The organism is Chryseobacterium sp. HNCC26DJ240, assembly GCF_057180485.1.
This window is the reverse complement of sequence record NZ_JBXUGK010000011.1, coordinates 57,672-103,641: the sequence shown is the minus strand read 5'-3', so window position 1 is coordinate 103,641 and position 45,970 is coordinate 57,672. Positions and strand designations below refer to the sequence as shown.

The following is a 45,970-nucleotide window of genomic DNA, read 5'->3' as shown; positions in this document are numbered from 1 at the left end:
ATGACTGATATAGACAATATGGCATTGGATAATGCAATAAAAAACAGCCGCAGTACGCTACAGCCTGGCGATCAGTTAATTGTAAATATTTCTGCTCGCGACATGGATGCGGTAAGACCATTCAATCAGAATTATTCATCATCTGCTACAGTTACTCAGTATTCAATACCGAGCTCCAATAATCTTCCCCAGCAGTTACCGGTTTCAGGCCCTACTTATTTTGTGGATACCGACTACAACATTGTTTTCCCTCAGTTGGGTAAAATCAATACTCAGGGAGAAAATATTGAGACATTCAGAAACAAACTTTCCGGTTTATTGGAGAAATACATAAAAGATCCGATTGTGGATGTGAAACTGGTCAATTTCAAAGTTTCGATTTCCGGAGAAGTGGCAAAACCGGGAACTTATGTTTTTCCTGAAGGCAACGCTACGGTATGGAGTGCTTTGGCACTGGCAGGTGATCTTACGCCTTACGGAATCAGACAGAATGTTTTGCTGATCAGAAATGTAGATGGGCAGATTACAAAACAGAGATTAGATCTTACGAGTGCAGGTTTTATGAATTCGCCGTATTATTATCTTAAACAAAACGACATTATCTACGTACAGCCGAACTCCAACAGAGAAAAAGCGGCAAGAGTAGACCCGAATTTAGGTCTTTACATCTCGGTGTCATCAGTTGTAGCATCGCTGGTAATTGGAATTATCTCTTTGACGAGAAGATAAGCAAATCTAAAGTTTGTGCAAAAAAACTAACCAACTAAACAAATCAATGCTTAACCAATTAGCCAATCTGCAGTTAAGCAAAAACAAACATCATAAGCTAAATATAAAGAGTGGATAACAATTATATCGAAGAGCAGTCGCAGGAAGAAGTTTTAGATCTTAGAGAGCAGTTCAGGCCTTACCTGTTAAAATGGTATTGGTTTGTATTGGGAGCTATTGTAGCTGTTACAGCAGCATGGTTCTTTTTAAGGTATTCTATTCCGGTATATAATACAGAATCAACGCTTCTGATTAAAGAGGTTAAAAAATCAGGTTCGGGGCAACCTGAAATGTCAGTTATATCCGAAATCAGCGGTATCGGAAGCATGGGTGCCAATTCTGTTTTAAATGAAAAACAGATTTTAAAGTCAACCAAATTAATGCTTTCTGTAGTGAGAGAATTGGGGCTGGAAACCAATATTTATTCTCAGGGCAATATCAAGGAAATTGAATTGTATAAAGATTCTGCTCCTTTCACCGTAAGAGTAATTAGCGAAAATAGAAAAGGGCAGTATCCTTCAAAACCCGTTTTCGCTACAATAGAAAAGAACGAAATTGTTTTAGAATCTGAAAGCTTCAAAAAAACAATCAGAACACCGTTCAACAAAGCACTTTCGATGCCGTTTGGGGTGATAATGTTCCAGACGAATGCAAATGCTAAAGAGACGGTATCAAACCCTGACCATAAATACAGGTTAGATTTTATGTCAGGTACCAACAGGGCTAGAAGCTACGCTCAGATGCTGAATATTGAGATTGTAGAAAAAGAAACAACAGTTCTTAAAATGTCTATGAACTATTCTGTTTCAGAAAAAGCAGAAGATATTCTCAACAGACTGGCGGTAAATTATAATCGTGAGGCTGTATTAGACAAAAACTCGGAAGCACAGAAAACAGCCGAATTCATTGACGACAGAGTTCGTCTGATTGGTGAAGAGCTTGGAGCAGTGGAAGGCCAGAAAGAAGATTTTAAAGTTAAAAACAATATTGCGGATATTGGTGCGGAAGCGGAAATATCTTTACAGACTTCGTCAAAAACCAGACAGGCTCAGATTGAGAATGAGGCACAACTCGAAACAGTGAACAGTTTATTAGGATATCTTAATACACAGAACTCAAATCAGATACTCCCTTTAAATATCGGACTGAACGATTCTGAAGCGTCCATGAATATGGGAATGTACAATCAATTGATTACTGAGAGAGCAAGGTTGTTGGAAAACTCTACGCAGTTGAATCCGGTAGTTCAGGATGTTACAAAGCAGATTACGGCACTAAGAACTTCTATCATAGGAAGTTTAAACAGAACCCGCTCTGCATTACAAATAAGCAGAAATATAATTCAGGGGGAGCAGAACAGACTGTCTGGAAGAATCTCAAAGGTGCCGTTTCAGGAAAAAATGTTCAGAAGCATAGAGAGACAGCAGACCATTAAGGAAGAATTGTATCTTCTATTATTGCAGAAAAGAGAAGAAGCTGCTATTTCATTAGCAATTGCAGCACCAAAGGCAAGAATTGTAGATTATGCATTTACTTCTCCTGCACCGGTCTCCCCTAAAAAACAGATGGTGTTTTTAGGAGCTTTGATTATTGGGCTGTTGATTCCTTTTGTGATTATTTATCTTATTGGTTTGTTAAATAATAAAATACGTTCTACACAGGACTTAGATAAACTTTCAGGTGGAAAGCCGGTAATTGGCGAAATTCCTTCTCTGGTTAAAGGAGATGAAGAATTGGTTAAAGTCAATGACCTCTCACCAATGGCAGAAGCATTCAGAATCTTAATTACCAACATAGGTTTTATGTTACCTAAAAAAGAGGAAGGCAAAGTGATTTTGGTAACCTCTACCGTGAAAGGTGAAGGAAAAACATTTATATCTGTAAACTTGGCATTAACATTGGCAACGCCGAGAACTAAAGTAATCATCATCGGTTCAGATATTAGAAATCCTCAGTTGCAGCGATACAACGAATCCCGAAAAGGGCTTACGGGATTGGCTGAATTTATGTATGACAGTAAAATTACAAGAAAAGAGATTACGCATCAGACCACATTCAATCCTCATTGTGATGTAATTTATTCAGGAGCGATTACTCCTAATCCTACAGAGCTTTTATCAAACGGAAGATACCAGGAATTGGTGCAGAGTTTAAAAGCTGACTATGACTATATCGTTTTAGATACAGCTCCGTTAATGTTGGTAACCGATTCTTTCCTGATTGCAGACGCAGCAGATATGACTTTGTACGTAACGAGATCACGATATACAGAGAAAAAACTCATCAGCTTTGCCAACACGCAGGTGGAGCAGAACAAAATTAAAAATACAGCATTCCTGCTGAATGATGTAGATACTACGAACAGCAGCTATGGCTATGGATACAAATATGGCTACGGCTACGGTGCTACTCAGAAAAAATCATGGCGCAACTGGTTTGGAAAATAAGGTAAGTCTTTAATCGTTTATTCGTTTAACTGTCTATTTGCTTATCAAATAACCAATTAAACGAATAACCAATTAACCCAATAAAAAAAATGAACAGAGATCATAAAATAGCGGTCATAGGTCTTGGCTACGTAGGTTTACCTTTAGCAAGACTGTTGGCAACAAAGTATCCTGTTGTCGGTTTTGATATCAACGAAGAACGGATTAAAGCGCTGAACAGAGGAACAGACAGCACGCTTGAAGTAGAGGAAGATTTGCTGGAGTCGGTTTTATCAGATACAAATCCTTTTGGAGCTCAGAGAACAGGATTGTTCTGTAGCGTTGATATGGCTGATATTGCTGAGGCTGATATATACATCATCACGGTTCCCACACCCATAGATAAACACAACAGACCCGATCTCACACCATTGTACAGATCTTCTGAGACAGTAGGGAAAGTGTTGAAGAAAAATGATATTGTTATCTACGAATCTACAGTGTATCCTGGGGTAACCGAAGAAGAGTGTGTTCCGGTTCTGGAAAAAATGTCAGGTTTAAAATTTAATCAGGATTTTTTTGCAGGGTATTCTCCGGAAAGAATTAATCCCGGGGATAAACAGCACACGGTAGAAAACATTCTCAAGGTAACGTCGGGTTCTACTCCTGAAATAGGAAGAATAGTAGATGATTTATATAAATCTGTTATTAGTGCAGGAACTCATCTTGCACCGAGTATAAAGGTTGCAGAGGCGTCTAAAGTAATTGAAAACTCACAGCGTGATGTAAATATTGCTTTTATGAATGAGCTGGCTAAAATATTCTCACTGATGGATATAGATACCCATGATGTTCTGGAAGCAGCAGGAACTAAATGGAATTTTCTGAAATTTAAGCCTGGTCTTGTAGGAGGTCACTGTATTGGGGTAGATCCTTTTTACCTTGCTCAGAAAGCACAGGAGATAGGATATTATTCTGAGTTGATTCTCAGTGCCCGCAGATTAAATGATTCAATGGGAGCATTTGTGGCTTCACAAGTCATTAAACTGATGATTCAGAAAGATATTACAATCAAAGGGGCCAATGTTTTAAATTTAGGAATCACATTTAAAGAAGATTGTCCGGATATTAGAAATTCTAAAGTGATTGACGTTATTTCGAATCTTGAAGAATATGGGGTAAATGTTCATACGTATGATCCATGGGCTGATAAAATGGAAGTGGCAGCAGAATATAATATTAATCTGATGAATGAGATTTCAGGCTCAGAAAAATATGATGCCATAATATTAACCGTTTCACATAAGGAATTTCTTGGTGTGGATTTGAAGAGTCTTCTCGCTGATAACGGAATCATCTATGATGTAAAAGGAAGTCTGAGCAAAGATATGGCAGACAGAAGATTATAAATTTAGGCAGCTTAATGACCTAAGCGTTTAGAGGTTTAGTTGTTCAGATTTTAATTTTTAAAAGATTAAACAAAGAATCAATTAACCAGTTAACCAATTAAACTAATACTTTTCACATAAAGAAGTAATTTTGCAAATAAGCAAATAAGCAAATAAGCAAATAAGCAAATAAGCAAATAAGCAAATAAGCAAATAAGCAAATAAGCAAATAAGCAAATAAGCAAATAAGCAAATAAGCAAATAAGCAAATAAGCAAATAATAAAATAAAGTTTAATCGTTTAACCGTTTAGTTTTTAAACAGTTAAACGAATAACCGAATAAGCAAATAAGCAGTTTTTCTGCTGCCATAATAAAATCAACATGTTAGAACATGACGTAAGACCCTGGGGCGAATACTGGGTTTTAGAAGATGCGGAGACGCACAAAGTAAAAAGAATTTTGGTCTATCCTGGAGGGAGATTATCGCTGCAGTACCACCACCACCGTGCTGAAGTATGGACAATAGTTTCCGGTACGGGAACAATTACCATCAATGATGAAATCAGAGACTACGGCACTGGAGAGGTAGCACAGATTCCTTTGGGAGCACACCACAGAATGGAAAATAAAACCGCCGAACCTGTTGTTTTTATTGAAGTGCAGTACGGAACCTACTTCGGTGAAGACGATATTGTGAGAGTGGAAGACGATTACAACAGAGCATGAAAATATTTAATGTAATATTGTCAGGAGGTGTTGGGAGCAGGCTTTGGCCGCTGTCAAGAAGAAACCATCCCAAGCAGTTCCTCAAAGTTTTTGAAGGAAAATCTCTGTTTGAATTAACAGCTGAAAGAAATAAAAAGGTTGTTGATGAATTGATGGTGGTCGGAAATTCAGATCATATCGAATGGAGTAAAGATTTATTGAAAGATATCGAACTTCCCAAAACATTTGTAACGGAGACTATCGCAAGGAATACAGCTGCAGCTATAGGATTTGCCGCTTTGGCGGTCGATGCGGATGATGTATTGATCATTACACCTTCGGATCATCTGATTCAGAATCAGGAAGCTTACGAAAAATCATTACTGGAGGCTGTAGAGCTTGCCAAAAAAGACTATGTTGTTACCTTTGGTGTAGTTCCTACAAAACCGGAAACAGGATATGGTTATATTGAATATGAAGGCAGAGATGTACTTTCTTTCAGAGAGAAACCCAATACAGAAACGGCTCAGGAATTTTTAGACAGAGGAACTTTTCTATGGAATTCAGGAATGTTTTGCTTTAAAGCAGGTGTTCTCTTAGATGAATTGAAGAAATATCAGCCCGAAGTTTTCGAAAAATCTCTGGAAGCCTGGCAAAAATCTGAAAACAATTTGCTTGATGAAGAATCTTGCAGACAGATACCTTCTATCAGCATAGATTATGCGGTGATGGAACGCTCAAAGCAAATCAAAGTAGTTCCTGCGAATTTCAGATGGAACGACTTGGGTTCGTTTGAGTCTTTATACGATTATCTTCGCACCAACGGTCATGCTGTAGACGAAAACGGCAATATGGTAATCGGTACTGAAATTTTCACAGCATTTGTAGGTATGAAAGACTGTATTTTAGTACATACACCAGATGCCATCTTAGTTCTGCAGAAAGAAAAATCTCAGGATGTAAAGAAAATCTACAGCCAGCTGGAGAAATATCAGTCTACTTTAAGATAAAAAAACGAATCAATTGAAACAGGCTCATAAAAGAGTAATTTTGCAAATAAGCAAATCATAAAATAAAGTTTAATCGTTTAACCGCTTGGTCGTTTAGTTTTTAAACAGTTAACCAAATAACCGAATAAGCAAATAAGCAGTTAAACCTCTCCACAATAATGATAACAAAACAGTCAAAAATATACATCGCTGGACACCGTGGAATGGTAGGATCAGCAATCTGGAGACAGCTCTCAGATCAGGGCTATACCAATTTAATAGGTTTAACGAGCACTGAGTTGGATCTTAAAGATCAGCAGGCGGTAAAGGCGTTCTTTGAAGAAAAGAAACCGGATGTAGTCATTGATGCAGCAGCCAGAGTGGGCGGAATTTTGGCAAACAACAACTATCCGTACCAGTTTTTAATGGAGAACATGCAGATTCAGAACAACCTTATTGATGCTGCATTGCAGAATGAGGTGGAAAAATTTATTTTCCTCGGCTCTTCATGCATCTATCCTAAACTGGCGCCGCAGCCTTTAAAAGAAGAATATTTATTAACAGATACTTTGGAGCCTACCAATGAATGGTACGCCGTGGCAAAAATTACAGGAATCAAAACCTGTGAGGCCATCAGAAAACAGTTCGGTAAAGATTACGTTTCTCTGATGCCGACCAACCTGTATGGAACGCACGACAATTTCGACCTGAAAACGTCTCATGTTTTACCTGCAATGATCAGAAAGTTTCATGAAGCAAAAGAAAACAACAATGCTGCAGTCACTTTATGGGGATCAGGTACACCAATGAGAGAATTCCTTTTCGTAGACGATATGGCAGCATCTGTAATCTTTGCTTTAGAAAATGTACTTCCGGAACACCTGTACAATGTAGGAACAGGGGTAGATATGACCATCAGAGAATTGGCAGAATTGATTCAGAAAGTGGTTGGCCATACAGGAGAAATCCTTTGGGATGCAGAAAAACCGGACGGTACCCCAAGAAAACTCATGGACGTCTCAAAAATGCACGATTTGGGATGGAAACACAAAGTAGAGCTGGAGCAGGGCATCACCAAAACATACAACTGGTTTTTGGAAAACATTAACAACTTTAAGGAAGTAAAAATGAGCTGATGTGAAAATGTCATTGCGAGGAGCGAGGCACGAACGACAGCTTGTCCCGATGATTCGGGAAAGCAATCCGTTGAGCACAGCTTAGCATTGAAGACATTGCACACCATCAATCATCAATCATCAATAATCAACCATCATTTATAAAAATACATCATAACGATGAAAACAGCATTAATCACCGGAGTTACAGGCCAGGACGGCTCATATTTAGCAGAATTACTTTTAGAAAAAGGATATAAAGTACACGGCATCAAAAGAAGAGCTTCTTCATTCAATACACAGAGAATCGACCATTTGTACCAGGATCAGCATGAGCAGAATGTAAACTTTACACTTCATTATGGTGATTTGACTGATTCTATGAACGTCATCAGAATCATTCAGGAAGTACAGCCGGATGAGATTTACAATTTGGGGGCAATGTCTCATGTGAAAGTATCGTTTGATTCTCCTGAATATGTGGCGAATGTAGACGGTATCGGAACTTTGAGAATTCTGGAAGCAGTACGTATTTTAGGTCTCGAAAAGAAAACAAGAATCTATCAGGCTTCTACTTCAGAATTGTACGGTGGTCTTCCTGAAAATAAAAATGCAGCTGGATTCTATGACGAAAACTCACCGTTTTATCCTCGTTCTCCTTACGGAGCAGCAAAGATTTACGGTTTCTGGATTACAAAAAACTACCGTGAAGCCTATGGAATGTTTGCCTGCAACGGTATTCTGTTCAACCACGAATCTCCGAGAAGAGGGGAAACTTTCGTAACCCGTAAAATCACCATGGCTACAGCTGCAATTGCCAAAGGAAAGCAGGAATGTCTGTATTTAGGAAATTTAAATGCTTTACGTGATTGGGGGCATGCCAAAGACTACGTAGAAGCCATGTGGAGAATCCTTCAGCAGGATAAACCTGAGGATTTCGTAATTGCTATGGGAGAAACCACTTCTGTACGTGATTTTGTAAGAATGGCTTTCCTTGAAATTGGGGTTGAATTATCTTTTGAAGGCGAGAATGAATCTGAAATTGCTAAAGTAGTATCATGCAGCAATCCTTTATACCAGTTGGAAATTGGAAAAACTGTAGTTTCCGTAGACCCTGATTATTACAGACCTACAGAAGTTGATCTTTTGATTGGTGATCCTACAAAGTCTAAAACACAGTTGGGTTGGGTGCCTCAATATGACTTGGCTGGATTGGTGAGAGAGATGGTGGAGAGTGATTTGAAGATTTTATAATATATTAAATTTACAGTATTAGCTATAAGTATGTCTTCAAATAAAGTAATTGCCAAAAACACTCTGTTTTTATATTTCAGAATGTTTTTTAATATGGCTGTGAGTTTATATACATCACGGATTATACTAAAAATATTAGGAGTTGAGGATTTTGGAATTTACAATTTAGTTGGAGGTATTGTAGTATTATTTACTTTTCTAAACGGGGCATTGTCTGGTGCAACACATAGGTTTATAAATTTTGAAAAAGCTAGTAATATAAAGGAAAATATTAATAGAGTTTTTAACATCAGTATTACTACACATATTATAATTTCAATTATAATATTACTTCTTGCCGAAACCATCGGAATTTGGATTTTGAATTATAAATTAAAAATACCGAATGATAGACTATTTGTATCAAATATTGTATTTCAGTTATCAGTACTTACAACAATAATTGATGTACTTAGAGTACCATACAATTCTATGATTGTAGCATACGAAAAAATGTCTTATTATGCATTTGTGGGTATTTTGGAAACCGTTTGTAAACTTTTAGTTGTTTTTTCTCTCAGTCTATTTACAGACGTAGATCATTTATTACTATACGGAATTCTACTCGTTGCAGTAAACTTGGTAATAAACATTTTTTATTATGTGTATTGTAAAAAGCATTTTAGAGAGGAAACAAAGCTAAAATACTATTCAGACAGAAATAAATTAAAAGAATTATTTACATTTTCAGGATGGCTTTTAATCGAGCAGGTAGCTTACGTGGCAAATACGCAGGGTATTAGTATAGTTGTTAATCTTTTTCATGGAGTCGTTGGAAATGCATCTGTAGGAATAGCAAATCAAGCTAATGGTGCTGTTTATAATTTTATTAGAAATTTTCAGACGGCATTTCAGCCTCAAATTATACAGACATATGCTGGAGATTCTTTAGAAAATCATCGTAATTTAGTTCTAAAAACATCAAAATATTCTTTTTTTTTGGTAGCTATATTGGGTGTCCCTTTTTTACTGTTTCCCAACACAATTTTAAATTTTTGGTTGGGGAGTGAAACTCCAAAAAATAGTGCAGAAATCTTATCAGTGATTATCATTATTTCTTTCATTGAAGCTATTGCAGGTCCGTTTTGGATGTCAGCGACGGCTATTGGAAAAATAAAAAAATATACACTTACTTTAACAGCTATAGATTTACTTACAGTACCTTTAGCCTATATATTTATGCTGCAGAGCTTTCCAATTACATACGTTTTTATAGCAAAACTTATTACACAAATATTATTACAGATTTTTAGATACTTTTATTTAAATGAAATTCTGCATTTTGAAAAAAATAAATTGTTTAATCATTTGAAATCCATTGGCGCGATACTTCTATTTTTATTTTGTATATATTGGGTAGGTCATACTTATAAATCTATTTCTTTGTTAGAATTTTCTTTGAAAATATTATCTTATGAAACCATTTTGATACTTGTTATCTATTTATTGGGTATTGATAATGATGAGAAAAGCTTTATTATGCAGATGATTAAATCAAAATTTGCGAAAAAATGAAAAAAATAAAATCTTTTGTAAGAAAAAAGCTTCAGCAAAATGTAATTTTAAATAAGTATCGATTACATGAAATAATTCAAGGTCAGAATGAAATGGCTTCTCATTGGAAATCAATGATTGAAAAGTATGAGAAGAATGAAATCTATAATTTTGAATTTAAAAAGAAAGTTACATTTGATTCAAAGAAGATAATCTGGCAATTTTGGGCTCAGGCTAATAACTATAATGATTTACCTGATATTGTACAACTATGCTATAAATCTGTAGATCAATACTGTGATGATTATACCGTTATTCGTCTTAGTATGGATAATATTTCAGATTATATAGATTTACCCGAATTTGTTTTGCGGAAATTGAATACATCAAACTTTACGTACACTTTCTTTTCTGATTTATTGCGTGTGATACTTTTAAATGTTTACGGAGGAGTTTGGCTAGATGCAACCATTTTACTAACCGATCATTTAAGTAAATTTAAATATGTTCAGAGTGACTTTTTTTCATTTGAAAGATCATCTTCAAAACCAAAGAATTATAAATTTTTTGAAAGAACACTTATGCAATATTGGAGTTGGGATAAAAATTTCAAAGTAAGATTTTTAAGTAGTTTTATAATATGTAATTCTGATTCTAAAATTTTAAAGTACTGTCAGGACTTACTGCTTAATTATTGGAAGATCCAAAAAGAAAATCAACATTATTTTTCTTTTCAAATACTATATAATGAAATCTTAATAAATTTATCAGGTCTAGATGATAGAAATACAGAGGCAGATCATTTTGTTCATTTTTTACACAACAAGATAGTGAATAGCAACTTTGATATGTCTTTTGATGAGATTTTACAGAAATCATCTATACATAAGCTAACCTACATTGATGATGAAAAAATGAAAATTCTTAAAACTGTCTTAGCGAAATGATAGTAACGTTTTTAATTATTAATGTATAGAATTATAATGATACAATTTTTAAAGCAATTTTTCTCAAAAAGTAAAGAAAAAAAAGTAACTGAACCGTTTGCAATTATTAGTAATAATTGTTGGGGAGGAGAAATATACAGAGAATACTCAGTTTCATACAACACACCATTTATTGGTCTTTTTGTCTATGCACAAGATTATATTAAACTCTTAGAAAACTTTAGTGAATATATTTCAACGCCTTTAGGTTTTACTGAAAAATCTAAATGGATAGATAATTTTAATTACCCAGTTGGACTGTTAGGAGATGTGGAAATTCATTTTTTACATTATAAAAGTAAAGAGGAAGCAGCTGCAAAATGGTCGAGAAGATTGAATAGATTGTTGGAAGTTCCTCAAGAGAATTGGTTCTATAAAATTTGTGACAGAGATGGGGGCAAAGAAGATATTATAAAAAGATTTCATTCTCTTAATTTTAATCATAAGTTGTCATTTGCAATCTATGATTTTGATAATGCAAATCATGTTAAAGTTCGTGAAAATGAGAATTTTAAAACTGTTGAAGATGGAGTCCTTTTATATAAAGTTACACACAAGTACATCGATATTTTATATTGGATAAATAACAAAAGTATTAAAAGAGTGTTATGAATCATTTAATTTCAGTAATTGTTCCAATATATAATGTTGAAAAGTATTTGGCAAAATGTATTGAATCTATTTTGGTACAAAGCTATAAAAACTTAGAGATAATCTTGGTAAATGACGGCTCTCCAGATTCAAGCGGTGAGATTTGTAATAGTTACTCAGCTCAGGATGACCGAATTATTGTTATTGAAAAAGAAAATGGTGGACTTTCAGACGCCAGAAATGCCGGAATAAAAATAGCAAAAGGTGAGTATATATCATTTGTAGACAGTGATGATTTAGTACATCCCGATTTTATAAAATTGCTCTATGAAAATATTGGAGGTTCTAAAATGATTTTTTGTGATTTACAAAGATTTGAAAATGAGAATGAACTTATCAATAGCTCTATAAATTCATTCAAAGTTCAAACACTTAGTCAGGAATTTCTGTTCAATCATATGACAGACTTCCGCAACCCTTTAGTCATTGTAGCTTGGAATAAATTGTATCACAAATCAATTTGGGAAAATATCTCTTATCCAAAAGGTAAAGTTCATGAAGATGAATATGTAATACACAAGATTTTAAATGAAAATAAAGAGGTGATTTTTATTGATACTCCATTGTATTATTATAGAATGCGGAATGACAGTATAATGAGTGACAACAGTAAAATGTTAGCGAAAATTCAGTATTTGATAGAATCAAAAAATGAAAGATTAAACTTTTTTAATGAAAAAGGACTTCAAGATGCTGTTGAAAAAGAAAAAAAATATATTAACAATTGCTATCTAAGTGCGCTGAGATTTTATTCTTTCAAAAATTTACCATCCACTTATCAGAATCATATTAAAAGAAATCTGCTTAAGTTTAGCTTTAGACAGAAATTACAGTTCGTTTATTATAGTTTAAAGAAAAAATAGAATAGTTTACATGAAACATTTTATCTCAATAGTTGTTCCTTGCTATAATGCTTCGGCTTTCTTTGAACCGTTATTTGTTTGTTTGAAAAATCAGTCTTGTAATGATTTTGAGCTTGTAATGGTAAACGACGGAAGTACTGATCATTCTGAATCAGAGTTTGAAAGATGGTCAAAAGATTTAAATTTTAAGACTCAATGGATAAATCAGAAGAATGGAGGTCCTGGCAAAGCAAGAAAAACTGGAATTGAAAATGTTTCCGGTGATTATATATTTTTTTTGGATGCAGATGATTTTTTAGTTCCAGACTGTGTTCAATTTTGGTATGATGAAATCTCAAAAGATAATTTTGATATCCTTATTGCTAACTCTAAGACAATTTCTGAAAATGGCGAAATCTTAGGTATTTCTTCTTTTAAGAGAGAATTTAAAATACCATATTTAGATTTCTTGTATCAGAATTTCCCGTTTACTCTATGGCCAAGCCTATACAGAAAATCATTATTTGAAAACATTGATTTTTATGAAGACTTTAGAACAGGAGAAGATTTCTTGATAATGTGTCAATTATTTTCAATTGAAAACCTTAAAATTAAACTGGCTGAAAAAATAATCCATGAATATATTAGAAATAAGGGAAGTATCACATCTTCAATGAGTGACGAAAAATACCTACAAAATTATTTGGCATACAAGAATGGCATAGCATACTTTGATAGACTTGTTTGTCCTGATAATACTGAACTACAAAATGCCATTATTTTTAATAGAGTGATATTTATTTATGGGTCAGTTTCTAACAATTCACCGTATTGTAAAAACTTAATGGGAGAACTTGAAAATAGATATGATAAAGGTAAAGTTAGAAATATATTAAAAGGTTTACCTCTAAAGAATAAAATTGTTCTAAAGCTCTCATTAAATGGAGATTGGGGGCTTAGTTTAAGTAAAATGATTGTAAAATTGTCTAAAAAAATCAATTATGAATCCTAAGATTTTATTTGTATATAATATATTAAGGTTATTTTTACCGGAAACAAGTTTATTTTCTTTTAAAAATTATATATTGAGGCTATCTGGTGTAAAAATTTGTAAAAATGTTAAAATTTGTTCTAGTGTTAAAATTTCAGGAGACGGAAAATTAGTAGTAGGTAATAATAGCTGGATAGGTTTAGACACGACGATTTTATCTTCTGGTAAAGCAACTGTAATAATTGGAAGCAATGTTGATATAGCGCCTCAAGTGTTTATTGGCACTGGAACCCATGAGTTTAATACAGATGAAACACGCGTAGCAGGATTTGGTATCAATCAAGATATTTCTATCGGTGACGGAACTTGGGTGGGGGCAAGATCTACAATTCTTCCTGGAGTCAATGTAGGTAGTATGTGTATGATTGCCGCAGGATCTGTTGTGATACGTGATGTTCCAGATTATTCTTTGGTTGGAGGTGTTCCTGCTAAATTCATAAAAAATATAAATAAATGAGTAGAAATCTCAAGTTGTATTATTTTTTAGCAAATGTTTTAACTTTGATTGTGGTGCTGGCGAATAATGCTTTAGTAGGCGATTTCACGTCAATTTACTATGCTACATGTATAATTTCTTTCGTTCCAATTTTGTTTTTGGCGGGGAATGAAAAGAAAAAGCATAATATATTTGCCTTATTTTTATATTTAGTTTCGATTGTAAGCTTTACTTTTAATGATGTTGATCCTGTATTTCAATCTTTTTTCAGATTTACTATTTTTTCAGTAATATCAATACTTGTTGGACCACTCATTAGTTCTAAAAGTCTGTCATTATACAGGTATAAATTACTTATAAATCTTCTGGTAATTTTGGTAATAATTGTATTGGGATCATTTATTCTTACATTTGCAGGCTTGTATAAAGGTTTTGCTCTATCACAAGATGGTTCTGTTCAGATGTATCAAGGGCTCTTTAGCCATACTATGGTAATGTCTCCCATGGCAGGAATTAGTTTTCTTGTCATATTATCATATTATCTTAAACCAATTGGATTCTTACAAAGATTTAAAGCAAAAAGATTATTTCTTTTTCATGTTGTAATGATTTTAGGATTAATAATTTCCTTTTTTTCGGCAATTATGGCTGGTTCAAGATCAGCTGTAGGAGCACTTATTATTGCATGTATTTTGTTTTTTATTGTCTACAGTAAATTTAAGATATTTAAATTTTCAAAAATAATTTTACCAATTATTATCTTATTGGTTTTTAGTTTTCCATTATGGAAGAATAAAACAACTTTTTTAGTTGGAAAAATAGAAAATAATCAAGCTGCTGGTAGTTCAACAGCTTCTAGAGATAGTAAATGGAATCAACGTATTGACGAGTTCTTATCATCTCCAATTTATGGAATTGGCTTTGCGTCCGTTGACCCAAACGGAGAGGATGAATATAATAAAGAAAATGGTCAAATTGAACCTGGAACATCTTGGTTAGCAATTCTCTCAATGACGGGAATCATCGGATTCAGTTCAGTGTTATGTATGTTTTATTATACTATTATTATATTATGTAAAAACTATTTAACTTCAATGAATATGATGTGCTTATTACTAATAAGTATTTTAACTTTTTTCTCAATTCACATGATTGCGGAAGGATATTTTCTTTCCTCGGGCTCTTTATCATTTTTTATGGTTTGGCTATGTTTAGGGGTTTCTCAAAGTTATATACATAAAAATCAATTCTCATGAAGTTTATTTTTTGGCAAAATATCCTCAGCCTCCATCAGTCTGCTTTTATTAGAAATCTTGCAGAAAAAAATAATGTGATTCTACTCTCTGAAAAGGGCTTAGATGAAGAAAGAACTAAAGATGGTTGGAATATACCCGATTTTGGTAATGCAACTGTTGTAGTTTCGCCAACTGATGATGAAATAAATTTCTATTTAAATTATAAAGATTCAGTTCACATTTTCACAGGAATAAAAGCTTTTCCAATGGTCGATAAAGCTTTTAGAATTGCCGTAAAACTAAATCTCAGAATTGGGGTGCAATTAGAACCCTACAAATCTGTGGGCTTTAGGGGATACCTACGTAAACTAAAATATTATATTTTACAGAAAAGATTCGGAAAAAATATAGACTTTTTATTAATTATGAGCACATCAGGTTGCATTTCTTATCAGAAAGTCGGGTTTAAAAGAAATAAAATATTTAACTGGGCATACTTTACAGAAGAGCAGAACACTAAAATCGCAACAAAGAATACAGAAAATTTACCAAAATTATTGTTTGTAGGAAGACTTGATCTAAATAAAAATCTATTAGGAATTCTTCCTATTATAAAAAATCATCTTGATAAGATAGAATCTTTTACAATAATTGGAGATGGTATCTTACAGAATGAAATAGTGAAGTGGACAAATGACAAGATTAAGTATAAAGGAATAATTCCTAACAGAGATATCTTTGATGAAATTGCAAAAGCTGACATTTTGGTTTTACCAAGCTTATATGATGGCTGGGGTGCCGTAGTAAATGAAGCACTTACTATGGGAACAAAAGTCTTATGCTCAAAAAACTGTGGTTCAAGTGACTTGGTTAGTGGTAAAAGAGGAAAAGTGTTTTCATATGAGAGTAAAAATTTTGAACTTCAACTTCTAAATATAATAGAAGAAGGTTGTATCTCTGATAATTTAAGAAAGGAAATTGCAGATTGGTCAAGAAATCACATTTCGGGAAAATCAGCTGCAGAGTATTTTGTTAGCATAATAAAACATATTTATAACAATGAAAAGATACCGTCTGCCCCATGGATATAAATAATAATTTAAAAATTGCGCACTGCATTGCCTCAATGGACAGAAAGTCGGGAGGTACGACAACTGCAGTTTTGGATATTTTGATGGAACAGTCAAAATTTGCTAATGTGGAATTATACACTTTAAACTCTTCTGATCAGGTTTTAATACCCACAGATAGACTTCGTCTATATTCTGAAAATCCTTCTTTTTTAGATTATTCAATTGGTTTAAAACGTAGATTGAAAGAGTCTAATGCGGATATTTTTCATGTCCATGCTTTATGGAATCTGCCGATGCATCAAACGTCTGCATACGCGCGAAAAATAAATAAAAAGTATGTTATTTCGGTTCACGGCATGCTGCATCCTTGGGCTATAGAAAACAAGGGTTTAAAAAAGAAAATTGCGTTAAAATTATATCAGCATTTAGATTTATTAAAAGCAAACTGTCTTCACGCAACATCATTTTTTGAAGCCCAGTACATAAAGAATCAGGGATATAAGAATCCAATTGCTGTAATACCCAATGGTATAAATCTTTCAGATTATCCTTTGAAAAATAATATGGTAAAAAACAGTACAAGGAAAGTTCTTTTTTTGTCTAGGATTCATTTTCAAAAAGGTATTGAAGAGTTAATTTCGGCGTGGTCAAACATTCCAGCTAATCTTCGTTTAAATTGGGAACTTGAGATAATTGGTAGTGGTGATTCTGAATATATAAATGGTTTAAAAAACAGGATTGAAAAATTAAATTTACAAGAGCAAATTAAGATAGGAGAAGCTCAATATGGAGAAGCTAAAATTCAGGCTTATCATTCAGCAGACCTTTTTGTACTACCTACTTATAGTGAAAATTTTGGAATGGTAGTCGCAGAAGCACTGTCCTGCGGTGTTCCCGTAATTACAACAAAAGGAACACCTTGGAAAGATTTGAATGATTATTACTCTGGTGCTTGGATTGATCTTGGAGTTGATGCATTAAAAAACACATTGGAAGAGTACTTGCAAAAAAGTCAGATAGAATTAATGGAAATGGGTAAAAATGGTAGAAAACTCGTAGAAGAAAAATATTCAATAGAGTTAGTTGGAAAGCAATTCAGGGAGTTGTACGAATGGATTTTAGATAAAAGTGAAAAACCTGATTTCGTATTATGAGTAGTGAAAACAAAATAAATTTAGCAAACTATCAAAATAAGTTAAGTCTTAAGAATAAGATAGGAAGGCTTATATGGCAAATAATTTATATCTTATTTTTTAGATACTTTAGTTTCAAAATTTTTAATAGCTGGAGAATTTTCTTATTAAGAATTTTTGGAGCAAAAATTGGTAACGGATGTGTTATTTATTCAAGTGTTAAAATATGGGCACCTTGGAATTTAGAGATTGGTAATTTTGTAGCATTAGGATCTCATGTTGATTATTATAATGTTGATAAAATAATCATTGGTTCAAACACAACAATTTCGCAATACGCATTTTTATGTTCAGCTTCTCACGATGTAGCATCTATAGAAAATCCGCTCATTACTGCTCCCATTATCATTGAAGATCAGTCATGGGTAGCCGCAGGATCATTTATAACCATGGGAGTGACCATTGGGCAAGGATCTGTAGTCGGAGCTAGAGCTTGTGTATTCAAGAACGTTGAGCCTTGGACAATTGTAGGTGGGAATCCGGCAAAATTTTTAAAAAATAGAGTATTAAAATGAAGTTAAATGATTATAATCCGATACAAACTACTTCTTTTACAACACTTGAGAAAATAAAATCAAGAATTTGGAAGGTTATTAACATAAGTGTTTTTCGATTATCACCCTATAATTTTAGAGGATACAGAAGATTTTTACTTACTATTTTCGGTGCGAAAGTGTCAAAAACGGCATCTATTGACAGAAAAGCTAAAATTGATTTTCCATGGAACTTTACTATCGGGGATTACAGTAGTGTTGGAGAAAATACGTGGATTTATTGTCTAGACAAAATTGTAATAGGACAAAAAACGTGTATTGGTGAAGATGTTTATCTTATAACCGGATCTCATGACTTAGAGAGCAAAAGTTTTTCATTAATCACTAAACCAATAATTATTGGAGATGGTGTTTGGTTGTCAACAGGTGTAAAAGTTTTTCCAGGAGTTCATGTTGGTGAATTTGCTGTTGCTGGAGCATTTTCATCTGTTTTAAAAGATATTTCAGAAAATGAAGTTTGGGCTGGTGTACCGGCTAAGTTTATAAAGAAGAGATTTTTATGAAAATTGAAACTTCACTCACAGCCATAGTTCTTACCCACAACGAAGAAATTCATTTAGAAAGATGTATTGATTCATTGAAAGGCTTGTGCAGGAAAATAATTATTGTAGATTCTTTTTCAAATGATAAAACAAAGCAGATTGCGCTCGAAAGTGGATGTGAATTTTATGAAAATAAATGGATCAACTATGCCGAACAGTTCAATTGGGCTTTAGATAACTGCAAAATTACAACAGATTGGGTTCTTCGAATTGATGCGGATGAGTATCTGTACGAAGAAGATATTTCAGAAGTAGTAAAAGCTTTAAATGCAGCAGATAACGAAATCTCCGGATTCACACTGAAATTAGTTCGTTTCTTCATGCAGAGAGAGATGAAAAAAATGCCACAAATCAAAATGCTGAGACTCTTCCGTTTTGGAAAAGGAAGGTCAGAACTGCGTTGGATGGATGAGCATATTCAGATTGAATCAGGAAGCATAAAAGATTTAAATGTCCGTTTTGCAGATAATAATCTCAATAATATTGGGTGGTGGACAACAAAGCACAATGGATATTCTATCCGCGAAGCTATTGACTTGCTGGATGTAGAATACAATATATTGGGTAATATCCATCAGACCAATCTGGATGAGCAGGCAATTAAAAAAAGAAATTTAAAACTAAAATATGCACAAAGTCCTCTTTTCTTACGAGCATTCATCTACTTTTCGTACCGATATTTTTTTAAACTTGGTTTTTTAGATGGTAAAGAAGGATTTTTGTGGAACTTTCTGCAAGGTTGGTGGTACAGAACATTGGTGGATGCAAAAGTATATGAGATTAAGAAGAATTGTGGAACTGATATTCCAAAAATAAAAGAGTATATTTTAAAAAATTATAATATAAAGCTGTAATGAAAATCTCAATAATAACCGTTTGTTACAATTCAGAGAAAACGCTGGAAGATACAATCAGATCGGTAGCAGCACAGACTTATCAGGATATTGAATACATTATTGTAGACGGCAACTCGAAAGATGAAACGCTAAACATCATTAAAAAATACCCGGATACCGTTACAAAATGGGTGTCTGAACAGGACAGAGGACTGTATGATGCCATGAATAAAGGCATTGCCATGGCAACAGGTGATTACATTGGAATATTAAATTCTGATGATACTTTTTTTGAGCCCGAAACCGTAGGTAAAATAGTTGATTTTCTGCTTCATAATCCTGTAGATGCGTGTACAGGGGATATTGTACAGCACAGAAACGGCAAAATCATCAGAAGATACTCATCCAAAAGATGGAACCCAGCTAAATTAAAAATTGGTTTCATGCCTCCGCATCCTTCCATTTTCTTTAAAAAAGAGCTTTTTTCTTCATTGGGAAATTACGTTCTGGGGTACAGGATAGCTTCGGATTACGAGTTGATCATCAGATACTTCCTGAATCATCAGATCAGCTGGAAATATTCCGGAATTATCACCACCTCCATGGCTGTAGGTGGCGCGAGCAGCTCAGGAATGGGCAGTTACCACACCATCACAGAAGAAGTAGGCAAGGCCTTTAAAGACAATCAAATTGACTACTCACCACTGAAAGTAAAATACAGAATGGTCTGGAAACTCTTCAGTTTTATAAAAAAGTAAAATTAATAACGTTGAGAGTCTATATTGACATAGAATTTTTCCTCCCTTTAGGGTCGGGGTAAAGAAAAATTCTTTAGATAATCTGGAAACTCTTCAGTTTTATAAAAAAGTAAATCAAAAACAACCATTTTGTCATCCTGAGCTTGACTAGGGATTTTTTGAAGAAATAAACTTTGTCAAAAAAAGCGGTTCTTAAAGTGAGGAAAATTACTCCCTTTAGGGTTGGGGTAAATAATTTTACTCAATTGTTTTCACGGTCATCCTGAGCTTGTCGAAGGAAGGGGCGGGGTAAATAATTTTACTCAATTCTTATCACTCTCACCCTGAGCCTGTCGAAAGGCACTTCAACTAAATATTAAAAAAAACACAAAAAAATAAGTATTTAATGAAACATAAAATAATAGCCTTGGCCATCATTTTACAGGCAGGCTTTCTAAAAGCACAGACAGAAATAAAAGCCAATACCGTATTTCTTCCTTTTGGAATTGTAAATGTAGCATCAGAACAATCTCTTACTAAAAATATCACTATACAGGAAGAACTCTTCATCTCACCATGGAAATCTTTTTCAGGAAAACACCTTCAGATTTACATGGCAACACTGGAAGGAAGGTACTATTTCAAAGAGTCTATGAAAAAATGGTACGTCGGTGCTTATCTTTCATTGGCAAACTTCAACCTTCAGAAATGGAACTATTGGAACGCAATGGTTGCTTTGGATGAAAACAATCAGCCTATAATTCTTGCAGACGGCTCTGTAAGAATCACAGAAGGATACCAAAAGGGTTATTCTTTCATTTTCGGAATCAGTGGTGGCTATCACTTTACCATCAATCAAAAGTTAGGATTGGATATCTTTGCGGGCATCGGATCATCACAAGGCTTATACAAAGGCTACTATAAAGATAATAACGAAAGATCAGACAGAGCCCACGGCTGGAATAAAAGCGGTGAAATCATCCCAACAAGAGGAGGCCTGATGCTGACCTACAAACTGTAACACCAGTAGGATAGCACAATCACATTCCCCTCCCATGGAGGGGTGGCTCAGCCCAACGGGCAGAGACGGGGTGGTTATAATAGATCTTTGCTTCAATCAGCATCACATTCAACCCTTCTTTAGTTCGCACTCTGAAAAGAAATTTGGCGGATTTATTTTATTAAAATAATCTAAGTTAATTTTTGTTGACATTAGACTTGTGCCTTACTTCACGTATTTTAATGCTAAAAAAATGTAATTTTGCACCAGCTGAAAATAAGCTCCCTTCTGTGTAGATTGAATGTCTGCGCAAACAATAAAAATTAAAACCAATTATTTTAAAACCTTAACAAATATATGATACGCCTGTTTGATTTTCTTTTCTCCTTCTTTGGATTGCTGTTTCTTTGGCCGGTTGGTGTAATTCTTTACATCATTGGATTATTTGATACGGGTTCACCCATTTTTGTACAGGAAAGGGTGGGGCGTGATAAAAAGCCGTTTAAGCTTTTCAAATTCCGTACAATGCCCGTGAATACAAAATCGGTGGCAACACACTTGTCAAAAGACATCACCATTACAAAATTCGGGAGTTTCCTGCGCAAATCAAAACTGGATGAGCTGCCACAACTCGTCAACGTTTTAATCGGAGATATGAGTTTGGTAGGTCCAAGACCGAACCTGTATAACCAGACAGAATTGATTGAAGAAAGAGATAAAAGGGGCGTTTATAAAGCAGTTCCGGGAATTACGGGTTTGGCACAAATCAACGAAATTGATATGTCAACACCTGTTAAACTTGCAGAAAAAGATGCCGAAATGCTTTCAAATTTAACCACTTCAGATTATTTCAGATATATCTTTGCTACAGTTGGCGGTAAAGGACAGGGCGACAGAATTCAAAGCTGATTTTATTCTGAAGATCCTAAACATCAACAATCATAATAAAGAACTTAATGGTCTTATTTAAATGTTAACGGCTCTGTGAGCCTTAGAAACACATAAACCATAAAAAATCTCTGCGTACTTTGTGTTCAAAGTATCCAATATCGTTAAAAAAGGACATTCATAAATTTTTATGTTTGCTTTAGATAATCTAAATTTACTTTCTTAGAAAAACACTTGAATGAAAGATAAAATATGGCTTTCACCACCCCATCTTACAGGTAAAGAAATAGAATTTATTGAAGACGCATTTCAGAAGAATTGGGTAACCACCATGGGTGAAAATGTCAATGAATTTGAATTTGCACTTGAATCTTTTCTTAAGAATAATGTGAAAGTCACTGCTTTAAATTCTGCTACATCAGCAATACATCTGGCATTGGTTATGCTGGGCGTTTCAGCTGCTGACGAAGTAATTACTCCTGCATTGTCATTCGTTGCCTCAGCAAATCCCATTACCTATTGCGGTGCAACCCCCATATTCATAGATTCAGAAAGCGACACCTGGAATATGTGCCCAATCGCTCTCGAAGAAGCCATCACAGATAGGATCTCAAAAGGTAAGAAGCCAAAAGCAATCATTGTAGTCCATCTGTACGGCATGCCGGCAAAAATGGATCAGATCACTGCAATTGCAAGTAAATATGAAATTCCTGTTATTGAAGATGCTGCCGAAGCACTGGGTTCTCTATACAGAGGAAAGCCATGCGGAACTTTCGGAACTTTCGGAATTTTGTCTTTCAACGGAAATAAAATCATTACCACTTCAGGAGGTGGAGCCTTGGTGTGCCACTCTCAGGAAGATAAAAATAAAGCAGTTTTCCTCTCCACGCAGGCAAGGGATAACGCACCACATTATCAGCATTCGCAGATTGGTTTCAATTATCGAATGAGCAATATCATCGCAGGAATAGGCCGCGGACAAATGGAAGTTTTAAATGACAGAGTAGTTGCACGCAGAAAAATGCATGAGTTCTACGTGGAAATTTTCAGGGATATTGCTGGTGTTGAGGTGTTCTCTGAACCTACAGATGATTATTTTTCAAATCATTGGTTATCTGTAATTGAAATTGATGAAAGTATTGCCGGCAAAAACAGGGAAGGTCTACGTCTGGCATTTCTTGAGGACCACATCGAATCCCGCCCACTCTGGAAACCAATGCATTTACAACCGGTTTTTAAATATTCTCCATACTACGGTAAAAAAGTATCAGAAACATTATTCGAAAACGGACTTTGCCTTCCATCGGGCTCTAACCTGACGGATGAAGACAGAGACAGAATTGCAAAAGTAATCAGGAATTTTTTCGGAATTTAAATTTACATTAAACGAATAGATGTACTGATTTTGTGTCCAGTTAAAGTTAAGCATAAAACCTTAATTTTAACCTCTGAAACGGGTGCAAAAAATTTATGATCCTGCTTTTAAAACCAAACCCTGTCAGCTTGGCAAAGAGCGAAATGATATAAATGAATTTGAAATTGTGACACGAGAATCGCTCCGCAAACTTCAAAATACGATTACTTTGACAACAAAAAAAATACGAAAAGAGGGTAGCTATTTTGCTACCCTCATCTTTATATACAGTATTCAATTTTTTTTATGGTTTCCAAAAAGACCAAACTGTTCCGTTATAGACCGCTAATTGTTTCTTCACCGTATCATAAGCAATCATTCCAGGTGCAGGATTTTGAATGGTGAGATGTGGGCTTGCAACCTTGGGTAAAACCATTGCTTTGTTTGTATCTGTAAGTACCAAAATACCTGTAGTAGTATCCGTTTCAGCGTTGCTGCCGATTGCTACTTTGGCGCCTTCCTGTTCTTGATTGCTGTCCTGCAATGAAGAATCGACATTAGTAAATGCATTAACTGTAACTGTATTATTCGATGCATCTTTCATTATTAATGGAAATGCAGGAGCTCCTGTTAAATCTATCCATTGTGATGGGTTCTTATATTTTATTTTTTTGTCAGATAAATCAAAAATAATTGTTCCGTTGTCGACATTATTTTGCATCCCGCTGTAGCCTTCACCCGTAGCTGGATTGTATGGTATAGGATTGTTCGGTACTGTAGAAACCCAAGGCAAAACCATTCCTTTATCGTTATCAGGAGCGTCGTAAAATTCCAGTGAAATATTAGGGTTTGGAGTGATACCATCCGCTAATTTGCTTAAATTTTCTTTGCCAATTGCTACTTGTCCATTTAAGTTTGATAGTATTATGACTGCTATTAATAAATGTATTTTTGTGATCATTTTTATCATTTTTATCAAGATTTAAGTTAATCAGGGCAGGTTTGAGTGGTTATCGTATGCCATTGTAATATAGTTTCACCATCTTTCAGCGTATAAATCTTCAACGAAGCTGCTTCCTCATCATAAACCAGCATACCTTCTATTGGATGAGTAATATTGGCGAGGGCTGCGGTTGTAGGTATTCTGTTAACAATAAAACCTTTGGATTTAGATTCTAAGGCCGTCCAGGCTCCTTTTCTAACCATAGGCCAATTTCCGTTTTCTGATCCGGCTCTCGATAATGAGGTGATACCGTGACTTACTGATGAGCCCACTCCCGTATTGTTGGCTGGTTTATAACATGCTCCACTTACAACGATGTTTACTGTAGCCGAATTACATGTTGTTAAGTTGTTACTGTCACATATACTGTAAACAAAAGTATACGTTCCTGATGCTACGCCTGACGACACATTAATGATTCCTGTAGATGTGTCAATGGTAATTCCAGGATCTGTACTTGTAACAGGGGAAATCGTAACATTTGATGGGCTTGCAGCTGCTCCGTTAACAACGTCATTGGAAAGGACTGAGGTCGCACTGCTGCTTCCCGCTAAGATTTGAAAATTATCATCTGTTGCTGTGATACAGTTGAAACCAGTCCCGATAGCTGTAGATGTATCAATAAATACTTTGTGTACATTCACTAAGTTAATCACACTAACGACAGGAATTAGTGTTAGTTGTATTTCATCAAAATCTTTTGTAGTATAAAAACCAATGTTTTTTTGTCCTGCTGATATAGGATAGAGTAGCGATAAATCTAATAGACTGGAACCGGTGCTGGTTTCTTGTAAAACACCGTCAAGGTAGGTGGTTACCTGAATAAAGTTTAATAAATTTAGATTTAAAAGAACAACGTCCTGCGAAATGGTAAATCCAGCGAATGAGCCTTTTGGAAAAGTACTGATTGGATCGAGGACACTGATATCAACAGCTCCTAATGCGCCTACGGTTGTATACAGCTTGGCTTTATTTGTATCGTTAGCGTCAATTAAATTCTGTGCATCTTCCACTTTGCATTGTATGCAGGCAACGCCTTGCACACCGGTTTTATTATAATTGATAATTACCGGCAGCTCAGGGTTTTTAAGTACATAAATGTTGTTGCAGTTGATAACCGGAGCACATCCTTTAAAAACAATAAACTTATATACTTTTGTTGTTCCAAGATTTACTGCAACTAAACTGTTTATTGTCAATCTCACTTCGTTAAAAACTTTCGTAGAAAGCAGTCCTATTGTATTTTTCCCCTGAGATCCTAATAAATCAGTATTAAGACCAACGAGTAATCCACTGCCAGAGATACTTTCCTGAAAAACCCCGTCATTGTATGTAGAAATACTCACATTATCTAAAAGACTAAGATTTAACAGTTGAGTGTTTTCGATTTCAAATCCTGCAAAAGTTCCAATTTCAAATTTTGATAAGGCTTTTTTTACAGCTATGGTGCCCGAACTACCTACACCAGCTGTAACGGTAATAGTTGCAAAACTGTTTGGGTCATTGTCTATGATCAATCCCGGAGAACTAACGGTTCCTACTGCGACTGTACCGGAAATCCCTGATGCTGCTGAATTAATCGCTACAGGATAGTTTTGTTCTGAATAATCTACGTACACATTACATGGCAGAGGAGCCCCTTCACAAAATCTCTTTACAACAAACCTTAAAACATTTGTCGTCCCAAGATTTACCGCAACTAAACTATTAATGGTTAGACGCACTTCATCAAATTCCTGAGTAGAAATCAATCCTACAATTTGTTTTCCTGAAGTACTCAAAAGATCTGTTTTAAGTCCAACCAATAATCCACCTCCTGAAATACTTTCCTGAAATACTCCATCTTTATAAGTAGAGACCACAATGTTATCTAAAAGGCCGAGGTTTAACAGTTGAGTGTTTTCTATTTCAAATCCTGCAAAAGTTCCGGCGTTAAAATTTGAAAGCGCTTTCTTTACGGCTATTGTTCCAGAAGTTCCTACACCTGCTACTACAGTGATTGTTGCAAAATTTGTAGAATTATTGTCAATGATAGCTTCCGGAGTGGTAACGGAAGATCCAACAGCGAGGACGCCTGAAATCTTGGTTTCTGCAGAATTGATTGTTATTGGATAATCCGGCTCTGTATAATCAATATATACATTGCAGGGTAGTGAAGGTCCTTCACAAAACCTCTTCATGATTACATTATATACTCTCGTACTTCCTAAATTTACTGTTGAAGATTGATGTATTTGAACTTCATCAAAAGGCAAGGATGTTATAAACCCTATGTTAGTGGGAGCGTTAAAATTCAATAATCCGACATTTAACAATAAAGCATTTCCAGATATAGATTGTTGCTGTACACCGCCCAGATAGGTCACTATCGAAGTGTCATTCAACAAATCTAAACTTAATAAGGTTTGATTTTGAATCCTAAAACCTACAAATGTTTCTGCAGGATAAACGGTCATTTCGTTTTTTACAGAAAGATAGGCTGCTGATAGAGCAACCGGAGCGAGGGTGGCATAGTTAGTTAGATCAGCATCGATAACATTTTGGGCAGCTGATACAGATCCAATTCCCGTGGCGCCTGTGGCATTTTCGTTGATTATTACTGGATACGACGGTCTGGTAATATTGGTTAATGTACTGCATGTCAGCACTGGGCCTGCACATTTTTTTGATAAAAAAGCGTGGTAAACATTAATACTGCTCGCAACTCCAACACCTTCAGTATATTCTAATTTTACTTCGTCAAAACTTTCGCTTGTAGTGAATCCAATATTAAAGATACCTGTACCTAAAAGTGAACTGCTATTGACTGTATGCTCCTCTTTCATAGTTCCGCCTTGGTAGGTGATAATTTTTAAGGTTACTCCACTAATACCGGATAATGAAATTCTGTATCCAGCATAAGTTCCCGCAGTATAGGAACTTACGATGTCTTTAACTGAAATGAATTTAGTTGATCCTACTGAAATTAATGATGATGTTGATGCGGAATTTGTAACGTTCGAATCTAAAACAGATCCCAAATTGTTCCAATTAGTATTGTTGTGAGTGCTGACGGTTAGATTATTGCCAAAAGTTGAATTGATCCATGGTGTATCAGTATTACAAATGACATCATCCATACCAAAAGCTGACACTGCATTTACGCTATTGCTTTTAGAAGAATATGCCGGCTCGTTACCAATAATTGATTTCGGATCAGTATAATCTTTTTTAGATAAATTAGCAGATTCACTGCTGTTTTTTTCTGAATTGATTTTATCAGCAGTTGAGTGATGTACTGATACCAACGGACTTCTTTTAGATAAAGTAAGAGCTTTTGTTTCGCTTGATGAGGTGTATCTCATTGGTTCTCTTGAATAAAAGAAAACACAATACACCAGTGTTACCAAAATGATCAGTTTGTTTTTCATGTTTAGTTTAAATAATAGTTTTCCTTCCTCTGATCTTGTGAACAGGGCTTAATAAATTGTAAAATTTGCTTGTTTAAAAGAGTTGATTAGATGTTGAAGCTTTCAGTCTTAAAAGGTTTTTAGTATTAATATTATGTGATGTTGGGTAATTTGTATTTATTACGAGAATTTATTTTATTATAGAATTTTATTTTTTCTTAAAAAAAATTTCTTTAAAGCAAAAAGAACTAAATCCAAACAGGATTTATTAGGTTTAGTGTACGTTTTTTCTCTGGAAACAAAGTGTAATTTTCTTATTTTACTACTGTCCCATAAGAAAATAATGAAAAGCGCTGGATAATATTTATTTCCTTAAGTAAGGAATAAATAATATAATGATTTTAACGAATATGTTTATATAAATGCATTTTTTTATAAAAAATACAGATTTCCATCATAGATATGTGATATTTATGTTGTTTTTATAATTATTTATTAGTTTTTATGAAATCCAAAATTATAAAAATTATACTTTATATCACTGAACTTGGGTTAATTTCTCTATTCCCACTTGTGCATTATATTGGAAAAGTAATATCTTGTGGTACTATTCAATTAAAACTATACATGAAAAACTTAAAATTATTATTAGACCAAAGCGGTTTGGATATTGAAAAAGACTGGAACTACTTTAAAAATTATATCAAGGAAAGAAACTTTACTAAAAATACAATAATAACAAAACAAAATGAAGTGGAGAATTATATCAATTTTATTTCTGAAGGTATCGGCAGGATCTACTACGATAGTGGTACTAAACAAACGACATTAAGTTTTGGTTTTGCAGGAGAATTTTTCAACTCTTATGAATCATTTCTCACTAGAACGCCTTCAAATTACGAAATTGATGCGGTGACCGACATGAAAGTATGGTCCATTAGTTTTGAGGATTTGGAGAAGGTTTATGAAAATACCGAAACAGCAGATATTATATCAAGAAGGATGGTCGCAGAAAAATACCTCCTTAAAGAAAGAAGAGAGTTTAATCTGTTGACCATGAGCCCGGAAGAACATTATAAGCATTTGATTGAAAAACATCCAATCTACATCCAAGAAATTCCACTTCATTACATTGCTTCTTTTATAGGGGTTACTCCACAGGCTTTAAGCAGAATAAGAAAAAGAGTAAAGTTTTGATTATTGAAGATTGTTACGTATGCAAACTTTTGAGACCACACCTTATGGCAACCATAAAATCGATATGATGGTAAAAGATTCTGATAATTACATATTTTATGAAATCAAAACCTATACTTGATACAGAACATCTATTAGAGAAGTATGATGACAGTTAGAGTATTCTTGCTGGATAGAAAGTTCAATTGTATACATGTGGGTAATAGTAAGTCAGAAGCTTGCAGATTTTGAGGATGCTAAAAATATGTTGCTTTCTTGAGTCAGCAATATAACAAAGACCTCAATAAAAACAATTTCTTTCTCATCGCTGATGAACCGAAACAAAATACTGCCGAACACAGGTTTTGGGAAGAAATGAAGGAGGTGCCATCCTTTGAAATGATTTCTTCTGACGAAGCAGAAAAGGTAGCTGAGGTAGTTGAAGAAACAAAAGCTTCTAAATTTCTGGAATAATTACTACTTATTTCGGCGCAAAAAAAAATCCCCTTCTTCGGAGGGGCGTCTTATTTCGCAGAAATAAGACGGGTGGTTTTTAAGCTATGCAATCTCTCAGGACTTTGATTAAGATATTTATAAACAATTTAATTACAAAGATAGGACACTTCGGAACGAAGAAATTTAATTTGAGACGTTATGATTGGTTCTTAATTTTTTGCACCTAAAATAATCTCCAAAGTCGGGAGACTTTGGAGAGCGGGAGAATGAATTGCGTAGAACTATTGCATGGACTGAGTTTTTATCTTCTTAAAATTCATAGCATTGAATATCTTCTGTGCGCGATAAAGGTCATCAGTTTCCTGAAGAATTTTTCTTTTTAAATTAGAATCGTAATCTCTATGATGATGGAAAAATAGATTTACTGTCTCTAAAGCGGTCTCGCTCTGATAGGTGCTGAAAGATGCATTAAGCCATTCTGTGGGAAAAAACACCCCTCCTTTTGCTCTTGTTTCTTCCAGCATTTCCAGGGTCTTCAGTAAATATTTTTCCGATTGATGAGATCTTAGAGGATGATGTAAATACCTCAATGCTTCAGGTATCCAATCTTTGTTTTTTTCGATGTTTTCAGTTAATGCTTTAAAGAAAGAATCACGAATTTCTGCATCTTCCGATAGAGTCGGAATCAAATATTTAAAACGCTCTTTACTATCTGAATCCTTAATATTGGCCAGTTGAGTTTTCAAAATGTATTCTGAGTTTGCGTGAGACCGGATAGCTAATTCTACAGCTAAAGCAGTTTGATCATCCTCAGATATTTTTCCATATGCTGCCTGTCCCGATTCCCATGCCGAAAATACTTGATTTATAGCTAGCTGACTTAGCGCAATTGATGAATAGAGTTGAAACAGTAATTTTTTTTTTGAATTTGAACCTGTTTTAGCAATAGCATTTTGAATATCGGTTTCCAATTCAGGTGATAAACTTTTACGTTTGTCAGGTAAAATAAACTGCCAGTAAATATTGACGAACTGTCGCTTTATTCTACTGAGAATTAATTCATCATCTTCTTCAGAAATGTTTTTGGAATGAAATTTAAGAAATTCTTCAGGTGATAAGAGATTTCCATCAAGTACATTTTCGTAAAGATTTATATATACTGATGCTCTCATTATGGGGTCTTTAATCATTCTGAAATTAGATAACACGTTTTTATCTACTGAAAACAGACCATAGCCATCACCAGCGGCGTTAAGAAGTATACATAATGGGGTCTTTAAACCTTCTGCATCGTGGAGAACCACTTTTCCTGCATGCATATCTACGGGCAATAATTTAATGTTATCCTTGTATACGAATGCTATCGAAAAAAACTGTTTCCAGATGCCGTGATTTTTAAATTCACTATTTTGATTAAGGATGAATTTTTTAACAGAATCATTTTCAGTATCAATGCTGTAATTGATGAATGGTCTACCTTCTTTATTAATCCAGTTATCATTCCAGTCTTCGATATTTGTAACGTTTTGATCTTGCAGTATTTTAATAAAGTCAGGCCAATCTGCATTACCATTTTGATAATTTGTAAGATATATTCGTACTGCTTTTTTAAAAAGATCCGCTCCAATTTTGCTTTCCAATTGTTTCATTGCAATCGGAGCTTTGTCATATATTATTTCTCCGTATAAAGATCCTGCCTGATTAAGATTGTTGAGCTCCTGACGTATAGGATGTGATCCTTTTGTTCTGTCAACATAGTAGGCAAGTGGATAGTGAGCAAGAAGAAATTTAAAATTATTGTTATTTTCGGGCATCTTATTCTCAATAAATTTATCTGCCATAAAATTGGCAAAAACCTCCTTCATCCATACATCATTAAACCATTTCATGGTAACTAGATTTCCAAACCACATATGGGATGTCTCATGCGCAATCACAGATGCACGATCTATTTTTTGTTGTAACGACGCATTTTTTTCAAGAAAGAGAATTGAAGACCTGTAATTAATAGCTCCCACATGCTCCATTCCTCCTGATTGAAAATCAGGGATTGCTATAAAATCAAATTTCCTGTATGGGTAGGGGATATCTGTGTATTCCTCAAGGAATTTCAGAGATTTATAATGCAAATCAAATATCTCATCAATATTGTTTTTTATTTTTTCACTATCGGATTCTCTGTAGTAAAAGTTAAGTTCTCTCTGGCCTTTTTTCATTGTTTTTTTTTCAAACTTACCGGCTACAATTGAGAAAAGATAGGTGCTGATTTTATCTGAGGTATCAAAATCAATCATCTTTTTTTTGTCTGATATTTCAGATTTTTTGACAGACCCATTGGATATGGCCTCCCAGTCAGTTGGTATCAATAAAGTCAGATCAAAATGTGCTTTAAGATCTGGTTGATCAAAACACGGGAAAAAAGTTCTTGCCTTATCAGGAACCAGAAAAGTATACATAAATTCAGACTTTCGGGTCAACGCTGTATTACCGGCAATCAGATTAATTTTTATAACATTAGTACCCTCTGCCAGTAAATCATTCGCAATGATGATATGCTCGTTTTCATAGATGATTTTTACAGATTTTCCATTTACTTCAATATTTTTTAAGTTACCGTAATTTTCCTGGAAATCAATACTCAAAGGATGTTTTGTGCTGTTCAGATCAAAATTTATTTCCTCAGCCACAGTGATATCGCTTGATGGATTTGAAGAAATATCCATAAGCAGCTTGTAACGCACATTGCTGACTGTCAGTTTTCTGGATTTAGCAAGTTCCAGGGATACGCCATTTTCATTTATCGTTACACCGTGACTGCTGTTGCAACACATCAGACTAAAGGCTAATAGCAGGTTTAGTAAATTTTTGATTCTCATAGTAATTAGTTGAATGTTTTTCTTTAACGGTTATCAGGATAAAGTTATGGATTTTACTTTATAGAAAGAGTGATCCAATCACAGCTACTGAAAATTTAGATAGTTTTCAGGTGTTGGTGTTTTCAGTTATGATCTAAAATAGCAAAGTGTCTGAATAAAATGTAGTAAATAAACTGACTGAAAGTGGTCGTCTTTTATGCTCGTTTTTTTACCTTTTACAGTGCAAATTTCTCCTTACTGCTGCCCCAAGTGTGATTCTAAAGGCAATCCTTGCGTGTGGCTTTTTCTTTAAAACACAAATCTGAAAAATGATTACAGATTCCCCTCCCTCGGAGGGGTGGATTATTTCGCAGAAATAAGACGGGGTGGTTTTCAAGCTGTGCAATCTCTCAGGACTTTGAGTAAGATAGTTATAAACGATTTAATTAAAAAGGTAGGAGAGTTCCGAACGCAGAGATGTAAGGTGAGAGATTATATGTTTATGAATAGTTTCTTATTTTATTGCACCTAAGATAAATTGCTGATAAAACAAAACTTCAAAGTTCGGAGATTTAAGAGAACGGGCACATTATAATAGTGTAAATTGTAGACGAAACAAAAAAAGGTTCGTCTTTTTCTTTAACCCTTTCAAGTTTCTTAGCACCAAACATTTTCTATTCATCACAAAGATCATATATCTTACTCACAAATTCAATGTTTTTTTCACGTTGGGAAGCCCATTTTTTTCGGTAATCCTTTTCGAAATTTTTGTATTCAGCACTTTGTCCTAGCTTGATCATTGGTTCATATATTGAATCTCTGAACTCTTCTTGGATATCACTTGAGTAATAATGCTTTAACAGTGAAGCATATGAATATTCTTTAATGTTCCATTCCTCTTTAGACAAACGGTAATCTTTTAGATATCCGCTATGCAATGAATCTTTATTATAAGCTGCTCTGTAAAGTTGGTATGTTAGATGTAATCTTCTTCCCAGATCTTTCGATATCTGATCATTAAGTTCAAGTTTTTTTTGGATGTTGTTTCTTTTTGCTTGGCGTTCTTCATTTATATACGAAGTCACCAACGCTGTTGTTGTAGATATTACAGCTCCAAGTACCACCATCATAATATCCTTCTTTATACTGCTTTCTTTCATTGGTTAGTAGTTTAAGTAAATTGATAAGCAAAGGAATTTAGATCTCAAGCACATAAAAAATGTTCTTTAGGAAAAACAAATTTAGACGAATCTGTCAATATCTAAAATCACCCTTTTGTGGTATTTTGAACATATGAATCTCTCCTTAAGTCATCACGTACTTGTGAAACTTCTTTTTATTATATATTTGAAAACTGATGTTAATCGGTTAATTGCGCATCAGATAAACTTAGTAAAGAGTTAGTAAACACACAAAAGCATTAATCATGAATGAACATTTTGATCATGTAGAACAACTAATTATCAAGGAATTTGAAGAGTTTCTGTCTGATGTAGAAACGCATGGTTTCTCAGGAGATTCTACATGGACTTTCCAGCTAAAAAAACGTATTGCACAATTAGGTGGCAGACTGGGGTATAAAGTTTCTGTAGGCGGATTGGGAGAAGATTTTGGTAGAGAATGGATGTACGACGTTGTTTGGTTCATTGAGGATAAAAATGAGGAAAGATGTCTGATTAAAGTCCCTTTGATTGTGGAAAGTGAATGGGATAAAAGGTACAGTGAAATAAAATATGATTTCGAAAAACTGTTGATGGGAAATGCAGAACGAAGATTATTAATTTGTCAGGCAAAAGGCAGCGAGATAGAAAACTTGTTTAGAAGGCTGGAGAATGCAATAGTCAAATTTCAGGAAAACAAAAACGACAGATTTTTGATTGCTATACTGAATTGTAACACTGATGATGAATTTCATTACAGGACATTTACTAAGCAGTAAAATACTAATTAGAAAAATTAAGATTTAAGTATCATTATAAACACAGATTTCTCAAACGATTACGATATGGCTTGCGTAAGAAAAAAAGTATTCCTAGGGCTTCAGCTATTTGTTATAATAATGAATGCTATTTTTTGCAATCTCAGTCTACAGCTTAGATTTTAAAATCTAAATTTTGTTTTTTACTATAAATATAAATAGTATTTACAATTTTTTTTTTATAAGTGACATTACACTTTGTAAACAACAAAATTGTAAGATTCCATTTCAGCAGTTCAGTTTTTACCATCTATTTAGATAACCTGAGATTTTAAATTTGAAATTGTGTTTTTTCGCATTTGTTTTTAGTTAAAAAAAATAGTGAAATGTCGATAAAGAACAACTCCAAAGTCGGCAGACTTCATGTAGCGACTAATAACATTGGTATAAAATAGGAATTATATTTTATACAAATGGTTGCAAAACTTTTAAAATATTATCTGAATTGTTCGATTTTAGTGCACACTCCCAAATAGTAACGACTTTCCAGCCAAGCTCTTCTAATTCCTTTATCTTTCTTTTATCTCTTTCCACATTCTTCAAAAATTTATTTTCCCAGAAATCTGAGTTGGCTTTAGGTATCGAATAGTTGCATGTGGGACATCTATGCCAATAACAACCATTGACGAAGATTGCTATCTTTTTTCCAATAAATGCTATATCAGGCTTACCAGGCACGTTCTTCGGATGTAATCTGTACCCTTTAAATCCATTCTCCCATAGAGCTTTTCTTACTATCAACTCTGGTTTTGTATTCTTAGCTTTATTATGGCTCATTATTTTAGACACATTCTCATTTGATGGTAATGGTGATCGTTTATCTCGGATAAATTGTTTTTTTTGCATGACCTCTTAATTATAGCAAGCTATCTTCAATTATTGTACCTTGATAAAAATGTGCATTAGAATGACCTGAACGTTATTTACTTGCGTTTATTTATGATACTTAATGAAATATTGTATTTTTTATTTGCTCGCATTTTCCTTAATTTGCACTCTGTAAAAAAGTATTGTCTTTAATAGCTAAAATGAAGAAAATCAAGGTTGTAGAATTATTTGCTGGCGTGGGAGGTTTTCGATTAGGGCTTGAGGGATGGCATGGCCTTTCATCAACGTCTCAATATAAGAAACCAATGGATAGCTCATACGAGGTTGTTTGGAGCAATCAATGGGAGCCCTCTACAAAAGCACAACACGCATCTGTTGTCTATGAGAATAGATGGGGAAAAGATGCCCATAGTAATAGAGATATAGAAGTGGTTGTGAAGGACTGTGATCAGATTCCTGATATGGATATGTTAGTAGGTGGATTTCCGTGTCAGGATTATTCAGTTGCCACAACTTTAAAGAATTCAAAAGGACTGATTGGTAAGAAAGGTGTGCTTTGGTGGTCTATCCATAAGATATTATCAGACAAAAAGGCTAAGCCTAAATATCTTTTCTTAGAAAATGTTGATCGCCTACTGAATTCACCATCAAAGCAAAGAGGTAGAGATTTTGCAATTATTCTGCAAAGTTTAAATGAATTAGGTTACGCCGTGGAATGGCGTGTGATTAATGCTGCTGATTATGGTTTTCCTCAGAGAAGAAAGCGAACATTCATCCTTGCTTATCATAGTTCGACCGCATTATATAGGGAGATGGTTAGAGAGATTCCTTCAAATTGGATATTAGAATTTGGTATTATAGCAGAAGCTTTTCCCGTAAGTACTTTAGACAACAAGACTCAACCATCTGAGTTTACTATGTTGGGAGATATTGTGGAGCTTTCTGATAATTTTAATTCAAAAGGGGGAAAAACACCCTTTGAGAATACAGGTGTAATGGTAGATGGTAAGGTCACTACGATTAAAACTGTAGCAAACTTCGAGGGAGAAAGTGCTACACTTAAGGATGTTCTAATAGAATTAGATAAAGTTCCTCAAGAGTTCTTTGTATCTGCTGCTGACAGAGAAAAATGGGAATATTTAAAAGGTGCCAAGAAAGAAATAAGAAAAAATGCCAGTGGTTTTGAATATAATTATAGTGAAGGCGGAATGATCTTTCCAGAGCCTATTGATAAACCTTCAAGAACAATAATTACGGGTGAAGGAGGGAAGTCTCCTTCAAGATTTAAGCATGTCATTCAAACAGAAAAAGGTCTACGTAGATTGACACCAATTGAATTAGAGAGATTGAACATGTTCCCAGATAAACACACTGAAATGAATGGTGTTTCCGATACTAAACGAGCATTCTTTATGGGAAATGCTTTGGTGGTTGGAGTTATTGAAAAAATAGGTACTACGCTTGCGAAAAGGGTCTCATAAAGATCCTTTTTTTGTATCTTCATTTTAAAATTATTCTTTGCTTATGGAATTACAATTACCTTACGATAAATCAGACAAAAGTTCAATTCTTGAATATGCACTGAGATTGAAGAACCAATCATTGAGAATGGCAATTGGGATTACAGACGAGCAAGCTACGAATTACCATTCAGGGAAAGGTAGTTTTGGAAATCAAGTTGAGGAATTCTATTTTATGTATAGACCTAACTCAGTTTCTCAACCAGATTTTCCTGAAGCGGGTATCGAATTAAAAACTACACCTTTGAAGAACTCTGCAAAAGGTATGGTATCCAAAGAAAGACTTGTATTCAATATTATAAATTATATGGAGGAATACAAGAATAGATTTGCTACTAGTTCCTTTTGGTCCAAGAACAAAGAATTACTTCTTATGTTCTATCTTCATGAGTCAGAAAAATTACCAATTGATTATCTCTTTAAGATTATCCGACTATGGCGTTTTCCTGAGGAAGATTTGAAGATAATTATGGATGATTGGAACAAGATTGTCGCAAAGATTAAGGATGGAAAGGCACATGAACTTTCAGAAGGTGACACTATGTATCTTGGAGCATGCACAAAAGGTGCTACTAATACTAGTGTGCGACAACAACCGTTTTCTGAACTACCTGCGATGCAAAGAGCATTTTCCCTCAAGTCAAAATATCTTAACTTTATCATTGCTCAGTCGAACGCAGGTCTTGAGAATGTTATCAACGAAGATGAATATGATTACCTTTTAAGTGAGTCAACCCTAACACGTGAAGAATTTCAGCAAAGAATATCTGCTTCCGCAGACATTGAGCCTGTTGTAAGATCTATCCATGATTATAGGGAAGGGCAGACCTTCGAAGAACTTGTAATAGAAAAGTTCGAAGCATACAAAGGGTACTCTGAAAAACAACTAATCGAACATTTTCAGTTGAATATCGATCCAAAAGCAAAGAATAGATTTCAAGTGATCAGTAATCGCATCATGGGTGTAGAGGGTAAATATGTGGAAGAATTCGTGAAAGGCGATGTTGAAATGAAGACCATAGTTCTTGATGCAAAAGGAAATTTGAAGGAAAGCATGTCCTTCCAGCAAATAAAGTATAAAGAGATCATCAATGAGACTTGGCTAGAGTCCTATTGGTATGAAACTCTTACAAAACGATTCTTCTTCATTGTTTTTAAAAAAGATGCGAATAATGAACCTAGTCTACAAAAAGTTATGTTTTGGACCATGCCACCACATGATCTTGAAATTGCAGAAAGATTTTGGCTTGATACTAAAAACAAAATATTAGCAGACGATTATTTAAATTTTATTAAATCATCTGCTAAAATGATTTGTCATGTTCGACCAAAAGCTAGAAATGCACTTGATCTTGTAGAAACTGCATCTGGCCGCATGGAAAAAAGAAAGGCATATTGGTTAAATGGCCAATACATTAAGAAAATAGTAAGTAATGGCTAAATTTTTTTTAAAAATACATATTTTCATGTTGGATTAAGATTATCAGTTGTATATTTCGTCATCCTCATCGTCCAAATTAATGTCGAAAGAATCATTAAAGATTTCCTCAGAATGCTCTTCATCCAACAATTCATTTTTTGGAATGAAATTTCGATCATTAAATTTTTTTAAAGAATCAATTAGCAAATCAATTGGAGCGAAATTTTCATCATTTTCTTTAGGTGATATTATATTTGTATGACTTAGACTATCAAACATATATATCATATCATTCTGTTTTAGTCCCATATCATCATACTTAGTTGAAATAATATCGCCTGCACTAATATAACTTACCCATAAATCCTTTTTAGCACATACCTTTATGTACTCAATATTATTAAAAATATTGTATGTAGAACAATACGAATTTATATCTCTTATGAACTCACTTTGTTTATATAAATCTCCAATTTGTGGAAGTATTCTATATTTAATAAGTCTTTCTGTGCTCCAACTAATCCATTTAACAGAATATATGAAATAATAAGTATAGGAAAATTTATGACCATTGTGAGGTGTTGCGTAGGTTGCTAAACCTTTTATATTAGAAAAATCAATATTTTTCTGATGAAGAAGTGTTAGAAATTTTTTTGCAATTAAACCACCCATGCTATGCCCAACAATAAATACATTGTAGTCCTGCATGGAAAGATTTTGGTAAAATTTCAATAATTCTTCGGTGTTAGATGTATTTCTCCTTCCAAAAAGTTTTTTAAAAAAACCAGCATTTTCTGTATAGTAACTATATGAATGTAGCTGATAACCCAACGGTTCTTGATATTTTCTTTTTAGATACTTTTTAAATTTATCCCAACTTTTTGCACTTCCTAAAAATCCGTGAATAAAGATGATACAATTTTTGTCTGTCTCATTAACTAAAAAATTAATCATGTAGAACTTCTTTTAGTTTATTATATACATTCTGTAGAGAATTCTTAAAATTAATATCGGTGATTTCGTCAGTAGATAATGTCTTTAAAAAATTTTCAAATTGATGAATATTATTGAGCCTTTTATTAACTTGATTAATTTGCTTTAACTGAATTAAATTAGAATCAAGTAATGTTTCTAATTTTTCTTTAACAGAGTCTATATAAAATTTGTCAATATCCATTAAAACTTCCTCATAAGATTTCGATGAGTTTGTTAATAGATATCCTGTATTTAAATCTTTATAATTATTTATAATTTCTGTAAAATCTGTTTGAAAATTTTCATACAATGACGTATTTGTTGCAAACGAATTTCTCGGATTTGCAATTATTCTTAATTTTAAAACTGGAAAACCAGCACGTATATAATGAAAATATATCAATTTTAGTTCATCAGCATTTAGGAGATTCTGTTTCTTGTGAACTGATAAATAATTTTTTAAATCAACAAAAGAACCTTCTGTCTTATCTAATCTCGTATAGATTTCGGGACTATTAAAATAGTTCAGATAGTCTTTCATTAGATTTAGAATGTCTAACCAATGTTCAATCTGACCATTTGATTCAGACATTAATTTTGCAATTTCAGTTATTGAATATTTATATCTTTCTTTAAGTTCATAACATCTCAAGTATTTTTCAATAGGATTATAATCAACCTTACTATCTACTCCTATTTGATATTTTGTTTCAAGTTCAATTATTTTTTTATCATTGGAAACTAAGTCATCTGGTAATTGAACTGCTTTAAAACATTGTGTGATGCCTTCATTTCTCTCTATCTTTTTTAGAATTGATGCACGCCTGTTTCCATCTATTATTATTAGGTCTTTTGTAACAATTCCTATCTCTTGCTGTCCATAATCTTTTAAGCTTTCATATGTCTTTTTATTTTTGTGTATTGCAGAATTCCAAAGAAAATCTTCGATTACTCTAGAATCTTCTTCCATTTTTGCGTCTAAATCTCTATTTATTCTTTTCTCATGTGAAAGAACAATACTTTTAATTCTACCATTGTATTTATTAAACTGAAGTTTTTTCAAATCATATTTAATGACAGGTAGAATATATTTTTTCCCGTCATAAAAAATTTCTTTAGCTTCAACTATCTCGTTGTTTTCCATTGTTATTAATTGTAATTTTTTTTATTTTAACATCGATGTCAAATTAATTTCAAAAACATATGAAGTTTTTTGTCTGGTTAAAAATTAGTATGTTCATACGTTAAAAATTAATTTTTACTAAATTCCTTAATTAGTGCGTAAAATTAAATTTATACACCTCATATTATTTCTAGATACGCTAATAAAATGAAGTCCTACGAACATCATTCAGTTGTAAAAGGGGAGGTACGCCTCCTGCATGATTATTTGTTCTTATATGTAGATTTTCTGTAGTAATTAAATTCAAGCACAATAATGTTGCTTCAAAAAATCTTTGAAACGGTAGGCGTTTACCACGAAATTTGGGTTGTGGATAATTTATTTCCTCCTGCAATGTTATCCAAAATATTTTGGTCTTCAGAATATAATCTATTACAACAGTATTTGCTTTTAGGCCGTGTAAGTAAATTTGCTCCAAATCAGACGCTATTTGTTCTCTATTTTCTATTGTACATATTGCAGCTATGATGTCAACAACATCTGTATGAAGAGGTGCTTTCCCCTCATTAGTATAAGTTAGTTTATAATCTCCCAATTTTTTTTTTCCAGGATATGTAATGGTAAAATTGCCGTACTGAAAATTATGTTTTATTCCATCTTCAATAGGTAGTGATTTCATAAATTCTACACCCTCTTCATAGGTCATGATTCTGTCTGAATAATCTGGCATTAGTATATGTTTTTTGGTTAGTTAGTTTCTTTATAAGATTGGTTCAATTTTTATGATTTCAATGTTTATAACCTTTGTGTTATTTTCGTTGAATGTTTGTTTGACGGTGACATTAATTTTATCGTATTGCGGAGTGGGGAATTTCATTAGTTGAGAGATGTTTCTAAATCCGAAAGATTTAGCTAAAAGAGCTATGTGACGTGTAGAATATTTTTGTTTTTGGGTATATGATTCCACATTACCCACAAATGTTTTTGAAACCCCCATTCGTGAACTAAGTTCTTCTTGTGACCACTTTTTTTGCTGTCGTAAATTCTTAATGTGATTAATCAAATCAAAATCAAATTGTGTGGTTTCAAAAACAATTATTTTGGTCATATTTATATTTTTTTTACTCCACTATGTTGGAGTATGAATTAATTTTGTATATTTGCTAAAGCGAATTGATAATATGCCTTATAGAAGGATTATCTGAAACGATGTATCTCGAACCTAAACGACCAATTTATTCACCGAGATTATCGTGAAATCGCTCCATGTCGAAAAGTTCCTTACTTTTGCATACGGCATGTGGGCGGTTCTCACGTATCTTTAGGTGAAAGCATTAGTAATAATGTTATAGGGCTTGGTCGTCCTTGGTTCTAAAGTGTGAGACTGCCCCATGCTATTTTTGCATGTATAATCCTCATACTTAAAAAGCATCGTTCCATATATAAAAATACATTTATGAGAATGACATTTTCAACCATCCTGCTTATTTGCCCACCCGAATAGCGGAGGAAAAATTTACAGCTCTACACCATTCTGCCTCACGCAGGAGTACAGGTGTAGGGTAAAAAATACCACTACACTCCGAAATTCCTTTACATTTGGTTAAGGAAAGACAAAGTACCTTTTAAACTCGCACCTTAAAAGTACTGGCTTTCTTTTAATTTTCCAAATTATTTTCAGCACGAAAGGAATTTAATTCAAAAAACTTAATAAAGTAACGGTCTGCATCAGTCAGATGGTTAGAGCTGTTTTACTTTTTGCAGATGTTTTCTCATAAGAAATGCATGATACAGTAGGGTGTACAACCTATTGCGGCCTTTAAAGCTTTCACGGGACAAATTTTCATTCATTTTAATTGATAATTACTGCTTTTGTATGCTCTGAAGTGAAGGGTTTAATTACTGTTTCTTTTCAGCGTATCACGAAAGCCCTGTTTTCTGAACAGTTGGTGATTGCAACCACAGATTCCTCTGTTCAGACTAAAAAAAGGAAACAAATCACAGCGAATTAATATGCCTTAACCAAACCAATGAAATAAGAAACAGGCCAAATCAGCCTGACAAAAAGATCAATAAAAAAGCCCCTTCCCATAAGTTTGGACACTCAGGAAGGAGCAATGGATTGAATCGTTTAATTAAAAACATGACAAAACTATGAAAAAATCCTATAATCCTATAGGAACTTTGGCCTGTGCTTTCATGCTGACAGTCTTATGCAGCAGTTTCAAAGCTCAGACCAGAACCGTTACGGGGATCGTAACCGCAAACAACAAGCCGCTTTCGGACGTAAGTGTCTCTCAGGAAAACAGCAGTGAAACAGCCGTTACCAATAGCAAGGGAAACTACATTCTCCAGGTCACCGGAGAAAACCCCGCCCTTATCTTCCGCCACCCCGATTACGCAGAACAGCGGAAAACCTTAGGCGCAGCCTCCATCCTAAACCTCAACCTCAACCTCAGCCTCAACCTCAAAACAATCGACGAAGTCGTCATCAATGCCGGCTACTACAAAGTAAAAGACAGAGAAAGAACGGGAAGCATTGCCAAAATCTCTGCAAAGGAAATAGAAAACCAACCCGTCACCAATGTTTTGGCAGCAGCGCAGGGGAGAATGGCAGGAGTCAATATTACCCAGACCGGCGGTACAGCCGGTGGCGGTTTTAAGGTGGAGATCAGGGGGCAGAACTCGCTCCGCACCATATCCAACAGCGGAACAGACGGAAATATCCCGCTCTATATTATAGATGGTGTGCCCCTCGGTGGCGACCTGAGTTCAAGATTCGGGGGAACCGCAATTTCTTCAGGAAACATCAATCCGCTGAACTCCATTGCTCCTCAGGATATAGAAAGCGTTGAGGTTTTGAAAGATGCTGACGCCACAGCCATCTATGGCTCTCGCGGAGCCAATGGGGTAGTGCTCATCACTACCAAAAAAGGAAAATCAGGAAAACTGAGTGTTCACTTCAATACCATGTATTCCCTAAGCCGGACACAGTCAAATCTCGAAATGATGAATACGGAAGAATACCTCTCGATGAGGCGTCAGGCTTTTGCCAACAACAACATCACAACCTATCCTGCAACAGCCTATGATCTGAACGGAGCATGGGATCAGAACCGCTATACCGACTGGCGCACGGAACTCATCGGAAATCTGGCAGAAGGAAGCAACGCACAGATCTCCCTGAACGGCGGCAGCGAAACAACATCTTTTTTGCTGAGTTATGGCCGTACAGAACAGTCTACGGTCTATGATAAGGATTTCCGCTACAGAACCCATAACATTTCATCCAATATATCACACCGGTCAAAAGACAGACGTTTTATGCTCAGCGTATCCAATATGTTCTCGGGGCAGAAAAACAACGTGCTGAATGAAGACCTGACGAGGCTGGCACACAGCCTGAGCCCCAATGCTCCTGCTCTGTACAACGGTGACGGAAGTATCAATTGGCAAAACAATACGTTCACCAATCCTGTAGCATCATTCAATGCGAAATACCTCAACAGCCAGATTCAGTTCATCAACAATTTTACTACGGAGTATGAACTGCTGAAGGATGTGAAAATTAAACTCAACGGTGGAATCACTTACCAGACCTTTGAGGAAAAATCGCTTCGCCCCAATACCATTTTCAATCCTGCTTTTATCACAGGGCAGTCAAGTGCCTATTCCCAGTCATCCCGTTACGAACAGAAAAGATTTTCATGGATTCTGGAGCCGCAGGTCAGCTGGAGCAGAACATTCGGAAAAAGCAGTTTCGATGTGCTGATCGGAGCAACATACCAGGAAGATTCAGTCTCACAGTTTTCCATGACGGGAACAGGTTTTGAGAGCAATGCATTCATTGAAAATATCGCCGCAGCCCAAACCAGGGTAATCAATGACTTGTACACAACGGAGTATAAATATGCAGCGGTTTTCGGGAGGATCAATTATAATCTGAATAAAAAGTATATGCTCAACATCACCGGAAGAAGGGATGGCAGCAGCAGATTCGGTCCCGGCAACAGGTTTGCAGATTTCGGTGCTGTAGGCGCAGCATGGCTTGTCTCTGAAGAAAAACTGCTCAAAGGGCTTCCGTGGCTGAGTTTCGGGAAACTGAGAGGAAGCTTCGGAACAGCAGGAAGTGATAACATCGGTGACTATCAGTATCTGAATGCCTACACATTATCATCCGCAACGGTCTACAATGGGGTAACAGGGCTTGTTCCCGCACGACTGTACAACCCTGATTTCAGCTGGGAAAAAACCACGAAACTTGAGCTGGCACTGGAAGCAGGTTTTCTTAAAAACAGACTCAACATTACCGCTGCATGGTACCGAAACAGATCCTCCAATCAGCTGGTAGGATACCAGCTTCCTGCCGTCACAGGTTTTACTTCTGTCAATGCCAATCTCGATGCAACCGTTCAGAACACAGGCTTTGAATTCACACTGAATGCAGGAATACTCAAAAATACCGAACTGAAATGGGACACCTCATTCAACATCAGCCTTCCGGAAAACAGGCTGCTAAGATTTCCGGGTCTTGAAGGTTCCACCTATTCCAATTCCTATGTCATCGGTCAGCCGGTAAACATCATCAGGCTGTACAGTCTGGAAGGCATCAATCCTCAGACAGGCCAGTACGTATTCACCGATTACAATGCTGACGGGAAGATTTCTTCACCCGAAGACAGACAGGTGATAGAGAATCTTTCTGTAAAATATTTCGGTGGACTGAGCAATCAGCTCAGCTACAGAAGCTGGAATCTCTCCTTTCTTTTTCAGTTTGTAAACCAGCGTTCCAGAAACTACAACGCGTCGATGACCTCTCCGGGTCTGATGAACAATCTTCCTGCAGAAGTACTGAATGTGTGGTCTGCACAAAATCCGGGAGGAACATACATGCCGTACCGTTCCAACGTCAATACATTGCATTCCCTGTTCCAGACCAGTACTGCATCAGTATCCGACGCTTCATTTATAAGGCTGAAAAATATCCAGTTGGCCTATAAAATCCCGTTGCCTCACAACTCGGCATTTAAAGAACTGAGGATTTACTTTCAGGGACAGAACCTATGGACTTGGACAAAATACTTCGGCATAGACCCCGAATTAGGTTCAAGCAGCTTTCTTCCGCCGCTTAAAACATATTCATTCGGCGCAACGCTGACGCTGTAAGATTAGGTAATGAGTTATAAATGATAAATACACTTATGTCCAGTCAATTACAGTTTTAAACTTCAGCTGAAAGAACAATTTAATAATAAAAAAATAAGACAATGAAAAATCTATTTCATATCGCAAAATATACAGCATTGCTGGGGATAATTGCAGCTGGCCTCTCATGTGAAAAAATCCTTGAAACGGAAACACCGGCAAACCTGCTCACATCAGATCAGGTTTTCGAAAATGTGCAGACCGCCAATGCAGCCCTGTCAGGATTGTATTCGGGACTGTGGGACAATTCGCCACTCGCAGGTGATCAGACGGGACGGATCATGGGGCTCTATACAGATGACCTGAATTTTTATGCAGCTTCATCCAATACAGGTTTGATGGAATATTATCAGAACACAGTGATCGACTCAAATCCTGTGGTATTGTCCTACTGGACGAACGCCTATCAGAAAGTTTACATGGCAAACGCCATCATCGAAGGCGTGGAAAATTCCTCAGCCATTACAGGGGAAGACCGCAGCAGA

At 34.8% G+C, this 45,970-nt stretch carries 39 protein-coding genes (1 of these 39 running past the window's edge); 30 read left to right on the top strand and 9 right to left on the bottom strand.

Annotation, left to right across the window (positions count from 1 at the left end; translation table 11 throughout):
• The 23 genes from AC2A1G_RS19900 to AC2A1G_RS19790 form a co-directional block, all read left to right on the top strand.
• Positions 1 to 729, top strand: a 729-nt coding sequence (locus tag AC2A1G_RS19900) for a polysaccharide biosynthesis/export family protein (RefSeq protein WP_484048627.1), incomplete at its 5' end; no start/stop codon positions are given.
• Between the two features lie 110 nt (positions 730 to 839).
• Entirely contained in the window at positions 840 to 3,215 is a 2,376-nt protein-coding gene (locus AC2A1G_RS19895) for a GumC family protein (protein WP_484048626.1), read from the top strand.
• An 89-nt stretch (positions 3,216 to 3,304) separates the two neighbouring features.
• Entirely contained in the window at positions 3,305 to 4,603 is a 1,299-nt protein-coding gene (locus AC2A1G_RS19890; RefSeq protein WP_484048625.1) for a nucleotide sugar dehydrogenase, read from the top strand.
• Positions 4,604 to 4,964: 361 nt separating this feature from the next.
• Positions 4,965 to 5,309, top strand: a complete 345-nt coding sequence (locus AC2A1G_RS19885; RefSeq protein ID WP_484048624.1) for a phosphomannose isomerase type II C-terminal cupin domain — start codon at positions 4,965 to 4,967, stop codon at positions 5,307 to 5,309.
• Entirely contained in the window at positions 5,306 to 6,298 is a 993-nt protein-coding gene (locus AC2A1G_RS19880) for a mannose-1-phosphate guanylyltransferase (RefSeq protein ID WP_484048623.1), read from the top strand. The genes AC2A1G_RS19885 and AC2A1G_RS19880 overlap by 4 nt, the downstream gene beginning before the upstream one ends.
• Positions 6,299 to 6,459: 161 nt before the next feature.
• Positions 6,460 to 7,413, top strand: coding sequence for a GDP-L-fucose synthase family protein (locus AC2A1G_RS19875; RefSeq protein WP_484048628.1), 954 nt, complete (start codon positions 6,460 to 6,462; stop codon positions 7,411 to 7,413).
• Positions 7,414 to 7,572: 159 nt separating this feature from the next.
• A complete protein-coding gene (gene gmd / locus AC2A1G_RS19870; protein ID WP_484048622.1) occupies positions 7,573 to 8,646 on the top strand; it encodes a GDP-mannose 4,6-dehydratase in 1,074 nt (357 codons plus the stop codon).
• 30 nt (positions 8,647 to 8,676) lie between these two features.
• The gene (locus tag AC2A1G_RS19865; protein ID WP_484048621.1) at positions 8,677 to 10,200 is read left to right on the top strand and encodes an MATE family efflux transporter; all 1,524 of its coding nucleotides are present in this window, start codon (positions 8,677 to 8,679) and stop codon (positions 10,198 to 10,200) included.
• Complete coding sequence (locus AC2A1G_RS19860; RefSeq protein ID WP_484048620.1) at positions 10,197 to 11,126, top strand: capsular polysaccharide synthesis protein; 930 nt, start codon at positions 10,197 to 10,199, stop codon at positions 11,124 to 11,126. The genes AC2A1G_RS19865 and AC2A1G_RS19860 overlap by 4 nt, the downstream gene beginning before the upstream one ends.
• A 36-nt stretch (positions 11,127 to 11,162) precedes the next feature.
• Positions 11,163 to 11,777 carry a DUF1919 domain-containing protein gene (locus AC2A1G_RS19855; protein WP_484048619.1) on the top strand — a complete coding sequence of 205 codons (615 nt, stop codon included), beginning with the start codon at positions 11,163 to 11,165 and terminating at the stop codon, positions 11,775 to 11,777.
• The gene (locus AC2A1G_RS19850) at positions 11,774 to 12,679 is read left to right on the top strand and encodes a glycosyltransferase family 2 protein (RefSeq protein ID WP_484048618.1); all 906 of its coding nucleotides are present in this window, start codon (positions 11,774 to 11,776) and stop codon (positions 12,677 to 12,679) included. The genes AC2A1G_RS19855 and AC2A1G_RS19850 overlap by 4 nt, the downstream gene beginning before the upstream one ends.
• Positions 12,680 to 12,689: 10 nt before the next feature.
• The gene (locus tag AC2A1G_RS19845; RefSeq protein WP_484048617.1) at positions 12,690 to 13,670 is read left to right on the top strand and encodes a glycosyltransferase family 2 protein; all 981 of its coding nucleotides are present in this window, start codon (positions 12,690 to 12,692) and stop codon (positions 13,668 to 13,670) included.
• Positions 13,660 to 14,166, top strand: a complete 507-nt coding sequence (locus AC2A1G_RS19840) for an acyltransferase (protein ID WP_484048616.1) — start codon at positions 13,660 to 13,662, stop codon at positions 14,164 to 14,166. The genes AC2A1G_RS19845 and AC2A1G_RS19840 overlap by 11 nt, the downstream gene beginning before the upstream one ends.
• On the top strand, positions 14,163 to 15,401 hold the full coding sequence (locus AC2A1G_RS19835; protein ID WP_484048615.1) for an O-antigen ligase family protein: 1,239 nt from the start codon (positions 14,163 to 14,165) through the stop codon (positions 15,399 to 15,401). The genes AC2A1G_RS19840 and AC2A1G_RS19835 overlap by 4 nt, the downstream gene beginning before the upstream one ends.
• Positions 15,398 to 16,471, top strand: coding sequence for a glycosyltransferase (locus AC2A1G_RS19830; RefSeq protein ID WP_484048614.1), 1,074 nt, complete (start codon positions 15,398 to 15,400; stop codon positions 16,469 to 16,471). The genes AC2A1G_RS19835 and AC2A1G_RS19830 overlap by 4 nt, the downstream gene beginning before the upstream one ends.
• Complete coding sequence (locus AC2A1G_RS19825; protein WP_484048613.1) at positions 16,462 to 17,607, top strand: glycosyltransferase; 1,146 nt, start codon at positions 16,462 to 16,464, stop codon at positions 17,605 to 17,607. The genes AC2A1G_RS19830 and AC2A1G_RS19825 overlap by 10 nt, the downstream gene beginning before the upstream one ends.
• Positions 17,604 to 18,161, top strand: a complete 558-nt coding sequence (locus tag AC2A1G_RS19820; protein ID WP_484048612.1) for an LbetaH domain-containing protein — start codon at positions 17,604 to 17,606, stop codon at positions 18,159 to 18,161. Before AC2A1G_RS19825 ends, AC2A1G_RS19820 begins: the two co-directional genes overlap by 4 nt.
• Positions 18,158 to 18,703 (top strand): LbetaH domain-containing protein, encoded by a 546-nt coding sequence (locus tag AC2A1G_RS19815; RefSeq protein WP_484048611.1) that lies wholly within the window; start codon positions 18,158 to 18,160, stop codon positions 18,701 to 18,703. Before AC2A1G_RS19820 ends, AC2A1G_RS19815 begins: the two co-directional genes overlap by 4 nt.
• Positions 18,700 to 19,596 (top strand): glycosyltransferase family 2 protein, encoded by an 897-nt coding sequence (locus AC2A1G_RS19810; protein ID WP_484048610.1) that lies wholly within the window; start codon positions 18,700 to 18,702, stop codon positions 19,594 to 19,596. Before AC2A1G_RS19815 ends, AC2A1G_RS19810 begins: the two co-directional genes overlap by 4 nt.
• Entirely contained in the window at positions 19,596 to 20,336 is a 741-nt protein-coding gene (locus AC2A1G_RS19805; RefSeq protein ID WP_484048609.1) for a glycosyltransferase family 2 protein, read from the top strand. The genes AC2A1G_RS19810 and AC2A1G_RS19805 overlap by 1 nt, the downstream gene beginning before the upstream one ends.
• A gap of 385 nt (positions 20,337 to 20,721) precedes the next feature.
• Entirely contained in the window at positions 20,722 to 21,336 is a 615-nt protein-coding gene (locus AC2A1G_RS19800) for a DUF3575 domain-containing protein (RefSeq protein ID WP_484048608.1), read from the top strand.
• Positions 21,337 to 21,672: 336 nt separating this feature from the next.
• The gene (locus AC2A1G_RS19795; RefSeq protein ID WP_484048607.1) at positions 21,673 to 22,224 is read left to right on the top strand and encodes a sugar transferase; all 552 of its coding nucleotides are present in this window, start codon (positions 21,673 to 21,675) and stop codon (positions 22,222 to 22,224) included.
• A 217-nt stretch (positions 22,225 to 22,441) separates the two neighbouring features.
• The gene (locus AC2A1G_RS19790) at positions 22,442 to 23,578 is read left to right on the top strand and encodes a DegT/DnrJ/EryC1/StrS family aminotransferase (protein WP_484048606.1); all 1,137 of its coding nucleotides are present in this window, start codon (positions 22,442 to 22,444) and stop codon (positions 23,576 to 23,578) included.
• A gap of 283 nt (positions 23,579 to 23,861) precedes the next feature.
• On the opposite strand, the gene AC2A1G_RS19785 is transcribed toward AC2A1G_RS19790, so the two are convergent.
• Both AC2A1G_RS19785 and AC2A1G_RS19780 read right to left on the bottom strand, forming a co-directional pair.
• The gene (locus AC2A1G_RS19785) at positions 23,862 to 24,518 is read right to left on the bottom strand and encodes a hypothetical protein (RefSeq protein WP_484048605.1); all 657 of its coding nucleotides are present in this window, start codon (positions 24,516 to 24,518) and stop codon (positions 23,862 to 23,864) included.
• 26 nt (positions 24,519 to 24,544) lie between these two features.
• Positions 24,545 to 27,970, bottom strand: coding sequence for a hypothetical protein (locus tag AC2A1G_RS19780; RefSeq protein WP_484048604.1), 3,426 nt, complete (start codon positions 27,968 to 27,970; stop codon positions 24,545 to 24,547).
• Positions 27,971 to 28,576: 606 nt separating this feature from the next.
• On the opposite strand from AC2A1G_RS19780, the gene AC2A1G_RS19775 reads away from it, so the two are divergent.
• The gene (locus AC2A1G_RS19775; RefSeq protein ID WP_484048603.1) at positions 28,577 to 29,146 is read left to right on the top strand and encodes a Crp/Fnr family transcriptional regulator; all 570 of its coding nucleotides are present in this window, start codon (positions 28,577 to 28,579) and stop codon (positions 29,144 to 29,146) included.
• Positions 29,147 to 29,401: 255 nt separating this feature from the next.
• The gene (locus AC2A1G_RS19770; protein WP_484048602.1) at positions 29,402 to 29,599 is read left to right on the top strand and encodes a hypothetical protein; all 198 of its coding nucleotides are present in this window, start codon (positions 29,402 to 29,404) and stop codon (positions 29,597 to 29,599) included.
• Positions 29,600 to 29,862: 263 nt separating this feature from the next.
• Here the strand turns inward: AC2A1G_RS19770 and AC2A1G_RS19765 are convergent, their stop codons facing one another.
• Entirely contained in the window at positions 29,863 to 32,457 is a 2,595-nt protein-coding gene (locus AC2A1G_RS19765) for a M1 family metallopeptidase (protein WP_484048601.1), read from the bottom strand.
• 653 nt (positions 32,458 to 33,110) lie between these two features.
• Positions 33,111 to 33,596 carry a hypothetical protein gene (locus tag AC2A1G_RS19760; RefSeq protein WP_484048600.1) on the bottom strand — a complete coding sequence of 162 codons (486 nt, stop codon included), beginning with the start codon at positions 33,594 to 33,596 and terminating at the stop codon, positions 33,111 to 33,113.
• 266 nt (positions 33,597 to 33,862) lie between these two features.
• Between AC2A1G_RS19760 and AC2A1G_RS19755 the strand changes: the two genes are divergently transcribed.
• Positions 33,863 to 34,375, top strand: a complete 513-nt coding sequence (locus AC2A1G_RS19755) for a hypothetical protein (protein ID WP_484048599.1) — start codon at positions 33,863 to 33,865, stop codon at positions 34,373 to 34,375.
• A 444-nt stretch (positions 34,376 to 34,819) separates the two neighbouring features.
• On the opposite strand, the gene AC2A1G_RS19750 is transcribed toward AC2A1G_RS19755, so the two are convergent.
• Positions 34,820 to 35,260 carry a very short patch repair endonuclease gene (locus AC2A1G_RS19750; RefSeq protein WP_484048598.1) on the bottom strand — a complete coding sequence of 147 codons (441 nt, stop codon included), beginning with the start codon at positions 35,258 to 35,260 and terminating at the stop codon, positions 34,820 to 34,822.
• Positions 35,261 to 35,442: 182 nt separating this feature from the next.
• On the opposite strand from AC2A1G_RS19750, the gene dcm reads away from it, so the two are divergent.
• Complete coding sequence (dcm, locus tag AC2A1G_RS19745) at positions 35,443 to 36,723, top strand: DNA (cytosine-5-)-methyltransferase (RefSeq protein ID WP_484048597.1); 1,281 nt, start codon at positions 35,443 to 35,445, stop codon at positions 36,721 to 36,723.
• 43 nt (positions 36,724 to 36,766) lie between these two features.
• A complete protein-coding gene (locus AC2A1G_RS19740) occupies positions 36,767 to 38,203 on the top strand; it encodes a MutH/Sau3AI family endonuclease (protein WP_484048596.1) in 1,437 nt (478 codons plus the stop codon).
• A 42-nt stretch (positions 38,204 to 38,245) separates the two neighbouring features.
• Here AC2A1G_RS19740 and AC2A1G_RS19735 read toward each other — a convergent pair whose 3' ends face one another.
• The 4 genes from AC2A1G_RS19735 to AC2A1G_RS19720 all read right to left on the bottom strand — a co-directional run bounded on the left by AC2A1G_RS19735 (position 38,246) and on the right by AC2A1G_RS19720 (position 41,388).
• Positions 38,246 to 39,136 carry an esterase/lipase family protein gene (locus AC2A1G_RS19735; RefSeq protein WP_484048595.1) on the bottom strand — a complete coding sequence of 297 codons (891 nt, stop codon included), beginning with the start codon at positions 39,134 to 39,136 and terminating at the stop codon, positions 38,246 to 38,248.
• The gene (locus tag AC2A1G_RS19730; protein WP_484048594.1) at positions 39,129 to 40,301 is read right to left on the bottom strand and encodes a hypothetical protein; all 1,173 of its coding nucleotides are present in this window, start codon (positions 40,299 to 40,301) and stop codon (positions 39,129 to 39,131) included. The genes AC2A1G_RS19735 and AC2A1G_RS19730 overlap by 8 nt, the downstream gene beginning before the upstream one ends.
• A 178-nt stretch (positions 40,302 to 40,479) precedes the next feature.
• The gene (locus tag AC2A1G_RS19725) at positions 40,480 to 41,010 is read right to left on the bottom strand and encodes a hypothetical protein (RefSeq protein ID WP_484048593.1); all 531 of its coding nucleotides are present in this window, start codon (positions 41,008 to 41,010) and stop codon (positions 40,480 to 40,482) included.
• 30 nt (positions 41,011 to 41,040) lie between these two features.
• Positions 41,041 to 41,388 (bottom strand): helix-turn-helix domain-containing protein, encoded by a 348-nt coding sequence (locus AC2A1G_RS19720; RefSeq protein WP_484048592.1) that lies wholly within the window; start codon positions 41,386 to 41,388, stop codon positions 41,041 to 41,043.
• 1,046 nt (positions 41,389 to 42,434) lie between these two features.
• Between AC2A1G_RS19720 and AC2A1G_RS19715 the strand changes: the two genes are divergently transcribed.
• Together AC2A1G_RS19715 and AC2A1G_RS19710 are read left to right on the top strand one after the other, a co-directional pair.
• Complete coding sequence (locus AC2A1G_RS19715; protein WP_484048591.1) at positions 42,435 to 45,446, top strand: SusC/RagA family TonB-linked outer membrane protein; 3,012 nt, start codon at positions 42,435 to 42,437, stop codon at positions 45,444 to 45,446.
• 101 nt (positions 45,447 to 45,547) lie between these two features.
• Positions 45,548 to 45,970, top strand: the start of a protein-coding gene (locus AC2A1G_RS19710) for a RagB/SusD family nutrient uptake outer membrane protein (protein WP_484048590.1). The gene runs 954 nt beyond the window's last position; only the first 423 of its 1,377 coding nucleotides appear in the window; it begins with the start codon at positions 45,548 to 45,550; its stop codon lies beyond the right edge, outside the window.

Excerpts from the sequence above, each read along its gene's own strand:
- AC2A1G_RS19890 (WP_484048625.1), top strand. The coding sequence starts at position 3,305 with ATGAACAGAGATCATAAAATAGCGGTCATAGGTCTTGGCTACGTAGGT.
- AC2A1G_RS19885 (WP_484048624.1), top strand. The coding sequence starts at position 4,965 with ATGTTAGAACATGACGTAAGACCCTGGGGCGAATACTGGGTTTTAGAA.
- AC2A1G_RS19880 (WP_484048623.1), top strand. The coding sequence starts at position 5,306 with ATGAAAATATTTAATGTAATATTGTCAGGAGGTGTTGGGAGCAGGCTT.
- gmd (WP_484048622.1), top strand. The coding sequence starts at position 7,573 with ATGAAAACAGCATTAATCACCGGAGTTACAGGCCAGGACGGCTCATAT.
- AC2A1G_RS19865 (WP_484048621.1), top strand. The coding sequence starts at position 8,677 with ATGTCTTCAAATAAAGTAATTGCCAAAAACACTCTGTTTTTATATTTC.
- AC2A1G_RS19860 (WP_484048620.1), top strand. The coding sequence starts at position 10,197 with ATGAAAAAAATAAAATCTTTTGTAAGAAAAAAGCTTCAGCAAAATGTA.
- AC2A1G_RS19855 (WP_484048619.1), top strand. The coding sequence starts at position 11,163 with ATGATACAATTTTTAAAGCAATTTTTCTCAAAAAGTAAAGAAAAAAAA.
- AC2A1G_RS19850 (WP_484048618.1), top strand. The coding sequence starts at position 11,774 with ATGAATCATTTAATTTCAGTAATTGTTCCAATATATAATGTTGAAAAG.
- AC2A1G_RS19845 (WP_484048617.1), top strand. The coding sequence starts at position 12,690 with ATGAAACATTTTATCTCAATAGTTGTTCCTTGCTATAATGCTTCGGCT.
- AC2A1G_RS19840 (WP_484048616.1), top strand. The coding sequence starts at position 13,660 with ATGAATCCTAAGATTTTATTTGTATATAATATATTAAGGTTATTTTTA.
- AC2A1G_RS19835 (WP_484048615.1), top strand. The coding sequence starts at position 14,163 with ATGAGTAGAAATCTCAAGTTGTATTATTTTTTAGCAAATGTTTTAACT.
- AC2A1G_RS19830 (WP_484048614.1), top strand. The coding sequence starts at position 15,398 with ATGAAGTTTATTTTTTGGCAAAATATCCTCAGCCTCCATCAGTCTGCT.
- AC2A1G_RS19825 (WP_484048613.1), top strand. The coding sequence starts at position 16,462 with ATGGATATAAATAATAATTTAAAAATTGCGCACTGCATTGCCTCAATG.
- AC2A1G_RS19820 (WP_484048612.1), top strand. The coding sequence starts at position 17,604 with ATGAGTAGTGAAAACAAAATAAATTTAGCAAACTATCAAAATAAGTTA.
- AC2A1G_RS19815 (WP_484048611.1), top strand. The coding sequence starts at position 18,158 with ATGAAGTTAAATGATTATAATCCGATACAAACTACTTCTTTTACAACA.
- AC2A1G_RS19810 (WP_484048610.1), top strand. The coding sequence starts at position 18,700 with ATGAAAATTGAAACTTCACTCACAGCCATAGTTCTTACCCACAACGAA.
- AC2A1G_RS19805 (WP_484048609.1), top strand. The coding sequence starts at position 19,596 with ATGAAAATCTCAATAATAACCGTTTGTTACAATTCAGAGAAAACGCTG.
- AC2A1G_RS19800 (WP_484048608.1), top strand. The coding sequence starts at position 20,722 with ATGAAACATAAAATAATAGCCTTGGCCATCATTTTACAGGCAGGCTTT.
- AC2A1G_RS19795 (WP_484048607.1), top strand. The coding sequence starts at position 21,673 with ATGATACGCCTGTTTGATTTTCTTTTCTCCTTCTTTGGATTGCTGTTT.
- AC2A1G_RS19790 (WP_484048606.1), top strand. The coding sequence starts at position 22,442 with ATGAAAGATAAAATATGGCTTTCACCACCCCATCTTACAGGTAAAGAA.
- AC2A1G_RS19785 (WP_484048605.1), bottom strand. The coding sequence starts at position 24,518 with ATGATCACAAAAATACATTTATTAATAGCAGTCATAATACTATCAAAC.
- AC2A1G_RS19780 (WP_484048604.1), bottom strand. The coding sequence starts at position 27,970 with ATGAAAAACAAACTGATCATTTTGGTAACACTGGTGTATTGTGTTTTC.
- AC2A1G_RS19775 (WP_484048603.1), top strand. The coding sequence starts at position 28,577 with ATGAAAAACTTAAAATTATTATTAGACCAAAGCGGTTTGGATATTGAA.
- AC2A1G_RS19765 (WP_484048601.1), bottom strand. The coding sequence starts at position 32,457 with ATGAGAATCAAAAATTTACTAAACCTGCTATTAGCCTTTAGTCTGATG.
- AC2A1G_RS19760 (WP_484048600.1), bottom strand. The coding sequence starts at position 33,596 with ATGAAAGAAAGCAGTATAAAGAAGGATATTATGATGGTGGTACTTGGA.
- AC2A1G_RS19755 (WP_484048599.1), top strand. The coding sequence starts at position 33,863 with ATGAATGAACATTTTGATCATGTAGAACAACTAATTATCAAGGAATTT.
- AC2A1G_RS19750 (WP_484048598.1), bottom strand. The coding sequence starts at position 35,260 with ATGCAAAAAAAACAATTTATCCGAGATAAACGATCACCATTACCATCA.
- dcm (WP_484048597.1), top strand. The coding sequence starts at position 35,443 with ATGAAGAAAATCAAGGTTGTAGAATTATTTGCTGGCGTGGGAGGTTTT.
- AC2A1G_RS19740 (WP_484048596.1), top strand. The coding sequence starts at position 36,767 with ATGGAATTACAATTACCTTACGATAAATCAGACAAAAGTTCAATTCTT.
- AC2A1G_RS19735 (WP_484048595.1), bottom strand. The coding sequence starts at position 39,136 with ATGATTAATTTTTTAGTTAATGAGACAGACAAAAATTGTATCATCTTT.
- AC2A1G_RS19730 (WP_484048594.1), bottom strand. The coding sequence starts at position 40,301 with ATGGAAAACAACGAGATAGTTGAAGCTAAAGAAATTTTTTATGACGGG.
- AC2A1G_RS19725 (WP_484048593.1), bottom strand. The coding sequence starts at position 41,010 with ATGCCAGATTATTCAGACAGAATCATGACCTATGAAGAGGGTGTAGAA.
- AC2A1G_RS19720 (WP_484048592.1), bottom strand. The coding sequence starts at position 41,388 with ATGACCAAAATAATTGTTTTTGAAACCACACAATTTGATTTTGATTTG.
- AC2A1G_RS19715 (WP_484048591.1), top strand. The coding sequence starts at position 42,435 with ATGAAAAAATCCTATAATCCTATAGGAACTTTGGCCTGTGCTTTCATG.